This is a genomic window from Paenibacillus sp. SAF-068 (genome assembly GCF_051967555.1).
GTDB lineage: Bacteria > Bacillota > Bacilli > Paenibacillales > Paenibacillaceae > Paenibacillus.
On the sequence record NZ_JBQCJX010000001.1, the window covers coordinates 3,026,746 to 3,084,416 of the forward strand.

General features: G+C 46.7%; 57 protein-coding genes and 1 other annotated feature (1 of these 58 running past the window's edge). Of the genes, 9 read left to right on the forward strand and 48 right to left on the reverse strand.

Translation table 11 applies throughout. The features are described from left to right. Positions 1–38: 38 nt before the first annotated feature. From ACTHPG_RS13040 to leuC, 5 genes are all read right to left on the reverse strand, one after another. Entirely contained in the window at positions 39–716 is a 678-nt protein-coding gene (locus tag ACTHPG_RS13040; protein WP_440389805.1) for a GerMN domain-containing protein, read from the reverse strand. A gap of 35 nt (positions 717–751) precedes the next feature. Beyond that, the gene (locus ACTHPG_RS13045; protein WP_440389807.1) at positions 752–2,161 is read right to left on the reverse strand and encodes an N-acetylmuramoyl-L-alanine amidase; all 1,410 of its coding nucleotides are present in this window, start codon (positions 2,159–2,161) and stop codon (positions 752–754) included. Positions 2,162–2,419: 258 nt separating this feature from the next. Further along, a complete protein-coding gene (locus tag ACTHPG_RS13050) occupies positions 2,420–3,826 on the reverse strand; it encodes an N-acetylmuramoyl-L-alanine amidase (protein WP_440389809.1) in 1,407 nt (468 codons plus the stop codon). A gap of 401 nt (positions 3,827–4,227) precedes the next feature. Beyond that, positions 4,228–4,830, reverse strand: a complete 603-nt coding sequence (gene leuD, locus ACTHPG_RS13055; RefSeq protein WP_440389811.1) for a 3-isopropylmalate dehydratase small subunit — start codon at positions 4,828–4,830, stop codon at positions 4,228–4,230. Positions 4,831–4,861: 31 nt separating this feature from the next. Continuing rightward, entirely contained in the window at positions 4,862–6,283 is a 1,422-nt protein-coding gene (leuC, locus tag ACTHPG_RS13060) for a 3-isopropylmalate dehydratase large subunit (RefSeq protein WP_440390242.1), read from the reverse strand. A 373-nt stretch (positions 6,284–6,656) separates the two neighbouring features. On the opposite strand from leuC, the gene ACTHPG_RS13065 reads away from it, so the two are divergent. Continuing rightward, positions 6,657–7,577 (forward strand): LysR family transcriptional regulator, encoded by a 921-nt coding sequence (locus ACTHPG_RS13065; protein WP_440389813.1) that lies wholly within the window; start codon positions 6,657–6,659, stop codon positions 7,575–7,577. A gap of 502 nt (positions 7,578–8,079) precedes the next feature. Here the strand turns inward: ACTHPG_RS13065 and ACTHPG_RS13070 are convergent. The 3 genes from ACTHPG_RS13070 to ACTHPG_RS13080 form a co-directional block, all read right to left on the reverse strand. Next, the gene (locus tag ACTHPG_RS13070) at positions 8,080–8,901 is read right to left on the reverse strand and encodes a carbon-nitrogen family hydrolase (RefSeq protein WP_440389815.1); all 822 of its coding nucleotides are present in this window, start codon (positions 8,899–8,901) and stop codon (positions 8,080–8,082) included. 73 nt (positions 8,902–8,974) lie between these two features. Continuing rightward, the gene (locus ACTHPG_RS13075; protein WP_440389816.1) at positions 8,975–10,597 is read right to left on the reverse strand and encodes an ABC transporter substrate-binding protein; all 1,623 of its coding nucleotides are present in this window, start codon (positions 10,595–10,597) and stop codon (positions 8,975–8,977) included. Positions 10,598–10,798: 201 nt separating this feature from the next. Further along, positions 10,799–11,794 carry an ABC transporter substrate-binding protein gene (locus ACTHPG_RS13080; RefSeq protein WP_440389818.1) on the reverse strand — a complete coding sequence of 332 codons (996 nt, stop codon included), beginning with the start codon at positions 11,792–11,794 and terminating at the stop codon, positions 10,799–10,801. Positions 11,795–12,056: 262 nt separating this feature from the next. Here ACTHPG_RS13080 and ACTHPG_RS13085 point away from each other — a divergent pair, with 262 nt between their 5' ends. From ACTHPG_RS13085 to ACTHPG_RS13115, 7 genes are all read left to right on the forward strand, one after another. Beyond that, positions 12,057–13,265 carry a pyridoxal phosphate-dependent aminotransferase gene (locus ACTHPG_RS13085; protein ID WP_440389820.1) on the forward strand — a complete coding sequence of 403 codons (1,209 nt, stop codon included), beginning with the start codon at positions 12,057–12,059 and terminating at the stop codon, positions 13,263–13,265. A 64-nt stretch (positions 13,266–13,329) separates the two neighbouring features. Further along, positions 13,330–13,544, forward strand: a binding site (T-box leader). A gap of 82 nt (positions 13,545–13,626) precedes the next feature. Continuing rightward, positions 13,627–14,730 carry a glutamate 5-kinase gene (gene proB / locus ACTHPG_RS13090; protein ID WP_440389822.1) on the forward strand — a complete coding sequence of 368 codons (1,104 nt, stop codon included), beginning with the start codon at positions 13,627–13,629 and terminating at the stop codon, positions 14,728–14,730. 64 nt (positions 14,731–14,794) lie between these two features. Then, positions 14,795–16,042, forward strand: a complete 1,248-nt coding sequence (locus tag ACTHPG_RS13095) for a glutamate-5-semialdehyde dehydrogenase (protein ID WP_440389824.1) — start codon at positions 14,795–14,797, stop codon at positions 16,040–16,042. 36 nt (positions 16,043–16,078) lie between these two features. Continuing rightward, entirely contained in the window at positions 16,079–16,939 is an 861-nt protein-coding gene (gene proC, locus ACTHPG_RS13100; RefSeq protein WP_440389825.1) for a pyrroline-5-carboxylate reductase, read from the forward strand. Further along, positions 16,936–18,159 (forward strand): 2,3-diketo-5-methylthiopentyl-1-phosphate enolase, encoded by a 1,224-nt coding sequence (locus ACTHPG_RS13105; protein ID WP_440389827.1) that lies wholly within the window; start codon positions 16,936–16,938, stop codon positions 18,157–18,159. Before proC ends, ACTHPG_RS13105 begins: the two co-directional genes overlap by 4 nt. After that, positions 18,156–18,833, forward strand: coding sequence for a 2-hydroxy-3-keto-5-methylthiopentenyl-1-phosphate phosphatase (locus ACTHPG_RS13110; protein ID WP_340914136.1), 678 nt, complete (start codon positions 18,156–18,158; stop codon positions 18,831–18,833). The genes ACTHPG_RS13105 and ACTHPG_RS13110 overlap by 4 nt, the downstream gene beginning before the upstream one ends. Before the next feature lie 3 nt (positions 18,834–18,836). Next, positions 18,837–19,490: a methylthioribulose 1-phosphate dehydratase gene (locus ACTHPG_RS13115; protein ID WP_440389830.1), complete on the forward strand. Its 654-nt coding sequence runs from the start codon at positions 18,837–18,839 to the stop codon at positions 19,488–19,490. Between the two features lie 150 nt (positions 19,491–19,640). On the opposite strand, the gene ACTHPG_RS13120 is transcribed toward ACTHPG_RS13115, so the two are convergent. The 25 genes from ACTHPG_RS13120 to ACTHPG_RS13240 all read right to left on the reverse strand — a co-directional run bounded on the left by ACTHPG_RS13120 (position 19,641) and on the right by ACTHPG_RS13240 (position 44,307). After that, the gene (locus tag ACTHPG_RS13120; RefSeq protein ID WP_440389832.1) at positions 19,641–20,930 is read right to left on the reverse strand and encodes a multi-tm2 domain protein; all 1,290 of its coding nucleotides are present in this window, start codon (positions 20,928–20,930) and stop codon (positions 19,641–19,643) included. Positions 20,931–20,967: 37 nt separating this feature from the next. Next, on the reverse strand, positions 20,968–21,420 hold the full coding sequence (locus tag ACTHPG_RS13125) for a hypothetical protein (RefSeq protein ID WP_440389834.1): 453 nt from the start codon (positions 21,418–21,420) through the stop codon (positions 20,968–20,970). Further along, positions 21,413–21,913, reverse strand: coding sequence for an RNA polymerase sigma factor (locus ACTHPG_RS13130; RefSeq protein WP_440389836.1), 501 nt, complete (start codon positions 21,911–21,913; stop codon positions 21,413–21,415). Before ACTHPG_RS13130 ends, ACTHPG_RS13125 begins: the two co-directional genes overlap by 8 nt. Positions 21,914–22,160: 247 nt before the next feature. Then, positions 22,161–22,865: a DnaD domain protein gene (locus ACTHPG_RS13135; RefSeq protein ID WP_440389838.1), complete on the reverse strand. Its 705-nt coding sequence runs from the start codon at positions 22,863–22,865 to the stop codon at positions 22,161–22,163. A gap of 20 nt (positions 22,866–22,885) precedes the next feature. After that, positions 22,886–24,181, reverse strand: coding sequence for an asparagine--tRNA ligase (gene asnS, locus ACTHPG_RS13140; protein WP_062835156.1), 1,296 nt, complete (start codon positions 24,179–24,181; stop codon positions 22,886–22,888). A 101-nt stretch (positions 24,182–24,282) separates the two neighbouring features. Next, entirely contained in the window at positions 24,283–25,488 is a 1,206-nt protein-coding gene (locus ACTHPG_RS13145; protein ID WP_278294430.1) for an acetate kinase, read from the reverse strand. Then, positions 25,485–26,357, reverse strand: a complete 873-nt coding sequence (locus ACTHPG_RS13150; protein WP_253438508.1) for a 3-hydroxyacyl-CoA dehydrogenase family protein — start codon at positions 26,355–26,357, stop codon at positions 25,485–25,487. Before ACTHPG_RS13150 ends, ACTHPG_RS13145 begins: the two co-directional genes overlap by 4 nt. 133 nt (positions 26,358–26,490) lie before the next feature. Next, a complete protein-coding gene (locus ACTHPG_RS13155) occupies positions 26,491–27,993 on the reverse strand; it encodes an AAA family ATPase (protein WP_440389840.1) in 1,503 nt (500 codons plus the stop codon). Then, positions 27,986–28,513: a hypothetical protein gene (locus tag ACTHPG_RS13160; RefSeq protein WP_440389841.1), complete on the reverse strand. Its 528-nt coding sequence runs from the start codon at positions 28,511–28,513 to the stop codon at positions 27,986–27,988. Before ACTHPG_RS13160 ends, ACTHPG_RS13155 begins: the two co-directional genes overlap by 8 nt. A 302-nt stretch (positions 28,514–28,815) precedes the next feature. Further along, positions 28,816–29,346, reverse strand: coding sequence for a DUF5590 domain-containing protein (locus ACTHPG_RS13165; RefSeq protein WP_440389843.1), 531 nt, complete (start codon positions 29,344–29,346; stop codon positions 28,816–28,818). Between the two features lie 39 nt (positions 29,347–29,385). Then, a complete protein-coding gene (locus tag ACTHPG_RS13170; protein WP_440389845.1) occupies positions 29,386–30,690 on the reverse strand; it encodes an amidohydrolase in 1,305 nt (434 codons plus the stop codon). Beyond that, positions 30,677–31,330 carry a redox-sensing transcriptional repressor Rex gene (locus ACTHPG_RS13175; protein ID WP_440389846.1) on the reverse strand — a complete coding sequence of 218 codons (654 nt, stop codon included), beginning with the start codon at positions 31,328–31,330 and terminating at the stop codon, positions 30,677–30,679. The genes ACTHPG_RS13170 and ACTHPG_RS13175 overlap by 14 nt, the downstream gene beginning before the upstream one ends. Positions 31,331–31,545: 215 nt before the next feature. After that, positions 31,546–34,407, reverse strand: a complete 2,862-nt coding sequence (gene dinG, locus ACTHPG_RS13180) for an ATP-dependent DNA helicase DinG (RefSeq protein ID WP_440389847.1) — start codon at positions 34,405–34,407, stop codon at positions 31,546–31,548. 141 nt (positions 34,408–34,548) lie between these two features. Further along, positions 34,549–35,196 (reverse strand): tetratricopeptide repeat protein, encoded by a 648-nt coding sequence (locus tag ACTHPG_RS13185; protein ID WP_440389849.1) that lies wholly within the window; start codon positions 35,194–35,196, stop codon positions 34,549–34,551. Between the two features lie 93 nt (positions 35,197–35,289). Further along, entirely contained in the window at positions 35,290–35,673 is a 384-nt protein-coding gene (panD, locus tag ACTHPG_RS13190; RefSeq protein ID WP_440389850.1) for an aspartate 1-decarboxylase, read from the reverse strand. After that, complete coding sequence (panC, locus tag ACTHPG_RS13195) at positions 35,666–36,562, reverse strand: pantoate--beta-alanine ligase (RefSeq protein WP_440389852.1); 897 nt, start codon at positions 36,560–36,562, stop codon at positions 35,666–35,668. Before panC ends, panD begins: the two co-directional genes overlap by 8 nt. Beyond that, complete coding sequence (gene panB / locus ACTHPG_RS13200; protein ID WP_440389853.1) at positions 36,559–37,434, reverse strand: 3-methyl-2-oxobutanoate hydroxymethyltransferase; 876 nt, start codon at positions 37,432–37,434, stop codon at positions 36,559–36,561. The genes panC and panB overlap by 4 nt, the downstream gene beginning before the upstream one ends. A 347-nt stretch (positions 37,435–37,781) precedes the next feature. Beyond that, positions 37,782–38,759 carry a biotin--[acetyl-CoA-carboxylase] ligase gene (locus tag ACTHPG_RS13205; protein ID WP_440389854.1) on the reverse strand — a complete coding sequence of 326 codons (978 nt, stop codon included), beginning with the start codon at positions 38,757–38,759 and terminating at the stop codon, positions 37,782–37,784. Further along, on the reverse strand, positions 38,746–40,044 hold the full coding sequence (locus ACTHPG_RS13210) for a CCA tRNA nucleotidyltransferase (protein WP_440389856.1): 1,299 nt from the start codon (positions 40,042–40,044) through the stop codon (positions 38,746–38,748). Before ACTHPG_RS13210 ends, ACTHPG_RS13205 begins: the two co-directional genes overlap by 14 nt. A 61-nt stretch (positions 40,045–40,105) precedes the next feature. Next, positions 40,106–41,266 (reverse strand): N-acetyl-alpha-D-glucosaminyl L-malate synthase BshA, encoded by a 1,161-nt coding sequence (gene bshA, locus ACTHPG_RS13215; protein WP_440389857.1) that lies wholly within the window; start codon positions 41,264–41,266, stop codon positions 40,106–40,108. 105 nt (positions 41,267–41,371) lie between these two features. Then, the gene (gene bshB1, locus ACTHPG_RS13220; protein WP_440389858.1) at positions 41,372–42,070 is read right to left on the reverse strand and encodes a bacillithiol biosynthesis deacetylase BshB1; all 699 of its coding nucleotides are present in this window, start codon (positions 42,068–42,070) and stop codon (positions 41,372–41,374) included. Further along, positions 42,067–42,507, reverse strand: coding sequence for a methylglyoxal synthase (gene mgsA, locus ACTHPG_RS13225; RefSeq protein ID WP_017687735.1), 441 nt, complete (start codon positions 42,505–42,507; stop codon positions 42,067–42,069). The genes bshB1 and mgsA overlap by 4 nt, the downstream gene beginning before the upstream one ends. Before the next feature lie 12 nt (positions 42,508–42,519). Further along, the gene (gene dapB, locus ACTHPG_RS13230) at positions 42,520–43,323 is read right to left on the reverse strand and encodes a 4-hydroxy-tetrahydrodipicolinate reductase (RefSeq protein ID WP_339235159.1); all 804 of its coding nucleotides are present in this window, start codon (positions 43,321–43,323) and stop codon (positions 42,520–42,522) included. A 79-nt stretch (positions 43,324–43,402) separates the two neighbouring features. Then, a complete protein-coding gene (locus ACTHPG_RS13235) occupies positions 43,403–43,927 on the reverse strand; it encodes a tetratricopeptide repeat protein (RefSeq protein ID WP_440389860.1) in 525 nt (174 codons plus the stop codon). Between the two features lie 50 nt (positions 43,928–43,977). Further along, the gene (locus ACTHPG_RS13240) at positions 43,978–44,307 is read right to left on the reverse strand and encodes a nucleotide pyrophosphohydrolase (protein WP_017687732.1); all 330 of its coding nucleotides are present in this window, start codon (positions 44,305–44,307) and stop codon (positions 43,978–43,980) included. Between the two features lie 173 nt (positions 44,308–44,480). Between ACTHPG_RS13240 and ACTHPG_RS13245 the strand changes: the two genes are divergently transcribed. After that, entirely contained in the window at positions 44,481–45,350 is an 870-nt protein-coding gene (locus ACTHPG_RS13245; protein WP_253438555.1) for a YitT family protein, read from the forward strand. Between the two features lie 110 nt (positions 45,351–45,460). On the opposite strand, the gene ACTHPG_RS13250 is transcribed toward ACTHPG_RS13245, so the two are convergent. The 15 genes from ACTHPG_RS13250 to trpA all read right to left on the reverse strand — a co-directional run. After that, the gene (locus ACTHPG_RS13250) at positions 45,461–46,330 is read right to left on the reverse strand and encodes a sporulation protein YpjB (protein ID WP_440389863.1); all 870 of its coding nucleotides are present in this window, start codon (positions 46,328–46,330) and stop codon (positions 45,461–45,463) included. Positions 46,331–46,396: 66 nt separating this feature from the next. After that, positions 46,397–47,023, reverse strand: a complete 627-nt coding sequence (locus ACTHPG_RS13255) for a DUF1405 domain-containing protein (protein ID WP_440389864.1) — start codon at positions 47,021–47,023, stop codon at positions 46,397–46,399. Positions 47,024–47,137: 114 nt separating this feature from the next. Beyond that, positions 47,138–48,022, reverse strand: a complete 885-nt coding sequence (locus tag ACTHPG_RS13260) for a c-type cytochrome (protein ID WP_440389865.1) — start codon at positions 48,020–48,022, stop codon at positions 47,138–47,140. Between the two features lie 22 nt (positions 48,023–48,044). Continuing rightward, positions 48,045–48,716, reverse strand: coding sequence for a menaquinol-cytochrome c reductase cytochrome b subunit (gene qcrB / locus ACTHPG_RS13265; protein ID WP_017687726.1), 672 nt, complete (start codon positions 48,714–48,716; stop codon positions 48,045–48,047). 15 nt (positions 48,717–48,731) lie between these two features. Beyond that, positions 48,732–49,274, reverse strand: a complete 543-nt coding sequence (locus tag ACTHPG_RS13270) for a ubiquinol-cytochrome c reductase iron-sulfur subunit (protein ID WP_278294411.1) — start codon at positions 49,272–49,274, stop codon at positions 48,732–48,734. Positions 49,275–49,466: 192 nt separating this feature from the next. Next, the gene (locus ACTHPG_RS13275) at positions 49,467–49,889 is read right to left on the reverse strand and encodes a DUF2487 family protein (protein ID WP_440389867.1); all 423 of its coding nucleotides are present in this window, start codon (positions 49,887–49,889) and stop codon (positions 49,467–49,469) included. 152 nt (positions 49,890–50,041) lie between these two features. Continuing rightward, positions 50,042–50,221: an IDEAL domain-containing protein gene (locus ACTHPG_RS13280; RefSeq protein WP_017687723.1), complete on the reverse strand. Its 180-nt coding sequence runs from the start codon at positions 50,219–50,221 to the stop codon at positions 50,042–50,044. 23 nt (positions 50,222–50,244) lie between these two features. Next, the gene (locus ACTHPG_RS13285) at positions 50,245–50,751 is read right to left on the reverse strand and encodes a gamma carbonic anhydrase family protein (RefSeq protein ID WP_440389869.1); all 507 of its coding nucleotides are present in this window, start codon (positions 50,749–50,751) and stop codon (positions 50,245–50,247) included. Between the two features lie 44 nt (positions 50,752–50,795). Then, positions 50,796–51,914, reverse strand: a complete 1,119-nt coding sequence (locus ACTHPG_RS13290; RefSeq protein WP_440389871.1) for a hypothetical protein — start codon at positions 51,912–51,914, stop codon at positions 50,796–50,798. Between the two features lie 275 nt (positions 51,915–52,189). Then, positions 52,190–52,789 carry a histidine phosphatase family protein gene (locus ACTHPG_RS13295; protein ID WP_440389872.1) on the reverse strand — a complete coding sequence of 200 codons (600 nt, stop codon included), beginning with the start codon at positions 52,787–52,789 and terminating at the stop codon, positions 52,190–52,192. 43 nt (positions 52,790–52,832) lie between these two features. Further along, complete coding sequence (locus tag ACTHPG_RS13300) at positions 52,833–53,468, reverse strand: anti-sigma factor family protein (RefSeq protein ID WP_440389873.1); 636 nt, start codon at positions 53,466–53,468, stop codon at positions 52,833–52,835. Then, positions 53,465–54,058, reverse strand: a complete 594-nt coding sequence (locus tag ACTHPG_RS13305) for an RNA polymerase sigma factor (protein ID WP_062835180.1) — start codon at positions 54,056–54,058, stop codon at positions 53,465–53,467. The genes ACTHPG_RS13300 and ACTHPG_RS13305 overlap by 4 nt, the downstream gene beginning before the upstream one ends. A 730-nt stretch (positions 54,059–54,788) precedes the next feature. After that, positions 54,789–55,883, reverse strand: coding sequence for a prephenate dehydrogenase (locus tag ACTHPG_RS13310; RefSeq protein ID WP_440389874.1), 1,095 nt, complete (start codon positions 55,881–55,883; stop codon positions 54,789–54,791). A gap of 26 nt (positions 55,884–55,909) precedes the next feature. Further along, positions 55,910–57,010, reverse strand: coding sequence for a histidinol-phosphate transaminase (hisC, locus tag ACTHPG_RS13315; protein WP_440389875.1), 1,101 nt, complete (start codon positions 57,008–57,010; stop codon positions 55,910–55,912). An 86-nt stretch (positions 57,011–57,096) separates the two neighbouring features. Further along, positions 57,097–57,671, reverse strand: the 3' portion of a protein-coding gene (gene trpA / locus ACTHPG_RS13320; RefSeq protein ID WP_440389876.1) for a tryptophan synthase subunit alpha. 232 nt of this gene lie beyond the right edge of the window; the window shows 575 of its 807 coding nt (coding positions 233–807); its start codon lies off the right edge, out of view — the gene reads right to left on this strand; the stop codon is at positions 57,097–57,099.

Here is a 57,671-nt window from a genome sequence, read left to right on the forward strand (position 1 = left end):
ATTCCGTGGATTCACGGTAAAACAGCATGCTGTACAGCCTATTCGGATCTTGTCATTGGATGTTCAAGATCCACATGGCCCATCAGACTTTCGGTCTGCTGACCATCCACCAGTAAATCAAGTGATTTTACTTCATCAAACTGGAAGAACGTTTGTTTTAAAGCATCCAGCGCATAAGATTCTCCACCTGCTCCAAGACGTGCCGTATCTGGCATATGAATATCCAGCGTAAGAGCTCCATCCTTGAACTGAACAGACTTCAATTCAATTTCCTTGGACCACAGCGGAACAAGTTTAGCATCTTTGCTCTGTTGCAGTGATTCAAAGGCAGCCTTATATTTGGCATCATCCGATGCATATGAAATCTCTGCCGAAGCTTTGTGCAACTCCAGTTCTTCTTCATCCGTATAGAATACAGTGATCGTTTTCTTTTCATTACTTTCAGAAGTTGCTGGCGTCTGTGTAGACGTTTCGCTTGGCGGAGTAGTTGTAGTCGTTCCCTCCGAACTGCCTTCCGTGGATTCTGTAGGTGTTGTGTTCTCTTCTGGCTCAGCAGTTACCGGTTCGGTAATGGTTTCGCCTTCAACCTCAGTCACATTGTTTTCAGTTCCTGCACCTTGCGTCTGATTCGGAGCAGCTGTTGGCTTGCTTCCACATCCAGCAGCAACTGCCATAACCGTTACCAGCAAAGCTGCAATCCATATTTTCTTGTTCATTCTAACTCCGCCTCCTCAACATAAGGGCTTGTCCCTTATTTAATTCCCAGATACTCCTTGATTCCTGCAACAATACCTTTGGCAACACTGTTTTGGAAACTTTCCGTGAACAGGGCTGCTTCGTCGCTCTTATTGCTGAGGAATCCACCTTCCAGCAGAACTGCTGGCATTGTCGTTTCACGGGTTACATGGAGACTCGCCGTTTTCACTCCACGATCTTTCAGTCCAGAAGACTGCAGAAGATACTTGTGCATCACTGTAGCAAGTGCTTTGCTGTTGGAGCGTGTATAGAATGTCTCTACACCGTTCGCAGCAGCAGGGCCACTGTTAGCATGAATGGAGATGAAGATATCCGCTTTTATGTCCTGTGCAATTTTCACACGTTCTTTCAAAGCCAAAAATGTATCATCGCTGCGGGTTAACACAACGTCAATTTTGGATTCTTTTTTCAACAAGGCTTCCACTTTCAGAGCCATTGCCAGATTGAAGTCTTTTTCCCGTTTGCCCGTTACACCGATTGCCCCAGGATCATGATCTCCGTGACCTGCATCGATAACGACAACTTTTTTGCCATTATTGCCTACTGGAGGAGCAGGTGTACCACTTTGATTATCCAGGTTAATCATGATCAGTCCGGAATCATTTTGCACACTGTACCCTTTCGAACTGGACAGATCAATTACAAAACGAAGTGTAGATGGACTGTTGCTGTATAACGAGTAACGAATCTTAGACACATCCGGATAGCCGCTAACGACGAGTTGTCCATTCTGGTTGCTGTCTAAAGCCTGTCCTTCACTGAACGAATCAGCAAATGCGGTATTCGGCAAGTCTATAACGATTCGATCTGGTCCTGTCATCGTGAAGACGTTCGGCTTCGTACTTCCGCTTGTTGCAATCATGAAGCGGTTGTCGCTGAAGCTGATGCCGTTCACCAGTACAAGACCTTCTTGATCCGATCCTCCGCCTTCATTGCCAGAGTTCGGAGGTGTGGTTGTCCCGTTTCCGGAACCTGAATTCTGGGTAACTAATGTTACCGTCTTCGTGGTGTTGTTCCAACCCACCTTAAGACCCATTTCCTCACCAATAAAACGGAGAGGCACGAGTGTAGTACCGTTTTTCACGAGTGGCGGGGCATCCAGGTTTACGTTACTGCCGTTCACCGTTGCCGTCTTCTGTCCAACAATCATCTGCATGGCAGTGTTGTCTTTGCTGATAGTCACCGTTTGTGTTTGTTGCTTCCACTCCACGCTATACCCCAGATTTTCGGACACAACCCGGATCGGAACCATCACCTTGCTGTTGATAATTTCCGCCTTCGTATCCGATGGCTGTACGATTTCTTTTCCGTCTAGGATAATTTTCGTGTCAGTTGCTGCGTGACTATAGCCCGGGAATACGAGCCCAAAGACAAATAACAGTACCAAAAAACCGAACTTCTTCATCCTTCACCCCTACCATTCTCATATTTTTTTGCCGCATGTTGTCATTTTCCAACTCCGACTGACCGCTTGGGCATTACCTGACACCTATTAGACGCCCCTCGCTCTCAAAAGTTGCGAATATATTCCAACATAACAGAAAAAAAACGTTGTCAGATCAGGCTTTTTGCACATTTTAATGTCTTATTTTTTCCTTATTTATCAAATATACATCTCTAAACAACGTACTACCCTAATCTTCATATTTGCGCAAAATCCACTTTACAGTCCCAAAAATTCAACAATACCGTCCACAATCGCCTGTGCACATTTGTCCTGGTATTCTTCTGTGAGCATGACTGCTTCATCTGTAGGGTTACTTAAAAAACCCAATTCGAGCAACACAGCAGGCATGCTTGTTTCACGGGTTACATGCAGGCTGGCCGTTTTAACCCCACGATCCTTGAGTCCTGTTATTGGCAATACATATTTGTGAAGCGTATCAGCCAATATCTTGCTTTCCTTGCGACTGTAGAGCGTTTCAATACCATTTGGCACAGGTGTGGTGAATTTGTTTCCATGAATGGACACAAAAACATCTGCCTGATTCAATTCAGCAATGTCCACTCGCTGTTTGAGGGAAAGCTCCGTATCATCCTGGCGTGTAATGACCGTTTGAATATTCTGGTATTGTTGAAGGATTGCCTGTACCTTCAGTCCTACCGCCAGATTGAAATCCTTCTCATAAGCTCCTGATAAACTGACTGCACCCGATTGACGACCGCCATGTCCCGGATCAATGACCACAACGGTTTTGCCATCATTCGTAGGTACTGCCGGTTGGCTTGTAGGTTCTCCACTCGTGGCTGTCAGGTCAACGAGCAAGACATTGTTATCCCCAACAGACCATTTGGCCGTAGCCGTCTGACTCAGATCCAGCACGACACGCACGGTGGAAGGCGATTTACTGAATATGGCATACCGAACTTTGGAGACGATTGATGAATCTGTAACGAGAATCTGTCCACTGCCATCCGGATTAGAGGCTTGTCCCTGAATAAATGCCTGAGAAAATGTCGCTGCAGGCAGATCAACAATGATGCGGTCTGGCCCACCAATACTGGATACTTTCGGGCTGATATTGCCGTTTGTCGCTACAATCAAGCGGTCTCCGCTGAAGCTGATGCCTTGAAGTTCTGTCAGACCTTCCGGGACAGGTGCTTCGACAGGGTCACTGTCACCTTCCGTTTCGGCAACGGGAGGAATACTGAATAGGCTTACCGTCTTGGTTCCATTGTCCCAGCCAACACGCAGACCCATGCCTTCCCCGACAAAGCGTAACGGAACAAGCGTCGTTCCCTGTTTGATCAGCGGGGGCGAATCCAGGTTCACCACATTTCCATTCACTGTAGCTGCATCTTTGCCAGCCGTCATTTGGATCATGCTGTTTCCTTTTTGAACCTGGACTGACTGAGTTTCCTTCTCCCACTTCACCTTATAACCCAGGTTCTCGGATACAATTCGAATGGGAACCATGACCGTTTTTCCGGTATTCTCTGCAGGTGCTCCCGTCTGCTGCTTAATGGTTACACCGTCGAGTACAATCGAGGGCGTGGTGTCTGCATGGGCCATGACTGGAAATAAACAAAGGAACAGAAGAAAAACGACTGCTGCCGACCATTTTTTCATACCTCATCCACCATTCTTATTGTCTTTTGAACATCCGACCTGATTCTCTGCACAGCGTAACACCAATGGGTCTATGTAACCTTCCATAATCTACTAATCAGTTTATCAGATATTGTCCCTTCATCCGGTTACAACGTTGTCATATTCAGTCGGAAATAAGTTAAATAAGCAGATCACAGTTAAGAACATCATCTCTTTTACATGAATGTGTATCGATTTCGTATCCATAATGTCATAAATTTCCGATTCGAAAAAATATCATTAAATCAAAGCGCGCTTAAGATGGAGATAACTCATAAAGTTAATTTAGCTTCTGAAATTACAAAAAGCTTCTGTCTCACCGATAGGAACCTGGTCCCTTTAGCGAGGCAGAAGCTTTCTGCTGTACGATACGTTATCGATTAACCGAACAGTTTTGCCGCGTGGCGTTGCTCATACGCAGCGATTTCGTCATCATGTTGAAGAGTGAGACCGATATCGTCCAGTCCTTGCAAAAGGAATTGACGACGATGCTCATCCAGATCAAAATCGATATGCAGTCCGTATGCATCGGTAATCGTTTTGTTCTCCAGATTTACATTCATCTCATAGCCTTCATGCGTAGCTGTACGTTGGAACAAGTCTTCAACTTGCTCTTCTGACAACTTGATTGGCAAAATCCCATTTTTAAAGCAGTTATTATAGAAGATATCTGCAAAAGATGGAGCGATGACACAACGGAATCCATAGTCCATGATCGCCCATGGCGCATGCTCACGGGAAGATCCGCAGCCAAAATTGGCACGTGAGATCAGGATGGATGCCCCTTTATAACGAGGTTTGTTCATTTCGAAGGAAGCATTATTGTTGCCCTCTTCATCAAAACGCCATTCATAGAACAAAAATTGTCCAAATCCGGTACGTTCAATCCGTTTCAGAAACTGTTTCGGAATGATCGCATCTGTATCTACATTGACCCGGTCTACCGGTGCAACGATGCCTTGTAATGTTTTGAATTCTTCCATATTAAATGTTCTCCCTTCTGTCTGTTATAGATTAGATCGCTGCTTCCGTTTTGAAATTCCAGTCCCGTACGTCCACAAAGTGACCTTTAACGGCTGCTGCGGCTGCCATTGCAGGAGATACAAGATGTGTACGTCCTCCACGTCCTTGACGTCCTTCAAAGTTACGGTTGGAAGTCGAAGCACAACGTTCTCCTGGCTTCAGTACATCCGGGTTCATCGCCAGACACATGCTGCATCCCGCATCACGCCATTCAAATCCGGCTTCCGTAAAGATTTTATCCAAACCTTCCTTTTCAGCCTGAATCTTAACACGCCCTGAGCCTGGTACAACAATCGCCGTAACCTGACTGGATACGGTGTGACCTTTAGCCACTTGTGCTGCTGCACGCAGATCTTCAATGCGTCCATTGGTGCAAGAACCGATAAATACATAGTCAATTGGAATCTCGGCGATTGGTGTTCCCGGTTCAAGTCCCATATATTCAAGCGCTTTTTCAGCCGCTTTACGTTCGTTTTCGGTAGGCAATTCAGCCGGAACAGGAACTTTCGAAGAAATGTCGGTTCCCATACCAGGGCTTGTTCCCCAAGTTACTTGCGGAATCAATGTTTCGACATCGATTTCAACCACATGGTCAAACTCCGCACCTTCATCGGTTACAAGCTGCTTCCAGCTTGCTACAGCTTCATCGAACTTCGCACCCGCTGGTACGTATTCACGTCCACGCAGATATTCGAAGGTTGTTTCGTCCGGAGCGATCAATCCGGCTCTTGCTCCACCTTCGATGGACATGTTGCAGACCGTCATACGCTCTTCCATGCTCAATTCACGGATGGATTCACCTGTGTACTCAATAACATAACCTGTTGCAAAGTCTGTACCGTATTTGGCAATAACTGCAAGGATCATATCCTTCGCGGTTACACCCGGGTTACGTTTGCCGACAAAACGAACTTCCATCGTTTTGGCTTTCGCTTGTTGCAAACATTGAGTTGCCATAACGTGCTCAACTTCACTTGTTCCGATTCCGAATGCCAGTGCGCCAAACGCACCGTGTGTAGACGTATGACTGTCACCACATACAATCGTTTTACCTGGGTGAGTCAGACCCAGTTCAGGTCCCATAACGTGCACAACGCCTTGATCAACCGTGTCCAGATCATACAACTTCACGCCAAAATCACGGCAGTTTTGTGAAAGGGTATCAATTTGTTGTTTGGAGATTGGATCTGTAATGTTGAAGCGGTCTTTAGTTGGAACGTTGTGGTCCATTGTTGCAAATGTCAGCTCAGGGCGACGAACTTTACGTCCACTCAGACGAAGTCCTTCAAAAGCCTGCGGAGAAGTTACTTCGTGCACCAGATGCAGATCGATATACAGAATGCTAGGTTTTCCTTCTTCTTGATGAATTACGTGATTTTCCCAAATTTTCTCAAACATCGTTTTTTTACTCATCATTTTCACCTCATCATAAGTTCGGTCCTTGGAAGAGCCTCTGTTGCCTTTAAAAAGTGAAGCTCTTGAATGACATAAATATATCACCCTGTCCTTCATTGTTCCAAGATATAATATCTATAGATGTAATAGGTTTAACCTATAATGAGAGAATGACAAATAAACCACTGCTCACCACAGAGGTTTCAATTGATAACAATTATCATTATCATATATGTCTTATAGTACGTTCCTGCTTCTTCGCTGTCAATGCTTTTATACAAAATAAACAAGTCCCTCCTGATATTCGAGTTTACCGTAGTTCGGCAAAGAGAATGATTTCTTCATCTGTAGTGATATAATGGTGGCATAACGAAAGGAATGACCAATGACCATGGAATTCAGACAACTTCAATATACGTTGCAAATTGCGGCCGAACGCAATTTCTCCAGAGCGGCAGAAAAACTGCATATTGCCCAACCTTCATTAAGCCAGCAATTATCCAAATTGGAAAAAGAATTGGGAGTGCTGTTGTTTCAGCGTAATACGAGTACCGTGGAGTTAACCCATGCCGGTGTGACGTTTGTCGAGCAAGCCCAGAAGATCGTAGATGCCATGGAGTTATTGCGTCAGGAAATGTCAGACATCTCCCAGCTTCGCAAAGGCAAAGTCGTTGTGGGCAGCATGCCGATCACGGGTTCACATCTTCTCCCACACGTGCTTCCTGCATTCCAACAAGCGTATCCCGAAATTGAAGTGACTTTGTTGGAAGACTCCGGGCTGACCCTTGAGAAATTGACAGCAAGCGGCAAAGCTGATCTGAGTCTGTTATCTCTGCCTTTACAAGAACCAAGCTTGTCTTATGTAACCATTGGCGAAGAACGGATTGATCTGGCGGTTCCCCCAAATCACCCTCTGGCACGCAGGGCAGATCCGGAGAATCCGCTTCCTGTGCGAATTGAAGAGCTTCGGGACGAACCCTTTGTTGTATTAAAAAAAGGACAGGGATTCCGCAAACTTACATTTGATCTTTGTGAGCAGGCCGGTTTTGATCCTCAGGTTGTGTTTGAGAGCACAAATATTGAAACCGTTCAATCACTGGTCGCCACAGGCATGGGCATTACACTGGTTCCCCGCTTTATTGCCCGTGCGCCGCGCAGTGAATTCGTACCTGTGTACGTCCCGCTTGCTGAGCCAACACCCAGCAGAACACTTGTTGTGGCTTATCGTCAAGGCAGAGTGCTGTCGAAGGCAGCCGAAGCATTCATCCATACGTTTCAACAAACTGTGGCCGAATTGTCAAAGGTAGACTAAGGAATTGTTCCGTGGTACGGGGACACTTAATACTGAACCAAAACAAAAGCTTGACCCTAATGGGCCAAGCTTTTGTCATATACTCGTTTCCCGCATCGCAGGATAGAGTTCATCGCAATCACAGTAACTGGTTAGAGTACAATGTTGCTTGTTAAGATGTTTGAATTTAATGCGAGTTTATAAAGTTAATGTAGAAACATACATAAGAAAATTTCATGTCTGGCGGTTTATCTTCGCAAATTACGATCGCTTGTCAGCCTGTTTTGCTGACTCATTACACGGCCTTCGTCCTGAACTGTTGAATCAGGGGGTGATAGCCCTCCTGCTCCATTCTCTAAGAATGCCCTTAAGTGATCTTCCCTTGTGTTATCCTGTTCCAGTCTCCTGAGCGTATCTTTCACATGGTTGTCCATTGATTGATCATCTCCTTGGTAACGGGATAGTTATCATTACCCGCGTCCTGGAAGAATAAACACTTTTTCTGAAGAATTGTATTTCAATTTTATTTTTCGCCAAAATAAACGCCAGGTCGACGGTCTTCAAATACGGGAATACGTCCGCGAACCTCATCCACCAGAGAAGGGCGAATAATTCCGGTCACGATCTCTTCCCCTTCACCGCCTTCAGCTACGATCTCCCCCCAAGGATCAATGATGAGGGAATGTCCGAAGAACTCGGTCTCTCCCCCTTTACCCACACGGTTACAGGCGATCACATACATCTGATTCTCAATCGCTCGCGCTGTAAGCAAAGTACGCCAGTGGTGCAGACGGGGGTTCGGCCATTCGGCTGGTACGATCAATGCCTTGGCACCATTTAAAGCAAGGGTGCGAGCCAGCTCCGGGAACCGGATGTCGTAACAGATCGAAGCACCCGCTGTAAGACCGTTCTGCAATTCAAAAAGTTCAGGTACTGCACCAGGCTGTAAATATTTCTCTTCGTCCATCAGACGGAACAAATGTAATTTATCGTATCGTGTTACCTGTTTTCCTTCACGATCATACGCGTACATTGTATTGTATATTTGATCATCCCGTTTCTCGGCGATTGAACCGCCAACGATGGAAATTTGATGTTTTTGGGCAAAAGCAGACAGCCACTCCCGTGATTTCTGGCCTTCCGGGTCAGCGAGTTCATGAATTTGCGTCAAAGCGTACCCGGTATTCCACATCTCAGGTAGCACAGCCAGACCCAGATCCGGATATTGTTCTACTGCACGTTCAAGCAAAGACTGCATATGTTTATGATTAGCCTCAGGGTCTCCGAGCTGAATATCACCCTGAATCAGGGCTACACGCATTTCTCCCTGTTGTTGTTCTGTCATGACAAGCACTCCTCTGAACCGTAATACCTGCTATCATAGCTTGATCCTCTTGAAGACTGCAAGCCTGTTTTTGTTATGAACTTGCACACAATAACTCAGGCAACAGGGTCAGCAATCGATCGCTCGTGAGCGCATCACCCACATTCCAGATCGACTCCTCCACAGCATACACCCGTCCATTCTGCACAGCCGGAAGGGCTTGCCAACTGGGACTTTTCATAAGCGTCTCTGTAGCTTTTCTTGCCACGATTTCCTCAGCCAGCATAACAAATACATGATCTCCCGCATACTGACGTACCGCTTCAGCTGAAATTTCCTTGTAGGCTCTGCCTGCCGCAAGTGCTTCCTTCACTTTGGTAACCGGCTTGAAACCCATTGGATGGTATAACAATGGCGCCAGCCCGATATTGCCCATAACAAATAATCGTGCACCCCGATGGTATGTAAATACGGAAGCCGTTTCTCCTGCTTCAATCGCTGTATGGATCTTCGCCCACATCTGCTTAGTACGTTCTGTATAGGAGTTTAGCCACTGTTCAGCCTGAGGTTGTCTGCCAAACCAGTTGCCCAAACAGCGCATTCGCTCGTCCAACATGGCATGTGAATTGTAAGCGAGTGTTGGTGCGATGCGGGAAAGTTGTTCATACTGCTGTTCATTGCTGCTATCAAAAATAATCAAATCCGGCTTCATGAGAACAGCTGCTTCCACATTAACCGGAGCAATCGCGTCATAGGTCTGATCTCCCAGCAACGGAATGCCCAGCATCAGCAGATCTCCCGCAGAATCTCCAAAATACATAATTCGTTCCGGGTTTACTGGAATATTCACATCATGACCCAACCAGTCTTGTACCAACGTCTGCTGTTGAATGGATCTGTCATATTGACGAGGGGATAATCCGGTCATTTGGCGAAAACGCCTGCTGAAATAATACTCATCCTTAAACCCCACGCGGCTCGCGATATCCCGAAGAGGTTCATCCGATTTGCGAAGCCATTCCTTGGCATGTTTAATGCGTACATGATTTACATAATCGAGTGGCTTGTGACCTGTGAGTTGTCTGAACAGGATCGTATACTGAACAGGTCTGATCTCCGCAAGACGTGCCAGTTTTTGTACAGTGATTTCTTCAGTATAATGGTCGTCCACATACTGAATTGTACTGTGCAGCCTTGCTTCCATGCTCTGCTCCGTCTTTGGAGAAGTGTAACGGGTAATGATCATCTCCATCCATTTTTGGAACTGTGCATTCAGACGACTGTATTCGGCATCTGTTTTATAGTTCCGAATGATATACATCTGTTCCAACAGCCCACTTAACGGAGCGTATGGATAGCCATTCAATTGGTTTCTGTGCTCAAATACAGGGCGGGTATAGAGCTCCGGATCGCCCGTCAACACATGGATAACATCAAAGTTCATCACGATGTATTTCAATTGCAAGTCATTGCGATGTTCAATCTGGTAACCCTCTCCCGGAGAAAGTGGATACACACATCCCGTAGTAAACGGATACTGTGCATCTCCAATATATAACCGTCCCTCCCCTTCTTCGCAGATCAGGAACGCATGTTTCTCGCAATCAACTTCCAGCATCCCCTGTTCAGGTGGCTCAATTCGTAGTACCAGATGATCCAGCCGAAACATGAATGCTGAAAAGAACAACACTCCTTCATCGGCATCCAGAGCCTGCATGTCAGTTCACCTCGTCTTTCCAAAATGAGAATGATTATCAATCATTCTGTATGGTCTGATTATAATTGAGAGATCGTCAATAATCCAGATATGACTTTAGTCAGCAAAAAAGAGCGCTCAACGAAAGGTTGAAGGCTCTTTTTAATTTTTAAATCTACATTACTTAAAGGTCTTACTGGTGCCTTACTAACTCATCACCAATTATTGGATCATCTGTTTTGGCAGCTCTTGTAACAACCACTCCCTGGAAACGGCATCACTTGAAGCTTTTACGATATCAAAACGATATACTTTTCCTTCTTTCACCGCAGGCAGGTTCTTCCAGATTGAACTATCCAACAATTCCTTGGTGGATTGCTTGGCATCATCGGTCACAGGATCCAGAATAAATATTCGATCACCGGCAATTTCAGATAATTTTTCAGTCGAAATCTCTGCAAATCCCATGTCTTGATCCAATACTTTCTGAATTTCCGCGGTCGGCTTCAGCCCGTCCTTTCCATATAACAACTGTGGCAATCCTGCACCTGCCATGACAAACAGACGATTCCCGGGATACATGGTGAATACCGAAGCCGTCTCCCCCTCTTTCAAGCCGTCCTCATGAAGTTGCTTCCACATCGCTTCTGTTGCTTGTTGATGATTCGTAATCCAATCCTCTGCTTCTTGCTTCTTGTTCAACAAATCGCCAAGGATACGCATACGATCTTCTATTGACCCGAATGAGTCAAATGTAACTGTGGGTGCAACCTTTGCAATCTGATCGTATTGTGCCTCATCACTGTTTGAGAAGATGATCAAATCGGGATTCAAGGCTAGCGCCTTTTCCACACTGATCGGAAACCCTACATCTTCTGCCTGAGCAACCTGATCATCGTATACGGTTCCCTCCTGATGCAGTATGCCTACTGGAACAACACCAAGCGCGAGCAGATCCCCGGTAACTTCTCCATGATAGATGACCCGCTTCGGATTTACAGGGACTTCAACCTCATGGCCAGTCCAGTCTTTGAATACCCGTGTCTCACCCTCACTCGTCTCTTCCTTTACAGTTGTGGTCTCTGTGGCTTCTGTGGCTGCCTTCGAATCTTCTGCGTTATCAGCAGGTGTTGCAGCCTGATTTCCACAAGCCAGCAGCAGAATGGATAACCACGTAATCGTTAATAATACTGCCGTATTTCGTATGCCCTTTTTCATTGCTGTTTCTCCCCCTGTATCCTGTGCCTTGTGCAATATAATTTAATGATATTGATTATCATTATCGGATATTATCATAAAACAAGGTTTCATTCAGCTCAATGGACAAAACTAAATGGGCACTTTCAGTTTTGTACAATCCTCTGCTCTTTCCTCCTACGAGCTACCTGATCAAGTAGATCTCCCTCTATACAGCTCGGGATTGGCGTGATAAATTAATGAGAACTATTTCCCATCTTTAATAACCGGAGTGATCAATATAATGACCCATTCAGACCAAACAACTGCTCGTTCAGCTTTTACGATACCGACTTCTGATGTAATGACACAGCTGCCTACGCAATTTTTTGCTACCCTTGTTCAAAATGTAAATCGTGAAATCGCAAGTGGGCATGACGTGATTAACCTGGGTCAGGGGAACCCGGATACACCCACACCCCCCCATATTGTTAAATCACTGCAAGAGTCGGCTGAAAATCCCCTTTACCATAAATACTCCCCTTTTAGAGGGTACTCTTTCCTGAAGGAAGCGGTCGCTAAACGTTATAAGGAAGATTACAATGTTGATCTGGACCCCGAAACTGAAGTAGCCATTCTGTTCGGAGGCAAAACGGGACTGGTTCAGTTACCTCAAGTCCTGCTTAACCCCGGTGACACCGTTCTCGTTCCCGATCCAGGCTACCCGGATTACTGGTCCGGTGTTGCACTCGCCAAAGCAAACATGTCATTTATGCCTTTGCTGGAGTCCAATGCATTCCTGCCGGATTACGAAGCTGTTACAGCCGAAGATCGGGAGAAAGCCAAGCTGATGTTCCTGAACTATCCCAACAACCCAACGTCAGCAACGGCTCCACTTTCGTTCTACGAAGATACTGTAGAATTTGCCATTCAAAATCAAATCGTCGTTGCCAGTGATTTTGCTTACGGGGCGATTGGGTTTGACGGGCATCGTCCCGTAAGTTTCCTACAAGCCCCCGGTGCCAAAGAGGTAGGTATTGAATTCTATACGTTATCCAAGACGTACAATATGGCTGGATGGCGTGTTGGATTCGCACTCGGTAATGCAGAGATTGTTTCTAAAATCAACTTGCTTCAGGATCACATCTATGTCAGTCTTTTCGGTGGAATTCAGGCTGCGGCAACGGAAGCACTTACTGGCTCCCAGGAATGTGTCACTTCGCTGGTTTCACGTTACGAATCCCGTCGTAATGCGTTCTATGACGCTCTTTCTTCGATTGGCTGGCAAGCTTCAAAACCGGCAGGTTCATTCTTCAGCTGGTTACCTGTACCTGCAGGTTATACCTCTGCTTCATTTGCGGACTTGTTGCTGCGGGAAGCCAAGGTCGCCGTGGCCCCAGGTATTGGTTTTGGTGCTCATGGTGAAGGTTACGTGCGCGCAGGACTGCTAAGTGATGAAAACCGATTGCGTGAAGCTGTGGAGCGGATTGGCAAGCTGAATTTATTCAAGTAATTTACAGGACCATAACCCCTTTGCATATGCCAAGTTTCCATGGTATGTTATAAGAAATATTGAACGAAACGTGATGACGGGACCAGTAAGAGAATATCAGTCGCGCACAGAGAGTAAATTCCACCCTGCTGAAAGAATTTACCGCGGCTCTTCTCTGAAACCTACCCCTGAGCGGCCTGTTACGTACAGGACAGTGCCTTCTGTTACAGGGCATGAAGCCGGATGATCTGATCATCAATAAAGGTGGTACCGCGGAAGTAACAAACTTTCGTCCTTTTTAACTAAAGGGCGGGAGTTTTTTTTGTACCCGCTAAAGCCTGCTCTCGAAGCACTTATTAATCATGTTTAAGGAAGTGAAACCATGACTTCACGTATTGTAGTTAAGATTGGAAGCAGCTCGCTTACCACGGAAGAAGGCGGTCTGGATCGCAGTTCGATCACTTTTTTTGCCGGAGAAATTGCAGCATTGGCTGATCAGGGTCATGAAGTACTTCTGGTCACCTCTGGAGCGGTAGCTGCCGGATTCCGAGAGATCGGTTACCCCCAGCGCCCCAAACTTCTGCATGAGAAACAAGCTGCAGCAGCCGTTGGGCAGGCATTATTGATGCAGGCATATCAACAGGCTTTTGCAGCGCACCGCGTTACTACGGCACAAATCCTGTTAACCCGTACAGACTTTCACAGCCGTAAACGTATGGGGAATGCAGGCATGACCGTAGAAGAACTGCTCAAACAGCGAGTGATTCCGATTTTCAATGAGAATGATACCGTATCAGTGGACGAATTAAAATTTGGTGATAACGATCTGTTGTCTGCATTGGTTGCGAACCTGGTGAAGGCACAGCATCTGATCATTCTTACGGATACCAATGGGTTGTACACCGCTGACCCGCGTAAAGATCCGTCTGCCGTACGTTATGACCGTATCCCTGAAATAACGGCTGAGATCTATGCTTTTGCTGGAGGCTCGGGCTCATCGGTGGGCACAGGCGGAATGCGATCCAAAGTCGATGCAGCCAAGGTTGCTACACGTGGAGGCGTACCCGTATTTGTGGGAAGTGTGAATGAACCTGGAGATATGCAACGGGCTGTGGATGGCACGGGTAAAGGCACTTACTTTGAGACACGACTCGCTTCACTATCCCGTAAAAAGCAGTGGCTTGGCTTCATGTCTACTCCGCTGGGAACCGTCGTTGTGGATGATGGTGCTGAAGAGGCCCTTGTTCATGGAGGGCACAGTCTTCTGCCTGTAGGGGTCAAACGTGTACTGGGAACTTTTCATGCCGGAGATGTCGTCGAGGTCATTGGACTGGATGAGACCTTGCTCGGTCGCGGTATTGTCAATTATGATGATGACCAACTTCGACTCATTGCCGGACTTCCCAGTGGCGAAGTGATGAAACAACTCGCCAGTATCCACAGACTTGAGGTTATTCATAGAGACGAATGGATTACGTTAAAATAAACATAAACATGAAGCAATGTAATAGTCGAAATCCAAAACTTTATATATATGAGGAGGAATTAAGATGAGTGAAGTGAGAGAAAAAGCCAGCAAAGCTCAAGCCACGGTTCCACAGCTGAACCGATTGACTACAGAACAGAAAAATACCGCCCTGCGTGTCATGGCAGATGCATTGATTACAGAGACGGATTCCATCATTACAGCAAATGCCGAAGATCTGGAACGCGGCAGAGAACAAGGCACGCCGGAATCGATGCTGGATCGACTCGCACTTAATAAGGAGCGCATTGCTGGCATTGCTGAGGGATTACGTCAGATTGCAGATCTGCCTGATCCAGTCGGGGAAGTATTGGAGACAATCACCCGTCCAAACGGACTGCATGTTGAAAAATCAAGAGTGCCAATTGGACTCATTGGTATTATCTACGAAGCTCGTCCTAATGTAACCGTAGATGCAGCCGGACTATGTCTCAAAACAGGCAATGCAGTGCTTCTGCGCGGGGGTTCTTCTGCCCTCTCCTCTAACCGCAAAATTGTGGATGTGCTGCATCAGGCACTGGCAACGACAGACATGCCTGCGGATGCTCTGCAACTGGTTGAGGATGCAGATCGTGCTTCCGTGGATGAAATGCTCAAGTTGAACGGACTGCTGGACGTCATCATCCCACGCGGTGGGGCCTCCCTCATTCGTAATGTGGTTGCCAATGCAACTGTACCTGTTATTGAAACCGGGGCAGGCATCTGTCATACCTATGTGGATGAATCAGCTGATCCGGTCATGGCAGCCGAAATCGCCATTAATGCGAAGGCACAACGCCCATCCGTATGTAATTCCATGGAAACGTTACTCCTGCATGCCGCATATGCGGAAGAGCATCTGCCTGCTCTTGCCGAGCAATTCCGTGAGGCCAATGTGGTCTTGAAAGGTTGTGACACGGTGCGCCGTCTTGTCCCATCCGCCATTGAGGCAACCGAGGAAGACTATGCCACCGAGTATAACGATTATATTTTGAATATCCGTGTGGTCGAGAACCTGGACGAAGCGATGCAGCACATCGCACATTACGGAACCAAACATTCCGAATGTATCGTAACCCGGGATACAGCCCATGCAGAGCGCTTCATGCATGATGTGGATGCAGCAGCCGTCTATCACAATGCATCCACGCGTTTCACCGACGGATACGAATTTGGCTATGGAGCCGAGATCGGGATCAGCACTCAGAAACTGCATGCACGCGGACCGATGGGACTGCCAGCACTCACATCAACCAAATATCGGATTACCGGCAATGGACAGATTCGTCATTAATATTCCAGCACCAGTTATATAGGAGGAACGATAAATATGAGTCAAGAGCAACAGACGTTACTACAACAAAAGATTACTTTCCACGGAGCAGGCGCGATGGCTGAAGCCATCGTGCGCGGACTGATCTCCCGCCTAGTCGTTCGTCCTCAGGATATTACGATGCTGAACCGCAGCAACCAGAAACGTCAGGAGGAGCTCAGTACCCGTTATGCCGTACATACCGGAACGGCCTCGCAATCTTTGGATCATCTTGCCTCCACTCCGGTCATTGTACTGTGTATGAAACCGAAAGATGCTGCCGCAGCGCTGCGCGAACTGGGTCCGTTGTTATCATCTGATCAACTGATCGTGTCTGTCATTGCCGGATTATCAATCCGCACGATGCAGTCCTTGCTTGGTCGTAAACAGCCGATCGCCAGAACCATGCCGAATACATCCAGTACTATTGGACTCGGTGCAACTGGTCTTGCTTTCTCTGCGGAGATTACGGATGAACAGCGCAGTACGGTGATGACCATGTTTGAAGCCGTTGGTATCGTAACCATCGTGCCTGAAGATAAACTTGAAGTGCTCACAGGGATTTCCGGAAGCGGGCCTGCTTATGTATACTATTTAATGGAGGCCATGATTGCCGCAGGCATTCGTGGTGGCTTATCCAGCCAGCAATCTCGTGATCTCACTGTCCAGACGGTGCTGGGTGCTTCCCGTATGGTACAACAAACCGGTTTGGAACCGATGAAGCTTCGGAGTGATGTGACCTCCCCGGGAGGGGCAACCCAGGCAGCACTGAAAACGCTGGACGAAGGAGATTTCTTTGAAAATGTAATCGCAGCCGTCAACCGCTGTGCAGAGCGCTCACGGGAGATGGGAGCTGCTTTGGAAGGGGATTTAAAATGAATAACATGTGCACAGCCACATATCGTCTACATGATGATCATGCAGATTTTCGCAAAAAGGCTAATTCCATCGCGATCGGCATGACCGTCGGTAGCTGGACGGAGTTGCCACAAGCCCAGCGTGAGGCGATGCAGAAACATCTGGGTGAAGTTATAAGCGTAGAAGTCCATGAAGCTGATGGGATGGCTGCGGGTGAGCGTTACGCTGATATTACCATCGGATATCCGGATGTGAACTTTAGCCGTGATATCCCTGCCCTGCTCGTGACGGTCTTTGGCAAGATCTCAATGGATGGTCGGATCAAATTGACAAAGCTTGGCTTCTCGGATGGTTTCCTCAGTGCATTCCCAGGACCCAAATTTGGACTCAATGGTGTTCGTGATCTGCTTGGTGTGCATGACCGTCCCCTGTTAATGAGTATCTTCAAATCGGTAATTGGACTGGACGCAGATGAACTGCGTGAACAATTCATTCGTCAGGCCCTTGGGGGCGTGGATCTGATCAAGGACGATGAAATTCTGTTCGAGAATAAATTGACACCTATTGAAAAAAGAGTTGAAGTCTGCATGAAAGCTGCCGAACAGGCACGCCAGGAGACAGGCAAGAAACTTTTGTATGCAACCAATCTCACAGGACCTACATCTCGTCTGAAACAGCAGGCTGAACGTGCCATTGGCGCAGGAGCGAATGCATTGTTATTTAACGTATTGTCCTACGGATATGATGTCCTGCATGAACTCAGCAGTGATCCTGATATTAATGTGCCGATTATGGCTCACCCTGCTCTTGCAGGTGCATTGTATCCTTCTCCACATTACGGTATCTCGGCTTCGGTTGTACTTGGCCAGTTGATGCGTCTTGCAGGTGCCGATCTGGTGCTCTTCCCTTCTCCTTATGGATCGGTTACGATGCCGAAGGAAGAAAATATGGCGATCACTGAGCAGCTGTTGTCATCTGATCTTCCGGTGAGAACCAGTATGCCAGTACCTTCAGCAGGCATCCATCCAGGCCTTGTACCGCTTATTTTGCGCGACTTTGGCACAGATGTCATCGTTAATGCTGGCGGCGGTATTCATGGGCATCCAATGGGCACTGAGGCAGGCGGACGGGCATTCCTGCAAGCGATTGAGGCAGCCCAGCGCTCCATACCACTAGCGCAATATGCAACCGAGCATCCGGAGCTCAAAAGCGCACTGGATCTGTGGGGTGGCGAACGATGAGAAGCGATAAGAAAACAGTCATTTTCTGTGACTTTGATGGTACGATTACCCTCTCGGACAACATCGTAGCGATCATGAAACATTTCAAGCCTGAGGGCATTGAAGCGATTATGAAAGATACGATTGAGCAGAACATCTCGCTGCGCGAAGGTGTTGGAGCCATGTTCGCTCTGTTGCCTGCATCGCAAAAAGATGAGATTGTGGAATTTGTGCTTGGACAAGCGGGGATTCGTGAAGGATTCAGCGAGTTTCTTGACTACGTTCGCAGCGAAGGTATCGAATTCAATGTGACCAGCGGTGGTATGGACTTTTTTATCGAACCCTTACTCGCGCCATTCGATATCCCTAAGGATCATGTCTATTGCAACGGTGCTGACTTCTCGGGTGAAACCATTCGGATTGAATGGCCGAATCCCTGCCAACCTCCTTGTGAGAATGGCTGCGGCATGTGTAAAACAACCGTGATTCGTACCTTCCCGGAAGAACAGTATAATCGAATTCTGATTGGAGATAGTTTGACAGATTTTGAAGGTGCCAAAATCGCCGATCTCGTCTACTCCCGCTCCATTTTGACGGACAAATGTATTGAACTTGGTGTGGACCATGTGCCATTCGCTACATTTTACGATATCATCGAAGATATGAAACAGAAGCAAACACAAGGAGTGCTGTAAACGATGGGTTTTGAAAAGATTACATTGGAACACAAACGTCAGGTCCTTGAAGAACTGGCTGATATTAAAGCACTGTTCGCCAGTCGTAACTGGTTCCCTGGAACAAGTGGCAACCTGTCGATGCGTGTAGGAGATTTTGATCCGGAGCAATTTTATTTTGCGGTTACTGCCTCAGGCAAGGACAAATCTCTGCGCACACCGGAAGACTTCCTTTTTGTGGATAAACACGGCAAAGCCATTGAGACAACTACGTTGAAACCCAGTGCCGAGACGTTGATTCACTGTGAAATCTATCGTTTGACCGGCTGCGGTGCTGTATTCCACGTGCATACCGTGTTTAACAACCTGATTAGCGAATTCTTTGGCTCAGATGGTGAAGTGCCGATTCAGGGCATCGAACTAATTAAGGCTTTCAATATCTGGGAAGAAAATGCGGAGATTCGTGTACCGGTTCTGCCTAACTTTGCAGACATTCCTTCCATTGCTGAATTGGTACCGGATGTTCTTGATGCCAAAGTGCCAGGAATCTTGCTTCGTAATCACGGCATATATGCTTGGGGCAAAGATGCTTTTGAAGCAAAACGTCATCTGGAAGCTTTCGAATTTCTATTCGAAGTGATGTACCGTCAACTTCTGCTGAAGGGTGCTACGAAATAGCAATCATTTATTACACATCAAAGCAGAACAACCAAAAACACGCCACAGGCTGGTATAGATAGCCTCGGCGTGTTTTTATGTTCTTAAATAACAGCGATTATAAGGTTGCTCTGTCACCGTATTGTCAGAGTAACTATTCTTCAGGTCACTCTATAGTCGATCATCCTGATCCTTGAATAAAAAGAGGCTGTCTGCTTGTTCTTCATTCCGATGAACCGCATCACTTGTGCCAGTTCCCCGTTGCTTGCCAAACAGCAGTTTCAAACCTCCAAAAATGAGTAGCAAGGATACAATGACGGTGTTCAAATAGGAACGGATCTCATACGTCATAAATGCGTTAGGAAACAGCTCATTGAGTTGTGGAATGACAAGCCGGATCGCCAGGTAATAGAGACCCAGCGCTGCAATCCCGAATCCAATCAGACGCTGATGCCGGGCCCAATCCTTGAAGATCGGTTGATCAACCAATGGCTCACGTCCATAGCGACTGGAGCACTGTAGCCCGTCAAAGAAGCTGTAGAACCAGATCAACGGAATCATGAACAGGAACACCGATAAATGAAGCAGATCCAGCACATAGATGCTTCCAAGGAACAGGAACATTAATTGCATGCCTCTTTTTTGCAATCCCAGATAGAGATGGCCTGCACCTGGAAAAGCGGATAACAGCGTTGCAAGCACTTTGCTGCGTCTACCGGCTACTCTGCCCATTTCCAATTCTTCGAATAATGTCCGATCCTGCAACACTTCGCCTGCCTGCTTGCGATGGACATGCTGCACTGCGTCAAACATGCAGTATACCCAAATTACAGGCAGTATGAGCAGGAACATTAAAAACACTGATTCATTGGTGATTGAGGCCACAAAAACCATCATGGCAAATGAACCAAAAAACGCCATCAGGAATGATAAACCGCGATGCAACAGTCCAAGATGAAGATGTCCCAATCCTGGAACAAATGAGAGTAAAATGGTGAAGAAGCGTTCACCCTCAGTGCCTTTTTGATACATTGGTTGACCATGGGGGACCTCATAATGACCATATTCACCACCAGAATGTTGATGCAGCTCATCTTCATTCCTCTGCTCCATTGGCCCTTGCTGACCCATGTGTGCTCCCTGGTAGGCTGCTCCTGGATGTTGTGGTCCGTAATGCGCTCCGTATCCCCTGTAATGAGCATCCCGGGCAGAAGGAGCACGGAGCAGAACAACTATCATGTCCAGCATACTGATCCCCCAGAAAAAAGCCGAAAAAATTGCACCTATAATCATTAAATCACGTTCAGCAAGCAGCATTGCCAGCATGAATGAGCCAACAGCTGTTCCAAAAAAAAGCAATGGATAGATTACGGCTCTTGCGGCTCGACCCCAATACATAAAACCGAGACCGGGTATCAGGTTTAATAGAAATGCGAGTAATTTGTTACGATCTGAGTGCACAGTCGTCATCCTTTCTTTTCAGGCAATGCGAAACCATTTATGGTTTAGGCTTGAGGTTATCCAACCACGAAGTGGCTGCCTCCGTCCATTTCTCGGTAAAAGACCCTCTGTGGTCACCATCCTGGAATTTGTGATAAGGGGCTACCTTGTCAAAAAGTCCAGACGAGAGGAAGATCAATGTCAAACAGGCAGCTACCGCATAATGGAACACTTTATGTTCAAGCCACCGCCGGTTGCGTCCAGCACGGGATTTACGTTGTGCCTTGGTTGATTGAATGCCCTCAATCCGATACATGACTGAATCCGCAAACCCTGTTGGATCATGCAGAGGTGGCAGTTCACCATGGATACCGAGTGCTTCCAAATAGATGTCCATCGCATCCGGGTCTTCCATCAGAAGCTGTTCCATTTGGTTTGCTTGAGTTTCACTCATGCGGCCTTCAATATAATCAGTCCATTGCGCAGCAGTATACTTTTCCTGTTTACTCACGCCATTCATCCTCCTTCCAATGTTTTCGAATCCACTGCCGGGCACGATACAAGCGGGATTCCACGGTCTTCACCGCCACCTGTGCATCACTGGCAATCTGCTCATAATTTTTTTCGCTTAGATAATACGCAGTGATAATGTCACGATGCTGAGCAGGCAACTGATTAATTCGTTCACGAAGCTGATCCTGACGTTCTTCACGAACGAGACGGGCAAGAACGTCTTCATCCCGTCCGGGCATGTTTATTATTTTTGCTTCTCCACCCAGATCCTCAGCCGTTCGTCTGCCCAGCTTTCGTTTGGCATCAATCGCTTTGTGAAAGGCAATTCGGGTTAACCACGTTTTGAAACCTTCAGAACGGTAGTCGGGGAGAGACTTATACATCTGTATGAACGCCTCCTGAGCTGCATCCTGTGCTTCCTGATCGTTCCTAAGTACGGAATAGGCCACATGGTATACATGCTGGCTATACTTATCAATCAGAGTACGCATCTGGGATGTATCTCCTTGACGGATTTGTTCGATTACGCGCGCTTCATCAATAACTCTCCCCTCCTCTCCAATACAATAGACGACAGCTTGTGTGTTAACCCCTGCGTAATCCATCAAATTTTTGCAAAACAACGTGAATTCATTGCCTGAAAGGTTAATGTCGCTGATTACTCATGCAATCTGTAATCCAAAAAAAACAGGCACAGAATGACTTCTGGCCTGTTTGTTGTCCCTGTCTACACTTGAATTATCGTCCACCATTACGAAATCGCTGCGTGTATGCCTTCGCGTCTTGAACGGTCTTGACACGATTACGGCTCCACTCAAGCAATATTCGATCGATATACCGGAAATGTACTTTGCCTGCAAAAACCGCTTCCTTCAGGGCCATTAGAATCAATTCCTCCTGATAACGGTCCTGATCCAACCAGCTGGATATCGTCTCGCACTCCATTGGAGAGAGCGGACGTCCGAATTCTTTTTCAAAGATGGAGAACATGTTCCGCTCTTCCTCTTCTTTTTGAACACTGTTCGAATCTTGACGTGCTGTACTGCTGCTCTGCTGCTCCGCACGGAATGCAGCCATTTCTTCGGCAGTGCACGCTGCAAGCTTGGCATATAATCCATGTAAGTCATAACGCTCGTACTGGATGTCACGTTCTTCGTCACGGTGCTCGTCAATGGCGATATATCCATCCCTCATCAGACGTTGCAACATTCTGGCGATACCCTCAGGTGCAAGTCCCATACGCCCCGCAAGCTCTTCAAGCGTGGGGAACTCATTGAACTCCGCCTGACGGAACCCTAGCAGTTGAATGAGAAGAAGCACTTCTGCATCTGATAGGCCAAGCTGGTGATAATACCGTAACAAGGCATACGGCAGATAGGCTGTACCCGAAGTCATGCCATAGGCTGCTCCATCCAACCAAGCTTTGGATGTGGTGTCTTCCATAGACGCTCCTCGGTTAAGCATTAAGGGTACAGACGATAGAGCATACGTGGGAATGCGATTGTTTCACGCACATGATCCAATCCACAGATCCATGCTACCGTCCGCTCCAATCCCAGACCGAAACCGGAGTGAGGAACCGATCCGTATTTACGCAAATCCAGATACCATTGGTAAGCTTCATCCGAGAGATTGTGCTCCTCAAAACGTTGTTGCATCAATTCCGGATCATCAATACGCTGCGAACCGCCAATAATCTCTCCGTAGCCTTCTGGTGCAATCATATCGGCACAGAGAACAACTTCTGGACGATTCGGATCTGGTTTCATATAGAAAGCTTTAATTCCTGCAGGGTAATGTGTGATAAAGACTGGCGTATTGTACTTCTCAGCAATCGCTGTTTCGTGCGGTGCACCAAAGTCTTCTCCCCAAGGAATATCAAAGCCTTGTCCATGCAGGAATTCAATCGCTTCATCATACGTAATTCGCGGGAATGGCGCTACAATGCCTTCGAGTTTGGATACATCACGACCGATGGATTCCAGTTCTGCACGGCAGTTTTTCAGCACGGATTGAACGACATGAGCGATAAACTTCTCTTGCACACGCAGACTTTCCTCGTGATCTACAAATGCCATTTCCGGCTCAATCATCCAGAACTCAATCAAGTGGCGACGTGTTTTGGACTTCTCTGCACGGAATGTTGGACCAAAGGAATAAACTTTGCCCAGCGCCATGGCTGCTGCTTCCATGTACAATTGACCACTTTGCGTCAGATAAGCATCTTCATCAAAATATTTGATGTGGAACAGGTTCGTCGTTCCTTCCGCAGACGATGGTGTCAGAATCGGAGGATCAACTTGTGTGAATCCGTTACCATCAAAGAACTGCTGAACAGCGCGAATAATCTCGGCACGAATCACCATTACCGCACGTTGCTTCGTGGAACGAAGCCACAAATGACGGTGGTCCATCAAGAAATCAACACCGTGCTCTTTAGGTGTAATAGGATAGTTTTCAGTCAGGTGAATGATCTCAACCCCTGTAACAGTCATCTCGTAACCGGATGCACTGCGAGGTTCTTCACGAATGATACCCGTAACATACAAGGAGCTTTCTTGCGTCAGGCTCTTGGCATTGTTCCAGATCTCTTCACTAACTTCACTTTTTACAACAACCCCTTGGATATATCCGGTTCCATCACGCAGCTGCAAAAACTGAATTTTACCGCTGGAACGTTTGTTGTTAATCCAGGCACCGATTGTTACGGTTTCGCCCACATGCTCGTTCACATTACGAATTACACAATTCGTATTCATGCCCATATCTCCCCTTGGTTCCTGAATTTGAAAATGCAGCGGGCAGGCTTATGCCTGTCCTCTGCACTTCCTTGTCATTCTATATTTACTTTACAGTTAGATTACTGAGAATTCAATACGATTCGGTGTGTATCGCGTGCAATGACCAATTCTTCGTTAGTTGGCACAACGAGAACTTCCACTTTCGAGTTCGCTGTTGTGATCCGGCGTGGTTCACCAGAACGAATGGCATTCAGCGCTTCATCCAGTTCAACACCCAGATATGTGAGTTGCTCACATACTTTTTGGCGAAGAACAACGGAGTTCTCACCTACACCAGCCGTAAAGACAATCACGTCTACACCGTTCATTGCAGCTGCATATGAACCGATGTATTTACGCAGACGGTATTCGTACATCTCAAAAGCAAGTGTGGAGTTGGCATCACCATTCTCCATACCTTCCGTAATCTCACGCATGTCACTGCTGATTCCGGAGATTGCAAGCAGTCCACTGTGTTTGTTCAACATGGAGTTCACTTCGCTTACGCTCAGTTCTTCCTTGTTCATGACGTAAGGTACGATAGCTGGGTCAAGGTCACCAGAACGAGTTCCCATCATCAGACCTTCAAGTGGAGTCATTCCCATGGAAGTATCCACGGATACGCCACCTTTAACTGCTGTTACACTACCGCCGTTACCCACGTGGCATGTGATAATTTTCAGATCTTCCACCGGACGATCCAGATACTCAGCAGCAGCCTTGCTTACGAAATCATGGGAAGTACCATGTGCACCGTAGCGACGTACTTTATATTTTTTGTAAAGTACACGCGGAATGGCATACAGATATGCTTTTTCCGGCATGGTTTGATGGAACGCTGTATCAAAGACCATAACCTGTGGCACGCCCGGCATATTGGCTTCAGCCGCACGAATACCCATCATTGCTGCAGGGTTATGAAGTGGAGCCAAGTCGAACAGACGACGAATTTCAGCTTTGGATGCGTCATCGACCAGTGCAGATTCTTTAAATGCTTCACCACCGTGAACAACGCGGTGTCCAACAGCTTGAATTTCACTTACAGAATCCAGTACGCCATTTTCTTTGTCCGTCAAAATATCAATGACTTTACGGATTGCTGTTGTGTGTTCCAAAATTTCACTAACTTCTGTAACATCCTCACGACCTGTCGGTTTGTGCGTGAGAATGGAGGAATCCATTCCGATCCGCTCTACCAGACCTTTAGCCAGGACAGATTCATCAGTCATGTTATACAGTTGATATTTGAGCGAGGAACTCCCCGCATTAATTACGAGTACTTTCACAGTCGGTCACCATCCTTGTCGTACTTGAAGAATCCTTCGCCTGTTTTGACACCCAGGTGTCCTGCACGCACCATTTTCTTCAGGACCGTGGAAGGACGATATTTCAATTCTCCGAATTCACGGAACATTCTTTCGAGTGCAGCTTCAACAGAATCCAATCCGAAACGGTCAGCCATTTCGAGTGGTCCATGTTGGAAATTGTATCCGATACGCATTGCATCATCGATATCTTCAGCAGATGCAACACCTTCTTGCAATACATGCAATGCTTCGTTAATCAGTAGGCAGATCAGACGGGAAGTTACGAATCCAGGTGATTCATAGATCATGACTCCTTTTTTGTCCGCCACTTCTTCTACAAAACGTCTGGTCTCTTCGAATGTGGAATCCGAAGTTTTCAGTCCGCGAATAATCTCTACAAGATCAACCCGGGATACCGGGTGAATAAAGTGCATACCAATAACACGCTCTGGGTATTTGGTCGAGCTTGCAAGCTCGGTCAAACTCAGCGTGGATGTGTTACTTGCCAGAATAACATTGCTTGGGCAAACTTGGTCCAGTTGACTGAATACTGCTTTTTTCGCATCCAGATCCTCTGAAATCGTCTCTATGACCATATCGCAAGTTCCAAGTTCAGCCAAATGAGCTACCTTGGTAATACGGGAAAGAATCAATTTCTTCTCTGCTTTCGTAATCGCCCATTTCTCCAGTTGTTTATCCAGATTGGTTTCGATCATGTCATATGCATGATCCAGCTTTTGTGTTGTATGCTCCACGAGAAGCACATCAAGTCCTTTGGCTGCTAGCATCTGGGAAATACCTTGTCCCATCGTACCGCCGCCGACAACTCCTATTTTTTTGAAAAACATGGTTCTGCTCCATCCTTTCGGTTCTCTATTTCTCTATTGTACCCTGTTCGCCGAAAATTACAAATTTCGACCCAACATATAATAATATCTTAGCACGAGTGAAATGTAAAAAAAAATAACCAGCATAAATAAATTATGCTGGTAAAAGGGCACTGTCACGAAATTGACAACGAAATTGTTCGCCAGACAATACTTCTTCACGAATCAAGATGTCGAGTGAATTGTCGAAAATTGTCCGCTGCTCCTCAAGCAACCGTTTCGTCTGTTCCATCAGTTCTTGCAGAATCAGTTTATTCTCGCGCATGAGCTCCTCAGTCGTGACCATATCCATGTTGACAATCCCAAGTGAAGTCAACCCGGAAGCCATCATCGTTTGCACCACATTGGTAGCCTGATCGAAGTCATTGCGTGAACCTGTCGAACGTCCACCATAGTACATTTCCTCCGCAGCTGCCCCTCCGAGTGCAATCATGATCTGTTCTTCCAGAAAGCGCTTCGTATAAAGGAATTGTTCCTGTTGCGGGTTATGACGTACATAACCGAGAGCCTGTCCACGAGGACTGAGTGCTACCTGGCTTACACTGCCTGGACGAACAAGTTCAGCCATAATGGCATGTCCCAATTCATGAATGGCGACCCTTTTCTTCTCTTCCACACTGGACTCACGGTCTGTCTTCTCACCCATCATGACTTTGTCAATAGCCAGGGACAGATGCCGCTGTTCAATGTTCAACAGCCCGTCCCGCATGGCGTATATTGCCGCTTCGTTCATCACACTTTCGAGCTGTGCACCGGAGAAACCATATGATTCTTCAGCTGTCTTCTCCAAGTTGACTTCTTTCATCAATGGTTTATTTACGGCATGCAGTTCGAGAATATGTTTTCTGCCCTTCTTGTCAGGCAAGTCCACTTGAATATGACGGTCAAAACGTCCCGGGCGCGTCAGGGCGCTATCCAGCATTTCTTTGCGGTTCGTTGCAGCGATCACCAGTATTCTCGGCGTATCGGAAGAATAGATTCCATCCATTTCCGTCAAGAGCTGATTCAGCGTCTGATCATACTCGCGCTGTTGACCGCCTTCCCGTTTCCCCCCGATGACATCGATTTCATCGATAAATATAATGGCATTTTCTTTATTTTCCTTGGTGGCACGGGTTCTTGCTTCCTTGAACAAATCCCGAATTCTGCTGGCACCCACACCAACATACATTTCCACGAACTCACTGCCCGATGCGGCGACGAATACAGAATCGGTGTAATGGGCAGCAGCTTTGGCCATCAGCGTTTTCCCTGTCCCTGGAGGGCCTGTCAGCAAAATCCCTTTTAACGGGCGAATCCCGAACTTTCGGATTTCTTCATGTTTGATGAGAAAGTCAAGCGCTTCACGCAATTCCTGCTTGGCACTGTCCTGACCACCAATTTCCTCAAAAGTAAGTTTGGAAGGTCCTTTTTTCTTCCGTTTACGTTCCTGTGCAGCGCCTACTGTAATCCCGCCACGCATTTGCATCATGAACAGCAAAGCTCCGACAAATACCGCTGCAATCAGAATGGGAACAATATTAACACCAGTAAAAGCAAGGAAAATAATCAAGACTGGAACAAATCCGATGGCAACTTCTTTTGTCCACTTAGGCATTAGGCCACACTCCTATCTGACCGGGCACACGCGGCAGAATAATAAACTTGCTGGCATCTCCGTCTCTGAGACTGACATATACATTGTTGTCATCCATCGCTGTATTAACCTTAATTCCATTCGTCGCCATCTTCGACAACGTCGGTGTAATCTCGGTGTATTGCTTGTTCTCCATCGCCTGAGCTACGGTAAACATCGCATCACCCCACCAATTTTCCAGTGCTTCACTGGAATGATCCACAACATCCAACTTGAGTGAACGTGCTCCAATTAAGGTCTGTCCTTCTTTGTGAATATATTGAACCAGTCTGCCCAAATCAACATCCGGTTGCAGATCCAGTTTCAATTGTACATCATTGCGGTTAATAGTTAATTGAACGTCATTGACTCCATCGTACTGGGTGACCATCTTTTCAATTGGATTCTGTAAGGCCACCTGACGATACACAAACCAACCTCCGAACAACACAACGGCTGAAATGACGGCAGTTAAAGCAATAGGCAATACTTTTAGCTTCAAATGAACTACCCCTCCCAGATTTTAGCCTAACCTACTGGCTTATTTGGTGTATTACGAATATGTGCACATGGACTCCTGCGAGAAATCAACAGGATTATTTGTTTTGAATGTATCTTTGAGTACATATCTGAGTATATCACATCGTATATACAATTTCGAAGGCGAAAATATGAATAAATTATTAATTTTAACTATTTAAATCAAAACTTTTTTGCAGGCAACACAAAGAACCGGTTCAGTCGGATATCCGTCTGCCGGTTCTTTTATTTTTTTAGTTCTCCAGCGAAGTTACTCAATTTGTTCTAGCTGTTCGGGAGTGTGTATACCAAGTCGACCTGTTCTCCATTGCTAAAACGATAGAACCGATAGTGGTTATGCGTACCGTCTTTATAATACACTTGCCACACATATATTCCATTCACAACGCCAGGCATGATTCGTTTAATCTCACCGGCAGGAACTTCAGAACTGAAGCGATTGCGGATCTGCGTCTCAGACATGCCATTCTGCAGCAACTCGCTGTGTATAGCGTTTGCCCCCGTAGCAGGTTGATTGTTGGCATCGAATTTTACCCACACCATGACATCCTGGTTATCCTTGTTTTTGCCGATCAAGGTCCAGTAGATGTTGTCAGAGCCTTCTTTATCACCCCAGATATACTTGCGCAATTCATCATAGGATGTAATGCCCAGTTGTTCCTGTGCTGCCTGTATGGCGAGCGATTCTTCCTTGCGCTGGTCCTGCGTGACATACACGTAATAACGCTGAAGTCCAAACAGAATCAGAACCAGTGCAAGCAGCGAAATCCATATCCACTTCTTTTTTTTCTTCAAAAGCCGAACTTCCTTTCCCTAAGATGCTCTGACCTGCAATTATCGAGCAAGCAGACCATCAAATGCCAATTGAGACTCACGCAAAATGCGCTCTTCATCCAGCGTCAGACATTCGCCATGTTTCACCACTTGTTTCCCATCGACCCATACGTGCTCCACATCTTTGGCAGAAGCCGAGTAGATTGTATGCGAGATCAGGTCTGTATGCGGGTAGAAATGTGCCTGTTCAATATCCAGGGCGATAAAATCAGCCTTCATGCCAACCCGGAGTGCTCCGGTATTGTTCAAGAAGATGGATTTAGCACCATATGACGTTCCGAGTAGTAATGCTTCGCCTGCTGGCACAGCTGTCGGGTCACCCGACACACCTTTGTGGATCAATGCAGCCAGTCTCATTTCTTCGAACATATCCAGGTTGTTGTTGCTTGCCGGTCCGTCTGTTCCGAGTGACACGGTAACTCCTGCTTTCAGCAACGCAGGTACCCGTGCAACACCGGAGGCCAGTTTCAGGTTACTTCCCGGGTTATGGGATACTGCCACATCGTGACGGGCCAAAATCTCAATCTCTTCGTCATTCAGATGTACCGCATGTGCAACCAGAGATGGACGGGAGAAAAAGCCCAATTTCTCCAGATGTGCGACAGGACGCAATCCGTAGTCTGTGACGTTCTGTTCGACTTCACGAAGCGTTTCCGACATATGGGTATGCAGGGGAAGGTTCAGGTCGTTGGCGACCTGTACAAGCTTCTCTATGTAGTCTGGAGGGCATGTATATGGTGCATGTGGCGAGATTACGGTTGTAATGCGACCATCTGCCTGTCCATTCCACTCGCGTGCAAACGCAGCCGACTCCTCCAGCTTCCGCAATTGCTCCTCTTCCGAGCAGAGTCCGATTACTCCACGTGCCAGTGCTGCTCTAACGCCGGATTGTTCCACCACTTTGGCAACTTGATCCATGTGATCATACATATCCAGGAACGCTGTAGTTCCGCCTTTCAACATTTCAAGCACGGATAGCGAAGTTCCCCAGTATACGTCTTCTGAAGTCATTTTCGCTTCCATCGGCCACATTTTTTCCTGCAACCATACTTGCAACGCAAGATCATCTCCGTGCCCTCTAAGCAATGACATCGCTGCATGACCATGCGTATTGATCAGACCCGGCAGGAAGAACAACCCTTTTCCATCCACTTTGGTACAATTTTCGTCTCCATCCGGCAATGTCTCACCAATATGCACAATCTTGTCATTCTCGACAACCATGTATCCTTGAACCACGTTCCAGGTTGTGCCTTCATTCACGGCAAATTTGCCGTTGTGGATTACCCATCTATTTGTCGTCATCTTGCTCTTCGTCCTTTCCAGTCTCCAAGTAATAGGCCAAACTTAGCAGATCCGTTGTAAAGTCAGCATGATGAATGCGGATGTGCGGCGGTGTTTTTAGAATGGTTGGTGCAAAATTAAGGATCGCTTCGATTCCGGATTCAATCAGCTGATCGGCTACGTTTTGAGCTTCCGTATCCGGAACGGTAATAATTCCGATGCGGATGTTATCTGCTTTAACCGCTTCCGTTAATTCATTCATTGGTTTTACTTTTAAACTGTTGATCTGACTACCAATCTTCGGTCCATATGCATCGAATACTGCAACAATCTTCATGTTATCTTTCAGATATGCGTTGTAGTTGGACAAGGCTTGTCCGAGGTTACCCGCACCTACCAAAGCTACATTGATTTGCTGATCAATTTTGAGTATGTGACGAATTTTCTCGATCAAATAGGAAACATCATACCCGATCCCTTTACGACCAAAATCACCGAAATAAGCCAGGTCTTTTCGAATTTGGGCCGGATTCAGATCCAGCCGCTGTCCAAGCTCTTGAGAAGAAACAGTAGCCACCTCACGCTGATGCAACTCACTCAAATAGCGCAAGTATACAGGCAGACGTCGTACCACCGCTTCCGAAATTTTATCCGATTTCATTCTTGCTCCCCCTTACCAAGCCTACGATAAAATAATAGATGAAAAGTTGAGCATTCTGTATAAACACAGAGATAGACGTGATATTTCATACAGAATGCTCTTTGTAATTTAGGTTATAAGTTCTTACGTGCAATTGCTTATCGGATACGGAAATATCTAATAAAGTTTAACGCCAATCGATAGTGTCACGCAATGATACAGCGAATAAATAACCACTACTCCTGTTCATTAGCAGGTGCTTCTAACCACTCGGTAATTCGTGGAACCATCTGCTCCGTGAGCATATGCTCCATTTTTGGACCAGGTAATGAATATAAAAAGAATTTACCATAGTACGCTTCAATCACCCGAGTATCATAAACAATGACAATGCCTCTGTCCTTTGCTGTACGCACCAATCTGCCAAATCCTTGCTTGAAACGAATGACCGCTTGCGGCACGGACAGTTTCATGAACGGATTCTTCTTCTGTTCCTGAAGCAACTCACTCTTGGCTTCCACCAACGGATGATTCGGCGGCTGGAAAGGCAATCTCACAATAGCGAGACAGGTTAGAGCTTCTCCCGGGATATCCACACCTTCCCAGAAGCTGCTTGTGCCCAGAAGTACCGTAGCTTTGGCCTCCTGGAACCTGCGAGTCAACTTGGAGCGGCTACCACTGTCTACGCCTTGGCCCAACAATGAGATGTCGTTACCGGACAGTGCCTCCTTCAGCGGGTCATAGACCTGTCGCAGCATCTTGTATGAGGTAAACAGAACCATCATGCGTCCACGCGTGGCAATTGCGGTCTCTGCGAGTGACTGCACCAGCATATTGACAAAGTGCGCATCACCCACACTGCCCTTCACACTTGGGAAATCACGCGGAATCACCAGAAGTGCCTGATCGCGATAGTTGAACGGTGATGGCAGCATCGACGTTAAGAGGCGATTATTCTCAGAGGCTTCTTGCAAGCCAAGCTGCTCAATCATGAACTGGAATGACTTATCTACAGAGAGCGTAGCTGATGTAAGCACAACGCTTTTCTTTTTATCAAAAAATAGATCTTTAAGTTGTGCACTGACATCTACAGGTACGGCATACAATTGAAGCGATTTACTGCGGAACTGGCCGCTGGCTTCCATCCAGTACACCGTTTTGGCATCATCCATACGCATGAAGAAACGTAGATTATCCTTCAATGTGGTCAGATCTTTCAGCAGTCCTGTAATGTCCGTGATCAGACTATCCGATTGATAATCATCCTGATCCTCTTTCACCTCAAGCAGCAATTTGTCCCCTCTGCGAACCAGATCACCCAGAGTTACATAGATCTGGTTCTCCAGTTCCTGCAACTCCTGCCATTTCGCAGGTTTCTGAGATGCCTTCAGTCGCAGGGAAAATTGCCCGGTCTCGCCCGGTGAAGCATCACTTCGTTCAGGCAAAAGTCCGAACAGGGCATCACTCATACGATCCCACAGTTCCTTGACCTCAACAGCCAGCGGGAACATCTGATCCACCATGGAGCCCCATTGCACCGAATTCTCATGCCCGGATAACTGCGAACGAAGCATAGGCAGTTGTCCATTACGACTGTCTTTAAACAGACGGGTGAGCGTATGAACCAGCGTGAAATATTTCATATGCATTCCAAGATGCTTACCAGCTACATCCTCGAGATGATGAGCCTCATCGATCACAAGACTCTCATAGGCTGGCAGAAGCTGATGAGCTGCCTTCACATCCGTAAACAATTTGGAGTGATTGGTAATAACGATATCAGACAACCCGGCCTCATGTTTGGCGCGATGATAGAAACATTTGCGGAACCATGGACAGGATCTTCCCAGACACGACTCGGATTCGCTCTGTACCGTCTCCCAGAAGTCGCCTCCGCGTCCGCTAAGGTTAAGTTCCTCGTCATCTCCAGTTTCGGTCTGTGTAAGCCACACAATCATCTGAGCGGCTGTGAAATAATCCTCTTTGGGTGTGGCGAATTCACGTTTATTGATTTTGTGTTCAAATTTGCGCAGGCACAGGTAGTGTCCACGTCCTTTGAAGACAGCAGCCTTAAAAGGAAACGGAACCACTTGGGTCAGCATTGGAATGTCCCGCTCTCTCAATTGCTCCTGCAGATTGATCGTATGCGTGCTGACCATGACTTTCTGTTCTTGCTTTACACTTTCGTAAATAGCAGGCAACAGATATCCCAGAGATTTACCTGTCCCCGTTCCAGCTTCGATCAAGAGATGTTTCTCTTCATCCAGGGCTTGCCTTACACTGCTGAACATCTGAGTCTGCGCTTCACGCTCTTCGTAATGATCCAATGTATCCTTCAGGTTCTCCCGAACCTGGTCCATAAACTGTTCGAAAGTTACACCATCGAGGGGATTACCCTCCCGCTCGTCACGTGGTGCACCAATATCAGTCCAATCACTTACATTAAGAGCAAGCTGCCGATAATAGGTGTGTCCGTCCAGATCCTGAATCGGCTCCGCTTCCTTCTCACTGCGCATCCCGTCCAGGAACCAACCCAAGTCACTGTCTTCTGGTGCGAACAGGTCACTGAGCCGCTGAATCGTTATGAGTGGTAATTCCTTTAATTCATCCAGACACTTGAGCAATACATAGGCTGTCGCCAGTGCATCACTGTCTGCCTGATGAGGTCGATCATGTTGAAATCCAAATTCAGATGACACATAACCGAGTTGATACGAACCCAGTGATGGGAATGTAATCTTCAGAAAATCAATGGTATCCAGAATACGGCCAGTGAAGGGCAGATAACCACAACGGTCAAGAGCATTCTGTAAAAAGTGAAAATCAAAAGCAACGTTGTGTCCAACAAGCACCACATCGTTAAGTAGCGGAACCATCTCCATCATCATCTCTTCGAGTGAAGGAGCGTCCGCCACATCTTCATCGGTAATACCCGTTAACCCCGAAATAAACGGGGGAATCGGGACACCAGGGTTCACATAAGAACTATATATTTGAGTTATGCTGTTGTCATGATCTATGATGGCAAGTCCGGCCTGTATAATCTCACCGTCGGACTGCGTGCCGGTTGTTTCGAAATCCAATACGGCAAATTTCATTGCAATGTACGATCCCTTCCATTCAGTCTATGTTACAGCATAGCAAAAAAAAGGGGATTTGAAAATTAACTGACAAAAAAGCGGTGCCCCCGCCGCTATGCCAAAGGAGGGAACACCGTTTTTTTGTCGCCGAATTCCCGCTTAATGAAGGGTCGTCAGCTGATTAGCATATTGCAATTTCCCCCTGTTCAACCTGCATGCTTCCATGTTGTACAGTGGTTCGGTCAATGTCGGGTCATACTGAAGGGCCTGTGCAAAGAGTGAACATGCAGCCTCCGGATTCGCAAGCTTTGCTTGAATACAGCCCAGGGCATTACATACAAGCCCCTTCAAGCGAGGTGAACCCTTAAGGTACATGATCTGCTGCAAATGTGTCCCTGCTTCCGCCATTTGTTCCAGATTCAGATATGCGAGTGCCAGGTAAAAACGAGTCAATGCACTCTCCGGATGGTCGGTCACAACCCGGGAGAACTGCATGATCGCCTGCGGATACATCTGTAATTTAAAATAGCCCTGACCTCGACTGAAACATTCCAGATGGAGTTCAGGCAGAGCGGTAACAGCTTCCTGTTCCGGTTCAAGGGAAGCAGGCTTATCCATCTCCCGCTCCCTCACCTGACTCATCTTTTCTTCAAACATCAGCCATTCATCCAGCATTCCGTCACTCATCCGCTTAAGCAAATTCCACTTTTGCAGCAATTCTTGTTTGCTCAGGCCTTCAGCGGAAGGATAGCTCTTGATAATTTCATCTAACATGTCGTTCATTTCTGCGAAAACATGCTGGAACATCGTTGCATCCCCACCCTTGAAAAAATGGATTAGTGCAGTGACCTGTACTCATTTTTTGCTTCAAGGGCCGATTTCATTCTCCTTACCAGTCGATTACATAATTGTTGCGTGGACTTCGTGCTTCATGGTCTGTACAGGCTTATTCTGTCCATCTACAAATACAACGGTTGGTTTATGCGTATTTGCATCTTCTTGCGACATCATGGCATAAGAAATGATAATGACGTTGTCTCCAGGCTGCACCAATCGCGCAGCTGCGCCGTTAAGACATATGACCCCGCTTCCGCGCGGTCCTGGAATCACATAAGTTTCCAGACGAGCACCGTTGTTGTTGTTCACAATTTGAACTTTCTCGTTTTCCATCAAGTCGGATGTTTCCATCAAGTCTTCATCTATGGTAATGCTACCCACATAGTTCAAGTTGGCTTCCGTTACCGTAGCCCGGTGAATTTTGGATTTCATGAGTGTTCTAAACATGGGACAGTACCTCCGATTTTTGCAACCTTATATTGTCAATCAATCTTGTCTTTCCGAATTTCACCGCAAGTGCAATGAGCAGATCGTCACGTCCTTGAACTTCTTCCAGATCTGACAGCGGCTCCAGACTTGGAAAAGCCTGAATCTCAGCGTAATCGATCACTGCAAGCGACGAGGTTGCAATCTGCTCACGCAGAATACGACGGATATCTGAGGCCTTTATAGCTGTACCTGTATCTGCGGCTTCCTGTGCTGCGCGCAATGCCTTGGACAGAACCAGAGCCTGTGTACGCTGTTCTGCGCTAAGATAGACGTTACGCGAACTGAGAGCAAGACCATCCTCTTCCCGAACAATCGGACAGGGTACAATTTCCACAGGCATATTCAAATCATTCACCATCTGTTGAATGACCGCAACCTGCTGAGCGTCTTTCATACCAAAGAATGCACGCTGTGGTTGTACAATGTTGAAGAGCTTGGAGACTACAGTCGTTACTCCGTCAAAATGTCCTGGACGGGAAGCGCCACATAGGCGCGCTGTCAGTTTGGAGACAGAGACCGTCGTCTGTGTTGCTTGTGGATACATCTCTTCAACTGAGGGAATAAATACGATATCCACTCCTTGCGAACGTGCTGTTTCCACATCCCTGGCCTCATCGCGGGGATAGCTGTCAAAATCTTCATTAGGTCCAAATTGAATTGGATTAACAAATATGCTTAATACCACGATATCGCTCTGTTGTCTGGCTGTCTGCATTAAGCTTGCATGCCCTTGATGAAGGTAACCCATTGTCGGTACCAGACCTACAACGGACGCATTGGACCGAATCGCTTGACGCTTCAAGCTTAGTTCATGTCTTAACTCTGCGATTGTCCGTAATACTTTCATGAGTTACTCCCCACCTTTTCCTTGTGTTGTCCGTAGAGCTGGTCCAGAACACCATCCGCTGCATTGAATACATGTTCCTCCGCCGGGAACGAACGATCTTTAACTTCTTTCACGTAAGCTTCGATGCTGTTTCTGATTAGTGTACCCACATCTCCATAGGTTTTGACAAAACGTTTAGGCGTATACGGAGAGGCGTATTGAACCACATCGTGGAATACCAGTACCTGACCGTCACAGCCTCGTCCTGCGCCAATCCCGATGGTAGGGATGGACAGTTCCTCCGAGATTGCTCGTGCAACTTCTTCCGTAACCAGTTCAAGCACAATGCCGAACGCACCAGCAGCTTCCAGGGCTTTGGCTTCATCCATGAGACGTTTCGCATCCGCTGCATCCTTGCCCTGAATACGGTAACCGCCGATCTGATTAACCGATTGAGGTGTAAGTCCAATATGTCCAAGAACAGGCACACCTGCTTGCACAACTGCTCTGACGGTGTCCGCTATTTCGACTCCGCCTTCCATTTTAACCGCGTGGGCATGCCCTTCTTGCATCAGTCGACGTACACCCTTAAGCGTCTCATCCACGCTGCCATGATAAGTCATAAAAGGCATATCAGCCACAACAAATGTCTTCTCAGCCCCGCGTACTACGGAACGTGTATGGTACACCATGTCGTCGATGGTCACCGGAAGCGTAGAGTTATAACCCAGCACTACATTGCCAAGTGAATCACCAACCAGGATCAGATCAATACCCGCTTCCTCTGCGAGAAGCGCTGTTGGATAATCATAAGCCGTGATCATACTAAGCGGTACGCCATCCTGCTTATATTTTTTCATTTTCACAATATTCATCGCTTGTTTGTTTGCCATTTTCTCTCATGGCTCCTTTCTTCTTTTCAAATAAAACGCAACAAAAAAACCTTTTAGTTTTCCACTAAAAAGTCCCGAAAAGTCAAAAAAGAGTCACTTGCGATCGTCCCTTCTGTCTCGGTCCTCTTCGGCTCAGAGCAGAATCCAACAACTCACTTAAACGTATTTCATTCTTGCACTGCGATCTGCTTATTACGAAAACACATCAAAGCAGAACAAAGGTTACTGTTACGGGAGTGCAATTCGGTCTGCATTAGCCGATATCGCCTCACGAACACAGTATACCAAAGTTCTGCTCAAACTTCACGTCTTATGTTCATTTTACCAGTGAAAATTCGACAAATTGTTTACGATTTCCAGGAAACTTCACCCGAGATGACTAGTGTATGTTCTCCATCATGTTTCTCCACAAGGAGTGCTCCTGAAGGGTCAAGACCGATTGCCTTGCCTTCAACGACGCCATGAGGATTCGTCACTGTAATCTCTCGATTCATTGATACGGACAGCGCCTCCCATAGAGCAGAGATCACACCAAATCCTTCTTTTTGATACAAGAAATATAACTGTTCCAACTCGGTTAAAATGGCAGCCGTAAGCTTGGTCCGATCAACGGGTTGCCCCGTCTCCATCTTGAGTGATGTAGCGATTGTGGTCAGATCTTCCGGATAATCCTCGAAATCAAAGTTCACGTCAACGCCTATACCTGCAATACAGTATCTGACTTCATGATCTTCCACAGTAGATTCAAGCAATATGCCACATACCTTGCGACCATTAATCAACAGATCGTTTGGCCATTTAATGCCTGCATCAGCACCTGTGCAAGCTCGCACCGCACGACATACAGCCACCCCTGTTAACAGCGTTAGCTGAGGTGTGTGCTGAAGTGGTAAATCAGGGCGCAACAGGACGCTCATCCAGATTCCTTTAGCGGGAGGAGAGAACCACTTTCGACCGAAACGTCCTCTGCCTCCCGTTTGTTCTTCCGCAATAACCACAGCGCCTTCGCCCTGCCCCTGCTCAGCCAGCTTCAGAACATCCCCTTGCGTGGACAAGGTTGAGGTCAGCAGAACAGCCTTACGGCCGAATACGGTTGTATCGAGTGCCAATTGGAGGGCAGTAGCGTCAATGCTATCCGGCTTCGTCACCAGACGGTACCCTTTGCGGGATACAGCTTCAAACTCATAACCCATGTCTCGCAACTTGTTCACATGTTTCCACACAGCAGTCCGACTGATGGACAGATGACGACTGATCTCTTCACCCGATACGAATCGTCCTTCTGCATTCAATAACATATGTAACAGATCTTCATGCTTGGTCATCTTGAACCACCCGCTTCACTTCTGCGCTTAGCGCTTCATGCTGATTCGCTATCGTTCCAATCGCCGTTTCTCGCAACAAATGTTTCATCAGTTGTCCCAGCCAAGGCCCTCCTTTGCGTTGCACCATTTGCAACACTTGTTCGCCAGTGATGTCCAGCCCCTTCAAGTCATGCACAGGGATCGATTGACTCCATTGGGCTGCAAGTTCTTGAACCAAAGCAGTCTGCATTTCTGCCTGTTCGGACTGATTCCGCCACCCTGCTGGCAGTATAGACTGTATTCGAAGCCAATCATCCGCCGCCTGAACACCACAAGTCAGAACAGTAACGATCCAGTCGGAACGGAGATTGACCGTATCTTTTGGTTCCTGAACGGAAGGTTGAATCAACTGCTCCACCTGAAGAACACCTGTTATACGAGAGCGATGTTCATTGGAAAATGTCCACTGACGTAATAATACATCTGCTTCATCCTTGCTATAACCTCCAGCAATCAAAATGAGAGACCAGCGGAGCAACACATGCTCTCCTGACAATTGTTCCAGATCGGATAACAACATCTTGTTAAAGCGAGCCAAGCTAACTGGCGCTTTGATGTGTGCAAGCGCATCACTTCTGTATAACAGCTCCAATCCTCTGAGAGGATGCGGTCCTGACATCATTTTCACCATCTCGGTGCGTACCCGTTCCATCGCTATATGTTGAAGCAGGTCTTTCTGTCTCACAAGACCCTTCCACGTGTTATGGGCAATTTTGAAATCAAATACCGAAGCAAATCGGACACAGCGCAGCATCCGCAGTGCATCCTCGCCAAATCGTTCCATCGCGAAACCTACACATCTGACTCGCTCTTCCTTGATATCAACCTGTCCACCAAACGGGTCAACAATTGTACCAGTGACGTCCATCGCAAGAGCGTTCATTGTGAAGTCACGCCGCTGTAAATCTTCCCTGATATCCTGTACAAAATGAACCGCAGCAGGTCTGCGGTTATCTTGATATTCGGATTCTGTTCGAAACGTGGTCACCTCAAAGTAATAAGCGCCTGAGCGTACGGTAACTGTCCCATGTTGCAAACCTGTAGGAATACAATCGTCGAACAAATCCATGACTTGCTGGGGAGAAGCAGATGTCGTGATATCCATATCGTCTACAACTCGTTTCAGCAATTCGTCACGTACACAACCACCTACCCAATATGCCTTGTGCCCATGTTCGTTTAATGTTGTGAGTACATTCTCACTTTGAATTGCCATTTCACGATCTACCTGTGTCCATTGAACCACTACATATCACCTCTTCTCTTGCCTGTTGTGGTATGCACAGATCATCTCGTCAAATCATTTATTAACCGCAAACCGGCTTCAAGTTCGGAACTTCCCTTCCCAGCACCCGGTAATAAATCTGTTCATATTCATGCCGAATGGCATCATTGCAGAAATCGTGATGTGCGCGTTGAAGACACGCTTCCCTAAACTCGGCAGCCAAACGATCGTCTGTTAACAAACGGATGGTGTTCTCAGCCATGGATTGTGTATCCCCGATTGCGGATAGGTAACCTGTCTTGCCATGTAAGACCAGTTCCGGAATTCCTCCAGCCTGTGAACCGATCGTGGGTACGCCGCAAGCCATTGCTTCAAGCGCTACAAGTCCGAAACTTTCCTTCTCCGATGGAAGCATCAACACGTCAGCCATGGAGATGACTTGAGCAATATCATCCTGTTTGCCAAGGAAATGAACCTTATCATTTAGGCCGAGATCATTAATTTTCCATTGCATCTTCGGCAAATCAGGCCCCTCACCGACAAACAAAAGTTTGGCTGGAACCTGCTCCTGTACCTGACGGAAGACCTCTACCACATCCTGAGTTCTCTTCACCGGTCGGAAGTTGGAAATGTGCATCAATATTTTTTCGTCGGGCGCAGCGAAGTCTCTTCGCAGACTGGCCGCATCCCGCGGATAATATATTCGTTTATCAATAAAATTATAGGTTAGATCGATTGGACGTTGGATATCGAGCAAGTCGACCGTTTCCCGAATCAAATCTTTGGATACCGCCGTGACCGCGTCACTTTCATTAATGGCAAGGCGAATGAGATCCTTCAGAGATTCATCCTGAGCCAGAACCGTAATATCCGTTCCATGTAATGTGGTAACTACTTTCAGCCCATCACCTACCATCTGTTTCGCAAGAAAAGCACATACTGCGTGAGGCACAGCATAGTGAACATGCAGCAAATCCAGCTGCTGTGACTTAGCCACCTGAGCCATTTTCGTTGCCAGTGACAGATCATACGGGGGGTAACGAAAGACATAATAATCATTGACTTCAACTTCGTGATAAAAAATATTCTTCTGGAATGATCCCAGTCTGAACGGGATACTGTTGGCAATAAAATGTACCTGATGCCCCTGTTCTGCAAGCAATTTGCCCAGTTCCGTTGCGACAACGCCAGACCCGCCGAGGGACGGATAACAGGTGATGCCTATTTTTAGCTTTTGATCCATCCGGTAGACGCTCCTTTGATCTCCCGCTTCATGCAGGTTGATATAATGCAAATGCAACGGAATAATGAAACTTTCGTCTCATTAACACGTAAATTATGAAATCGTTTATTGGGGACTCGGGCCAAATTGATGAACCACGTAAGGTGTAATTGTAGCAAAACCTTCTGCGAACGGGATGAAACTGCGTTGTCCAAGCAAGGAATCACGGGCTCTTACACGTTCAATATACCCTTGATTCAATGGCGTTGAGACCACACCTTCTCCCTGTTCGAATTGGGAACGATAAGAGAGCAATGACGTTTCTTTTTGCTCATAGTGTTCCGTAATATCGACAATCAAATCCACAGGTCCAATGTCATTAATAAAGTAAAAATAAAGTTCCTTCACCTGCACGGCAGGCATGCCGGGCATGTAGTTCCGAAGTTTCGCGTTAAATACAGCCTCCTGCACAAGCTTACTGCAATTGACATGATCCGGATGACGATCTTCCCAATAGGGAGCAAATACCATCCGTGGGGCGTGACGCCGTATCTCAGCCGTTATCGCCTGTACATGTTCAGGCGTAAGATACAACCCACGATCAGGAAGCCCCAGATTCGTTCGACACGAAAGACCGAGGACGCGGGAGGCTTGCTCCGCTTCCTCGGTTCTGCGCTCTACTGTTCCATTGGAAGACATCTCAGCACGAGTCAGATCACACACGCCTACTTTCAAGCCAGCAGCGGTATGTTTGGCAATCGTTCCACCCATACCAATCTCGGCATCGTCCGCATGTGCTCCAAAGATGAGAATATCCAGACTCATTCGGAATCACCCGAATTCAATCCAGCCTCCGGCTTGTATTTATGTACCAGCTCTCTCCAGGCAAAATCGCCACGATCCAGAGCCTTAACCAGAATCTCTGCTGTTGCGATATTGGTGGCAAGTGGAATGCCCTGCACATCACAAAGACGTAACAACGCATTAATATCCGGCTCGTGAGGTTGTGCCATCAATGGATCGCGCAGGAAAATAATCAGATCCATCTCATTTTGCGCAACCAAAGCTCCAATCTGCTGATCTCCGCCCAGTGGGCCTGATTCGAATCGATGAATCTTCAGAGACGTTCCTTCCATAATACGAAGGCCTGTTGTTCCTGTAGAATACAATTGATGGTCCGTAAAAACAGGCTCATAAGCTGTCACGAAATTAACCATCTCTTCTTTTTTACGATCATGGGCGATAAATGCTATTTTCAACATGACAATCTCCTTTTAGTCGATAAAGTGGTCAAATCCGTAGATCATACCTGTATATTCCATAACCTTTTGCACACCAATTTTAACACCAGGCATATAACCTGCGCGCTCGTAGGAGTCATGCCGAATTTTAAGTGACTGCCCATAGTCTCCGAAAACAACTTCCTGCTGCGCGAACACGCCAGGCAATCGTACACTGTGAATTCGGAAACCGTTGTAATAACCACCGCGTGATCCTTCAATGGTTTCTTCTTCATTCGGATTACCCTGACGAAGTTCTTCCCGATTGGCTGCAATCAGTTCCGCAGTTTTGATCGCTGTTCCAGAAGGAGCATCCAGCTTCTGATCCCCGTGATATTCGATAATCTCCACATTAGGCATATGTTTGGCAGCCTGTGCTGCGAATCGCATCATCAGAATGGCACCGATCGAGAAGTTAGGGGCAATAAGCCCTCCAATTCCTTTGTCCTGGCACTGCTTGTCCAACTGTTCAATCTGCTCCGGCGTAAAGCCGGTAACACCCATGACAGGTCGAACTCCATGACGGATTGCGATCTCGGTATGTGCAAAAGCATATTGCGGCACTGTAAAATCAACCATAACCTGAGGTTTTGTTTCGGCAAACGCCATTTCGATATCATCAGTCACCAGCACCCCACACTCCGGCAAACCAACAAGGGTTCCTGCATCCGTGCCTGCTCCGGAGCGGTTGACAGCCGCTGCAAGCTCCAATTCCGGGTCCTGAAGTACCAACTTCACAACTTCACGGCCCATTCGGCCAGCCGCTCCGATCACGGCAACTCTAATTACTTCACTCATATTGACTGCATCTCCTCACTATGTTGGATCATTTCGTTGAATCCATTTCAATTCGAAAGAAATCTTTGCGATCGAATTCTTATTGAATGGAGTTCATACGTTGCTTGATTTCCTGTAACAACTGATGCAGTTGCCCATTCTGCGGGTCCAGTAAAATGGCCTCACGCAGCGCCTGAATTGCATAGTCAAATTCATTCAAATCACTGTAAGCCAGCGCAAGCATCACATGAGCTTCCACGGATAGTGGATCAAGTCTGACCGCTTCTTGCAGAAGCGTTGACGCTTCCACAAAGCGCTCCTGTGTTGCAATACCTGCCTGCTCCAACAGCAACTTCGCTCTGGAAGTCAATTGTTTCGCTTCCAATGTCTGCAGATGTAAAATATACTCTTCTGTTCCTGGAGCCAATTCAACCGCCTTGCGCGCATATTCAAGCGCTGGAATCAGATGCTTGCTGCGGGCGTGTGTAATGGAACAGCGATAATATAGTTCCGCATGTGTTGGATGAGCGTGAATGGCTGACTCGAACCAACGAATCGCCTGCTCAAAATCATTTTGCAATATACAGCGGTAAGCCTGCTGCATATATTCTTCCGGTTTCATCATTCAGCTGACCCTCCCCGATCGGGTGATGGTACAGCATATGTAATCTACGCCTAATCGGTGTTTTTGGGAGTCCACCGATTGGCATCGCGGGTGTTAAATTTATGCATGACTTTGTCGTGTGCCTCAGCCAGATCAATTCCCAGCGAGTTTGCAAAACAAATCGTGATAAATAAAATATCTCCAAGCTCAAGTTCAATGGAATTGGCTGCTTCGGAAGATTTCTTCGGCTTCTCACCGAACTCATGATTCACTTCCCTGGCAAGTTCCCCAACCTCTTCAGACATCCGGGCCAACATGGCCAGAGGACTGAAATAACCCTCCTTGAACTGGGAGATATACTGATCAACCTCACGCTGCATTTCTGCGATGCTTTTCTCCATGAGAACGGATTCTCCTTTTGAAATGATGTCGTATTTGTTCCTAATAATATCAGTTATTTAGATTCACTTCCACCATCATCAGCGACAAATCATTTTTAAAGAATCAATAAACAGGTATACTAGGATGGGAATGATTGCTTCTTCATTCTAATTTATCTACAGCGAGGGATCTTATGAGCACTGCCAAAACCTGGGTTCAAGTTAAACTGGTTCTTCCCATCCTGCTGGGTACAGCCTTATATGCCTTTGGGCTCCTCTATTTTATTATCCCCAACCAGCTTATGGAAGGTGGACTCACCGGGGTGACCGTGCTGATCAATTACGCATTCGGCATCTCACCTTCACTTACGACCTTGATTCTTAATGTTCCCCTCTTTCTGATCGGGCTCAAAATTTTGGGCGGACGACAGATGATCTATACGGGTATCGGAATCGGGGCCTTGACCGTTTTTCTATGGTTGTTTGAGAAGTTGATTCATCTGGGCTGGATAGAACCATTACATACCGAGAATGACTTACTGTTAGCAGCACTATATGCAGGCGTCACCCTTGGAGCCGGTCTTGGCATCGTATTTCGTTGGGGTGGAACGACCGGCGGTTCAGACATCATTGCTCGTATTCTCAACCGCAAGTATGGGTGGAGTATGGGACGAGTACTACTGGGCATCGATTTTGTCATTATCGGGCTCTCGCTCATCTACATCCCCAAAGAAAAAATTCTGTATACGCTCGTAGCTGTATTCATCGCTTCCAAAGTCATCGACTTTATACAGGAAGGTGCATATTCTGCACGGGCATTTATGATTATTAGTGACCATGCACCCGAGATTGCCGACCAGATCACACGGGACATGGATCGCGGCGTTACCCTCATTCCAGCCATTGGCGCGTACTCCAAACAGGCAAAACACATGGCCTACTGCGTGATCTCCAGGCAAGAGTTCAGGCGTCTGCAGACCATCGTACGTTCCATTGATCCCAGGGCTTTTGTGATCATCAGTGATGTTCACGATGTACATGGAGAAGGTTTCAAAGAAAGCTGACATCTCACAGAAGCTACAAAGAAACCTCTTTTCACATGAAGAGCCGCATGGCTGTTTATGCAAAAAGAGGCTTTTTTTAAGTTACATCCCATGCTGACGTTCATATCCAATTAACGCCGAAAAGGAAAAACCCCCTGCTGCTGTGCACGATATTTACGATATCCAGCGTAACTTAGCGTCGCCACAATGACTGAGCTAATCAGCAGCCCCGCTGCCCTGCGATCAGGACCCTGTACAAACGGTACAAAGGCACTCTCGTCCTTCTCGCGACCAAATAACTGGTTCACCAGTTCCTCCCCGTGGCCCACCATGCTCTTTAACTGAGTAAGATCAGGCTGCTTTGCAGCGGTAAGCCCTTTGGTATGAGATAACCAGGCGTCCATCTGAGCAATCTCATACGGTTCACGGCGAATCAGTGCAGCAGGACGAATGGTCTCATAATGCTCCTCCAAAACAGAGTAGCGGTTTGCCAGTACGGCAGCAGTTTGCCCTTGATTTGTAGCAGCGGATAAAGCGTCCAGATCGTTTTTTACGATTTTATAATATTGCAGCCATAAAGGCTTGGTTGGATTTGCGAGACTATCTGCTGCAAGTCTGAGTTTGGCAGAGGACTGCTGAAGAGAAGCATCGTCATTTTTCACCCTCACAACGGCTTGTTTCACTTCAACAATGGTTTCGGACAAGGCGTGAATGCCCTCGACTGTTGTTTGTCCCTCAAAAGAAATATGCTCCAGACTTTTACTGATACGCAGAATGCTTCCTCGCACTTCTTCAATATTGTTTTCAAGCGCCTGACGATACAATAGTGCTGCTTCCTCATTCAGTTGTGTTATTGAATTGCTTGTGGACACTTGCTGATCTGACATCGAATTCAATGCTTCACTTTGCGCGGATACACGATATGCTAAGTTCGTCCAAAGCAGCAGAGCCATGAACGATACCACCAATAAGCCGGTTTTGATCCTGAACGTTCTCTTCATGGACATCCCTCCCACCACCAATGTATGGCGGTGGACAGTTCGTTAGAACAAGCAGAAGATCTGGGATCAGGTTCGTTTCGCTTGTCTGAGCGCAAGCCATGCACACAGAATGCTCACCAGCGTCAGCCCGAAAGTGAAATTACGTACACCATCTACATGATCATAGAGGGAAGCGGGTAACCAAGGGTAAATATCGTATGTATAATCCATCGTATCGTTCAACAGCGTCCAGAGACCTGCAACGATAAGGGCAGCCCAGCGGAAGCCGAAAAAGCGTACATAAATCAGAGCTTCAATGGCCATCGCACTATGCGAAGCAATCAACATCCAGTCTTGCCAGTGCTGTGTACCGCCTTGCATCCAGCCAGCGAAAATAATGGACACGGCCCACACGCCATATTTCACAGATGTGACCACGGCAAGCGCCTGAATCACATGTCCGATCCGTTTGATCATGATGGACCTTGGTGGGTACAAGACCCATAACAACGCTAAAGTAAAAAACAAACTCGCTGTTGGACTATCCGGCACAAATACGATCTGCCACACTGGTTGCTCAGCCAGCGTCAATTTCATTTGCTCTCCGTACCAAATGTATCCGTATACCGTTCCTACCGCATTACACCAAAATAATAGCCACAGGAAATAACGATTGGTTAGAAATTCCCTACTCCAGAAAAACGATAAAGCCACGTTCCCTGCCCCTTCCTTCATCATATATTGTGCACGATACAGTGCAGTCCACCAAAAAACACTTCAAAAAAACCTGACCGCATAAACGATCAGGTTTCATTGGTTATTTCGATTTTACTGTTCTGCTTTCTGTTTCGCAAGCCATTCGGTTAGATGAGTGATCTCTTCATCAGTAACACCTTGAGCGATGGCATTATTGTATTGTGGAGGCATTTCGTTATAACCTTCTTTAATAATGGTGAGAATCTCTTCCTGGCTGTGATTGTCACCCACACCCCGAAGTGAAGGTCCGCTCGCGCCCTTCATGTCAGCCGCATGGCAGCCAATACAACCGGCCTTCTTGTACGTTTCCATGGCAGGATCATCCTGTTCCACGATCGCAACTTCCTCTTGCTGTCCGGGTGCGTTGGAAACTGGTGGTAGCCCCTGTTCACGTCGTTCCAGCGCTTCTTCTTCACGTTGAATATGTTCAGGCTTCTGTCCACTTGCTTCCAATTCATGTTCGTAGTGCGTCCACGCTACATTCGTCAAGTAGAATACAGAAATGACCGACAAAATCATCAGTGATGAAGCAATTGGGCGTTTATAGAAACGCCGCTCCTTGCCTGTATCCAGGAATGGTGCCAGCAGCAAAGCTCCAAAAGCGACTCCGCTGACCCCCAGTACGCCGAGCAGAACGTAATCGCCCGATGCGTATGGATACTTCAAGTACTGATACAGAAAAAGGAAGTACCAGTCCGGCATAGGAATTACGGATGCGCTCGGATTGGCCGGATAGCCCAAAGGTGCAGGTTCTGAGATCGTGAGAACCAGAATCCCCACCAATACAACGACACCAACCATCCATTCTTTCAGCAGGAAGTTGGGAATAAAGGCCTCTGATTTGCCGGGATACGCCGTGTAATCAGGAGGGGTAATGAATCCCGCGCCTTTACGGACCCGTGAATCACCGACAAAGATAACCTTTTCCTCATCATGCTTCTTATGTCCGTGAGCCATTGCGATTCCTCCCTTCTTTCGTTTATAGTGGTCCCGAAATGCCCTGTCTGCGGATCATGATAAAGTGTCCGACCAGAAGCACCAGAAGCACAGCGGGGAGGAAGAATACGTGCAGGGCAAAGAATCGGGTTAGTGTCTGTGCACCGACAATCGTACCGCCTTGCAGGAATTCTTTAATAATTGGTCCTAACCAAGGAACCGTATTGGCAATCTCCAGTGTTACTTTTGTTGCAAAATAGGCTTTGTTATCCCATGGCAACAAGTACCCTGTCAACCCCAGGCCCAACATGACGAAAAAGATCAACATGCCGACAACCCAGTTCATTTCACGCGGTGCCTTGTAAGAGCCTGTAAAGAACACACGCATCGTATGTAAAAACATCATTACGATAACCAGACTGGCTCCCCAGTGGTGCATGCCGCGAACAATTTGGCCGAAGGCTACTTTGGTCTGCAGGTACTCCACACTTGCGTAGGCATTGATAATATCAGGTACGTAATACATGGTCAGGAACATGCCTGACAGAATCTGAATAACGGTAATAAAGAACGTCAATCCACCAAAGCAGTATACGAATGCGGAAAAGTGATGAGCCGGATTTACATGCTCTGGAACTTCATGATCCGCAACGTCCCGCCAGATTGGAGTGATGTCGAGACGCTCGTCAATCCAGTCATAGACATTTTTAAACATCTGCGTTCACGCCTCCTAATTCACTCGGGTGTTCGGAACAATGTCGCCCAGATATACCCAACCCTGCTCTTCCTTGACTACGTACTCATCCAGCGGTTTGGGGGCTACGGCAAGATTCTTCCCTTCCTTGTCATAGTGCGCGCCATGGCAGGGGCAATGATACTCGTCAGGGTACTGCTTGTCACTATTCCAACCTACTGTACATCCCAGATGTTTACAGATAGGTGAGAGTGCATAAATTTTCCCCTGTTCGTCTTTGCGAATCCACGCCACTAACGATGCATTACTCAGATACCAACCATCCTGTTGTTTAAGTTCAAAGGTAAATTCTTGAGGCTCATTCGTAATTTTGCTGATTTCAGCTACTTTGACAGAGGTGCCTTCTCCCTTATGTTGCAAAATCGGGTCCACCGCAAAACGGACCATAGGAAGGATTGCACCGGCGGCCATGTAGGCTGTAGCTCCACCAAGCGTGTACGTCAAAAACTGCCTGCGTGACATCTCCATGCGGCTTGGCAATTTCAATGAAGCTTCGTGGTCGTCATGCTCACTGCTCATACTGTCTCCAACCCCCTTTTTCAGCCAACTCTCTCAAACGTTTTCATTTTCATAAATTCCACGACTTACTAGAACATACATAATCATATAGTAGCCCTAGAACACCGTCAAGAATTTGTCACACATTTTTAAGGTTCAATTGTAAGCGTTATTAAAAAAATGTTGTAAAATTGTCACATTTGCGGCCGAAACCTACTTTTTCCACAACTCTCGTATTTTTTCCCCTACAAATCTCGCAATTCCGTCTTCTCCAACCATATGAGTTAACACAGACCGACTCAAAACCAGATCAGCAGATGGAATTTCCACCTCATCCAAATGACCATCTGATGACATAATAACCACATATTTGAACCCTGAAGACTTAAGCTGTGAAGACAAGGAATTTAATGTCATTGACAATTCCGGATTAGCATAGTGAAAGGCTGGATAAGTCATGATTCTCCCTTTGAAAGGAATTTCGACCAGATCCAGAAAATCTCTCAGCCGCTCCAATGCCTCGGTAACTTCAACCGGCGACTGCTCACCGCTAAGAGCTGTGTATGGAATAAGGCATGTATCCAGATAGAGTTGCAGTTCAGCCCAGCTGTCTTGAGTCATCTCACTGAATTTCAATTCCCTATATCCCCTCTCTATCCATTTTATTCCCATATTATATATGAGCATATCTTATAAATCCAGACATTCATTGTGAAATTTCACATATCAAAAAAGGAAACACGCGTCTGCGCATTCCCTTTTATCTCAGAAAGGATATATGTTGCCCATCAGTTTATGGTCCTCAGTTCATCCGTCAGACTCCGGAAAGCTACTTCGTCTCCGGTAGCTAACGCTTTATCGATTTCCAAATAGAGCTTCTCGCTGCGCTGCTTGCGAAGCGCTTCGTCCCACACCATCTCAGCTGCCAGCCCCAACATGACTTCATACGTAACTTTCATTTTATCCAATAGGATGCACCTCCAAAACGGATTTAAGAGCTCCTATATTCTATTCCTTTGGTGACATAACCCAGTGAAGTTCTGGACATCCGCTCCAGATCGGCGTCAGTCAGCTCACGTATCACTTTGGCAGGTGTCCCCAAAGCAAGAGTATAGGGCGGAATTTTACTATTCTCAGTAACAACAGAACCGGCTCCAATCAGCGTATATTCGCCAATGTCGGCTCCATTCAACACAATGGCTCCCATGCCGATTAATGATCCTGTTCCAATTTGACAACCATGAATGATCGCTGTATGCCCTACTGAAACATCATCTCCCAAAATCAAAGGTTGATCAGTATTGACATGCCCGACAACGTTATCTTGAATATTACAGCGCTTTCCAATGATTATAGGAGCCAAATCAGCCCGCAGGACTGCATTGAACCAGACGGAAGACTCTTCTCCCATTCTCAAATCACCGATCAGTTTGGCACCTTCAGCCATATATACCGAAGGGTGTAACTGAGGCTGTAGACCTTTGTATGGAATTATCATTATTATCACTCCTTAATTTGGGAGTGATTTTAGCAACTTGTCCTTCACTTGTCAAACATTATAGGTGTGGTGTCTCCTGTGATGGAACGACAGGATGCAGCAAGACGTGAACCCCAGGCTGTCATTTGTATAGTCCGGCCTTCCTCATGTTCTCCGATACGGACCATGCCAAGATGCAACATCATTTTAACAATTCTGTTATCATAAATGGCCTCGGCCGTATCATAATAGAATGGTTGTATGAATGGACCGATCTGACGAAACAGCGACTCGGCGGTTGACCATTCCTGAGCACACTCGCCTGTCCAATACACAATAGAGGACAGATTGGGTATAGCACCTTTATACAATCTTAACCAAAACCTAAATAGCTGTATCATTTCAGCTGTTTTCTCAGCCACCAACTTATCTTCTCCAGCTGGTGATAGCTTCAGCATGCCTTGCTCCTCACGAACCAGACGATGGTGAAACGCATAGTCGTAGATAAGGGCGAATCGATCCGGGTAATCCTTGAACGAACGGCCATATCCGAATCTCCATCCACCTTTGCCCACTAATTCCTCACTAACGTGCAGATGCTCCATAATCTGCTGTTGAGAGCGTCGGTACATCATGCCTTCGGCGTTAAGGGCAATTTCGTGCTGCTGTACAAACTGCAGGAATAGCTTGAGATCATCCGCTAAGAGGTGATACTCATCCCGATACATAGGTGGTTCCGTTGTTTGGGTGATTCCTGCTCGCAGATGTGTGGATAACACATCCCTGAATCTTAATTTCAGATCCTGGGGCACCTGATACAAATACCTGGTCTGCTGCGTTGTCCCATTGAACAACCATCCACTCTTATTGAAGCGAACGATGAGATCACGTGGACTCGCGCCAGCCTCACTCTCCTTTTTGTCCATCGATTGACGGGCTATGGCAATGAGTTCTTCCATACCATAATACTGGCGAGGATCAAACAACAAGTTGTTCAAAAACCGCTGATCTGCTTGATTCAGTTGACGTACCTGCTGCTCAAAAAAGGGTCTGCTGCCCAATGTAGCGAGAATACTCTGGATGAGTTCATGTTTGGAGTTGGGCTTGCAATCACATTGGTAATAGTCTGCTATTCGATTAAGCTGGCCAATATCGGCAAAAGTAAGCATATCCGCTAGATTCATGGGTCCATCGCCTCGCCCGTTAACTACTTCGGCTGCAGATTTGAAGCCTGAAATAGTTTGGTTTTGTAAACATCGTTGACGGAATTCCCATAATCTAAACCTCTTTTAGGAAATCTTTTATGTTTGAATCCATTTCCTAATAGCTTTAGTAAATTATGAAATGGATTTGTTAATCATACTATGCCTCAAGTTGGTCAATCAGAAGAAAAATGAGAGGTTTGAAATCGATATAAAACCTTAATTCCCATAGAACGCAAAAAAACAACCCAAGTTGGTTACTCAGGTTGTTTCGCTGTGTCCAAGGACAGATGTCGTGTGCAATTATATAACAACGGACTCCAGTCATCACGTTCCTTTTCCAGAATCGTCAGTGACAGATTTCCAATCCGTTCAGTATACCGATCTTTAAACAAAGCTGTTAACAGGTTGGCCAGAAAAGCTCCGTGAGTGACAATGAGCACGTTTTGGTCTGGATAGGCAGACCATAGATCTTCCAGAAACGCCAGTGCACGAATCTGGATATCCGCGATCTGCTCCTGTCCCAAGTCCAATGTCTCCCAGGTTTTCCCCCAACGGGCAACCCGTTCTTCTGAAGTCAGACCTTCAATCTGACCAAAAGCCCTTTCTTTCAACCGTGCGTCCGGCTCAAGCATAGGTACATTTAACAGTTTAGAGATAATCTCGCCTGTTTCCTGTGCCCGCGATAATCCACTTGTGATGATATGGTCCCACTGGTATTCTTCCGTCAACAGACGTCTTCCCAGTCGCTCTGCCTGTGCACGACCTTCCCCATTCAGAGGTATATCAGTCTGCCCCTGTATACGGCCCGCCGCATTCCAGTCTGTAAGACCGTGACGAATAAGCCCGATTCGCACTTACATCCCTCATTTCTTCACACGGCGAACGAAAGGTTATTACCTATGCACTCGCACTTTGTTTACGTTTATTCGTGGTTCGATGCATACGTCCAAGAGAAAATAACGCCATACCTATTGCAAGTAAAGACAGAGCCATCCAATACTGAGGATAAGCAGGTCCCATGCTCACTACAAAAGGTTCGATGATACTCCCTCTGTCCGCTCCAGTCATGTTGTACTGATACATTCCAGATGACGATGGGCCGCTTCCCGCAACCCCTGTCTCCAGAATACCTGTAGCAACAACTTTGGTTTGCTCAGCTTCTGATACGTCTGGCTTAAACATTGCCATATACAGAAAGCTGCATAAAAAAATAGCCAGGAACGCGGCAATCCACAAAGACATATGCTTGCGGATCGCAGCAGAGAAACGATTAACCTTTGCCTCTTCCGGCAATAACCATGGAGACTCCGCATAGATCCGGTCCATAACGTTACGGTTTACTCTCTCTGCCTGTTGTTCTGTCACTGGAACCGGGATGCTGTGCAGCAAGATCTGGGCTTCTTCCCAGACCTCAAACTGCTCGGAGCACTCTTCACAACCAGCGAGATGAGCATGAAATGCAATCCGCTGAGGATGATTCTCCGGCAAGTCCCAGACCAGTGCAAACAGTTCCTGGGCATCATTGCAGTTCATCGGTTCTTCATCCCTTCATATGGCTCGTACACCGGTTCGAAGAAATAAGGTTCCAATTGAGTTTTTACGCTTGATCTTGCTCTGAACAATAGCGATTTCACAGAACTGACGCTCTGCCCAAGAATATTCGCAATCTCCTGGTAGTCTAGTTGATCATACTCGCGGAGTATAATCGCAGAACGTTGCTTCTCCGGCAAATTGTTAATCGCATCTCTAACCAGCATCACCCGCTCGCTGCGCAATACAGCATACTCCGGTGCATTCTCCGAAGGAGCAACGGGAACAATCCCGCTCTCTTCAAGTGGGACATTTCCGCTGCGCTGTTTGCGAAGCTCACTCAGTACCGTATTTCTCGCAATGGTATATAACCAGGTTGAGAATGAGGCATCCACCTCACGGAAAGAGTGCAGACTGCGGAACGCCTTATAGAAAGTCTCAGAACAGAGATCTTCCGCAAGCAGCTCCATATTGGAACTTTTCAACATATGATATACGAAAGCCAGTATTTTACGCTGATAACGACTCATCAGCTCGGAATATAACTCCAGGTTACCTTCCTTGATCTCTCGAATCAACTGGGAATCCGTCATTTGAGTGCGACCCCTCCTCGCCCATCCATGTGCTTCTCCCCGTTCGACTCTATCCATGTATTACCGAACAGGCACAAAAAAGTTGCGGTTTTCACCGCATATAAACAGCGTTCAGCGCCATAGCTGGCCTTCCCGCCAAATTCCCCTATGTAATGGCAATTTCCCCAACGTTTCTACATTAACAGTATTTATTGTACAACGGTCTGCATCATCCTGGCAAATCCATTGCTATCCACAGAACCCGACCTGTCATTCATATGCAGTCATTTTCACGTTCATGACTTCATTTTGAGCCTTTTTGGTAAGCCTTGCTTATATAGACGCACGATATAATGAAAAGGTTACAAAAATGTGATATTTTTTTGATTTAAGGTGACCTGCCGGTTAAATGATTCGAAAAGTAAGCAGATAAATGAGATGAGATTTATATATATATTTATATATTCAATCAACCAATACCTTTTTAAGACAAAAAAAAGACCGCTTACATAAGCGGCCATTGCTCACGTGGAGCAATACAGTTATTGGATAGGAGTGGAGAGAAACCATACTGTACCCTTATTATATGTATACGTTTTCATTTTGTCAACACCTTAAATGAAATTGTTTAAATTAATTATATCTTTCGGTAATTCAGGATAATAACTCCTTTTTTTTTTGCGTATAAGAATCCTTTGAACAACTCCCATATAACCCCACAAAAAAGAGGGCTTTCGCCCTCTTTCTTACCTTATATCCACACTTGATAGCCTAAGGAATCCAATAATGTCTTGGCTCGTTCCATATCTTCTTCCTGACGGAAAGACAGACGCATAATGCCCGGCACATCCACCCGGTTTTCAATAATCTCCAAGTTGCTCAGGTTGATGTCATTTGCCCCAAGTTCAGTTGCAATTTTACCAATCATACCCGGTGCATCCTGGACATCCGTATACAGATCAAATAATGGGGAAATCATGCCTTTGCGTCGTTCAGGCAATACACTCCGGAACTCACGGGCCTGACGAAATGCTTCCTCTATGCCTTCACCGTTCTTATGCTCCAACATATCCGTAAAGGCTGTCATTTGGCTATTCCAGTCCTTAAGCAAACCCAGCAGTACATCACGGTTGCTAAGCAAGATATCTCTCCACACAATCGCATCACTGGATGCAATCCGGGTAATATCCCGGAAGCCACCTGCAGCCAGCATCTTATACAGTGGATTCGATTCATTATATTCACGCACCTGATTCACCAGCGCTACAGCAATAACATGTGGCAGATGACTAATCGCCCCCACGATGTCATCGTGCAGCAGAGGCTCCACACGCACGATCTGTGCCCGCGTATACGCAAGCAGCTCAGATAACCTGCTGTAAGCTTCTTCAGGTACATGTTCTGAAGGAGTTAAGACATAGTATGCATTCTCAAACAACACGGCTGAGGCAGCATCCACACCTGCACGCTCCGACCCTGCCATCGGATGACCACCAATGAAGTAAGCGTTAGTCAGCCGGACATGCTCGGCACAAGCAGCAATGGAAGCTTTAGTACTTCCTACGTCCGTGATGATACATCCTTTTTTCAATGGCAGCTTGGAGAGCTTCTCGAAATAGGATTCAAGCAGACCTACGGGAACGCACAAAAAAATAAAGTCGGCATCCTCTACCGCTTCTTCCAGAGAGAGCGTGGCATCATCCACTACACCGCTCGCTATGTACTTGTCCTTCAGTTCATCCAGGTGGGCGTAACCCATCACGGTTACACCTGGCTTGCCTTTGAAGCAAAGCGCAAGTGAACCGCCGATGAGTCCTACACCAATCATTGCAATTTTTAGTTTCATGGGTCCTCACTCTTTCATCGCCAGTATTAAGGGCGTGCTACCGCCTTCTCAGCCAGCGTGTTCTCCAGTGCCGTGACAAATGCACGGTTCTGTTCTGATGTTCCGACGGACACACGAATGTAAGTTGGGTATACGTTGAATCCCGGGCGAACGATAATGCCTTGTTTGAGCAAGGATTGGAACGCCGTTGCCGAAGGCATTTTCAGATCAACCATAATGAAATTACCCTGTGAAGGGAAATATGACAATCCCAACCGTGAAAATTCATTTTGCAGGTAATCACGATCTGTTGCATTCCGCTTTGAGCACTCTTGAACAAAATCCTGATCCAGTAGTGCAGCAGTAGCTGCAACCTGTCCAAAACGCGAGGTGTTAAACGGCTCACGTACACGGTTAATCAGATCAATTATTTCGGGACGTGCAATGCCGTACCCGATCCGAAGCGAAGCCAAACCGTAAATTTTGGAGAAAGTCCGCAGAATGACCAAGTTCGGATACCGTTCGATCAATGATATGCTTTGCGGATATGCTTCATCCGTTACGAATTCATAATAAGCTTCGTCCAGTATGACCATCACATGAGCAGGCACGCGGTCCATAAAGGCTGTAAGTTCCTGCTCGGAGATGATTGTACCTGTCGGATTATTCGGATTACACACCCATACCGCTTTGGTTTTGTCGCTGATTTGCGCAAGCATCGCGCTCAGATCATGCGTTCCATCCTTCAGAGGCACTTCAATGGTAACGGCACCCTCAATATCTGCATTGCTTTTGTATACGGAGAATGTCTGATCCGCCATGATGGTCTCGTCGCCCGGCAAGAAGAAAGCTCTCGTGATCAAAGCAATAATCTCATCGGAACCACAACCAAATATTAAGTTATTTCGTTCAACGCCAAGATGCTTGGCAAGAACTCCAGTCAGCTCAACCGAGCTACCGTCTGGATATATGCTTATGTTACTCATTTCTCTCGTAATGGCTTCCAGAGCGGCAGGAGAACTGCCGTACGGATTTTCGTTGGAGGCCAGCTTGATGACTTGTTCAAGCCCCAGTTCACGTTTCACTTCTTCAATCGGTTTGCCCGGCTGGTACACAGGCAGATTGACAATCTGGGATTTCGGTTTCAACCCGACCGCCTCCTGTTAATGAAATAATGTTCGACACGAATCAGCGTGTACCTCACGTGTCCAAAGGATGTCCTTTCAGAACACCCCTATCCCTTTAATTGTGCCACAAAGTTGCGAATTTGCAACAGTCCAGCAGCACGCGTATCCGGATTTTCAAGCAGAGGAATCGCATCTTCCACCTGACGAACGATGGCACTGCCTACAACAACACCATCGCAGATGCGGGAGAAATGTGTTACCTGCTCGTGACTGGAAATTCCGAAACCTACCGCTACAGGGAGATCTGTCAAGCTTTTTACCGTCTCAATGAAGCTTTCTACACCATCAAAGAAAGAAGCTCTCTCTCCAGTTACTCCAACAGAAGATACACAATAGATAAAGCCACTTGCTCCATTCACAATCCGCTCAATCCGTGCATTAGAGGTAGGCGCAACAAGCGGCACCAGATGTACACCTGCACGATTTGCGCGTTGTCGCATCTCTTCCGCTTCCTCAATCGGCAGATCCGGGATGATCATGCCACTAATATCGTGTTTGACCAATTCTTCAAAAAATACATCCAGGCCTGTCTGTAACACCGGATTATAATAAGTGAACAGCACAAATGGCAGTTTCACACCTGCCTTACGAGCTTTTGCTGCGGTTTCCATAACAGTACGAA

Excerpts from the sequence above, each read along its gene's own strand:
- panB (WP_440389853.1), bottom strand. The coding sequence starts at position 37,434 with ATGGCAAACAAACAAGCGATGAATATTGTGAAAATGAAAAAATATAAG.
- asnS (WP_062835156.1), bottom strand. The coding sequence starts at position 24,181 with ATGAATACGAATTGTGTAATTCGTAATGTGAACGAGCATGTGGGCGAA.
- bshA (WP_440389857.1), bottom strand. The coding sequence starts at position 41,266 with ATGGATCAAAAGCTAAAAATAGGCATCACCTGTTATCCGTCCCTCGGC.
- ACTHPG_RS13130 (WP_440389836.1), bottom strand. The coding sequence starts at position 21,913 with ATGCGTACTCTGATTGATAAGTATAGCCAGCATGTATACCATGTGGCC.
- ACTHPG_RS13150 (WP_253438508.1), bottom strand. The coding sequence starts at position 26,357 with ATGTTTTTCAAAAAAATAGGAGTTGTCGGCGGCGGTACGATGGGACAA.
- ACTHPG_RS13250 (WP_440389863.1), bottom strand. The coding sequence starts at position 46,330 with ATGAAGAGAACGTTCAGGATCAAAACCGGCTTATTGGTGGTATCGTTC.
- qcrB (WP_017687726.1), bottom strand. The coding sequence starts at position 48,716 with ATGTTTAAAAATGTCTATGACTGGATTGACGAGCGTCTCGACATCACT.
- ACTHPG_RS13270 (WP_278294411.1), bottom strand. The coding sequence starts at position 49,274 with ATGAGCAGTGAGCATGACGACCACGAAGCTTCATTGAAATTGCCAAGC.
- panD (WP_440389850.1), bottom strand. The coding sequence starts at position 35,673 with ATGTTTAGAACACTCATGAAATCCAAAATTCACCGGGCTACGGTAACG.
- ACTHPG_RS13290 (WP_440389871.1), bottom strand. The coding sequence starts at position 51,914 with ATGAATCTAGCGGATATGCTTACTTTTGCCGATATTGGCCAGCTTAAT.
- leuD (WP_440389811.1), bottom strand. The coding sequence starts at position 4,830 with ATGGAAGAATTCAAAACATTACAAGGCATCGTTGCACCGGTAGACCGG.
- bshB1 (WP_440389858.1), bottom strand. The coding sequence starts at position 42,070 with ATGAGTCTGGATATTCTCATCTTTGGAGCACATGCGGACGATGCCGAG.
- ACTHPG_RS13110 (WP_340914136.1), top strand. The coding sequence starts at position 18,156 with ATGAGAAGCGATAAGAAAACAGTCATTTTCTGTGACTTTGATGGTACG.
- ACTHPG_RS13050 (WP_440389809.1), bottom strand. The coding sequence starts at position 3,826 with ATGAAAAAATGGTCGGCAGCAGTCGTTTTTCTTCTGTTCCTTTGTTTA.
- leuC (WP_440390242.1), bottom strand. The coding sequence starts at position 6,283 with ATGAGTAAAAAAACGATGTTTGAGAAAATTTGGGAAAATCACGTAATT.
- ACTHPG_RS13045 (WP_440389807.1), bottom strand. The coding sequence starts at position 2,161 with ATGAAGAAGTTCGGTTTTTTGGTACTGTTATTTGTCTTTGGGCTCGTA.
- ACTHPG_RS13080 (WP_440389818.1), bottom strand. The coding sequence starts at position 11,794 with ATGAAAAAGGGCATACGAAATACGGCAGTATTATTAACGATTACGTGG.
- ACTHPG_RS13105 (WP_440389827.1), top strand. The coding sequence starts at position 16,936 with ATGAATAACATGTGCACAGCCACATATCGTCTACATGATGATCATGCA.
- panC (WP_440389852.1), bottom strand. The coding sequence starts at position 36,562 with ATGAAAGTATTACGGACAATCGCAGAGTTAAGACATGAACTAAGCTTG.
- ACTHPG_RS13205 (WP_440389854.1), bottom strand. The coding sequence starts at position 38,759 with ATGACCAAGCATGAAGATCTGTTACATATGTTATTGAATGCAGAAGGA.
- ACTHPG_RS13305 (WP_062835180.1), bottom strand. The coding sequence starts at position 54,058 with ATGACGGATTCCCAGTTGATTCGAGAGATCAAGGAAGGTAACCTGGAG.
- ACTHPG_RS13310 (WP_440389874.1), bottom strand. The coding sequence starts at position 55,883 with ATGAAACTAAAAATTGCAATGATTGGTGTAGGACTCATCGGCGGTTCA.
- ACTHPG_RS13065 (WP_440389813.1), top strand. The coding sequence starts at position 6,657 with ATGGAATTCAGACAACTTCAATATACGTTGCAAATTGCGGCCGAACGC.
- ACTHPG_RS13040 (WP_440389805.1), bottom strand. The coding sequence starts at position 716 with ATGAACAAGAAAATATGGATTGCAGCTTTGCTGGTAACGGTTATGGCA.
- ACTHPG_RS13240 (WP_017687732.1), bottom strand. The coding sequence starts at position 44,307 with ATGGAGAAAAGCATCGCAGAAATGCAGCGTGAGGTTGATCAGTATATC.
- ACTHPG_RS13115 (WP_440389830.1), top strand. The coding sequence starts at position 18,837 with ATGGGTTTTGAAAAGATTACATTGGAACACAAACGTCAGGTCCTTGAA.
- proB (WP_440389822.1), top strand. The coding sequence starts at position 13,627 with ATGACTTCACGTATTGTAGTTAAGATTGGAAGCAGCTCGCTTACCACG.
- ACTHPG_RS13300 (WP_440389873.1), bottom strand. The coding sequence starts at position 53,468 with ATGAACTGCAATGATGCCCAGGAACTGTTTGCACTGGTCTGGGACTTG.
- dinG (WP_440389847.1), bottom strand. The coding sequence starts at position 34,407 with ATGAAATTTGCCGTATTGGATTTCGAAACAACCGGCACGCAGTCCGAC.
- ACTHPG_RS13185 (WP_440389849.1), bottom strand. The coding sequence starts at position 35,196 with ATGTTCCAGCATGTTTTCGCAGAAATGAACGACATGTTAGATGAAATT.
- ACTHPG_RS13260 (WP_440389865.1), bottom strand. The coding sequence starts at position 48,022 with ATGGCTCACGGACATAAGAAGCATGATGAGGAAAAGGTTATCTTTGTC.
- ACTHPG_RS13095 (WP_440389824.1), top strand. The coding sequence starts at position 14,795 with ATGAGTGAAGTGAGAGAAAAAGCCAGCAAAGCTCAAGCCACGGTTCCA.
- ACTHPG_RS13135 (WP_440389838.1), bottom strand. The coding sequence starts at position 22,865 with ATGGAAGACACCACATCCAAAGCTTGGTTGGATGGAGCAGCCTATGGC.
- ACTHPG_RS13155 (WP_440389840.1), bottom strand. The coding sequence starts at position 27,993 with ATGCCTAAGTGGACAAAAGAAGTTGCCATCGGATTTGTTCCAGTCTTG.
- ACTHPG_RS13075 (WP_440389816.1), bottom strand. The coding sequence starts at position 10,597 with ATGCAGGCTCTGGATGCCGATGAAGGAGTGTTGTTCTTTTCAGCATTC.
- proC (WP_440389825.1), top strand. The coding sequence starts at position 16,079 with ATGAGTCAAGAGCAACAGACGTTACTACAACAAAAGATTACTTTCCAC.
- ACTHPG_RS13245 (WP_253438555.1), top strand. The coding sequence starts at position 44,481 with ATGAGCACTGCCAAAACCTGGGTTCAAGTTAAACTGGTTCTTCCCATC.
- ACTHPG_RS13285 (WP_440389869.1), bottom strand. The coding sequence starts at position 50,751 with ATGATAATTCCATACAAAGGTCTACAGCCTCAGTTACACCCTTCGGTA.
- mgsA (WP_017687735.1), bottom strand. The coding sequence starts at position 42,507 with ATGTTGAAAATAGCATTTATCGCCCATGATCGTAAAAAAGAAGAGATG.
- ACTHPG_RS13070 (WP_440389815.1), bottom strand. The coding sequence starts at position 8,901 with ATGACAGAACAACAACAGGGAGAAATGCGTGTAGCCCTGATTCAGGGT.
- ACTHPG_RS13235 (WP_440389860.1), bottom strand. The coding sequence starts at position 43,927 with ATGATGAAACCGGAAGAATATATGCAGCAGGCTTACCGCTGTATATTG.
- dapB (WP_339235159.1), bottom strand. The coding sequence starts at position 43,323 with ATGAGTGAAGTAATTAGAGTTGCCGTGATCGGAGCGGCTGGCCGAATG.
- ACTHPG_RS13170 (WP_440389845.1), bottom strand. The coding sequence starts at position 30,690 with ATGACGACAAATAGATGGGTAATCCACAACGGCAAATTTGCCGTGAAT.
- ACTHPG_RS13175 (WP_440389846.1), bottom strand. The coding sequence starts at position 31,330 with ATGAAATCGGATAAAATTTCGGAAGCGGTGGTACGACGTCTGCCTGTA.
- ACTHPG_RS13085 (WP_440389820.1), top strand. The coding sequence starts at position 12,057 with ATGACCCATTCAGACCAAACAACTGCTCGTTCAGCTTTTACGATACCG.